The sequence below is a fragment of the Vibrio ulleungensis genome (assembly GCF_016900875.1).
Taxonomy (GTDB): Bacteria; Pseudomonadota; Gammaproteobacteria; order Enterobacterales; family Vibrionaceae; genus Vibrio; species Vibrio ulleungensis.
This window is the reverse complement of the sequence record NZ_JAFEUM010000012.1, coordinates 1-57,671: the sequence shown is the minus strand read 5'-3', so window position 1 is coordinate 57,671 and position 57,671 is coordinate 1. Positions and strand designations below refer to the sequence as shown.

Below are 57,671 nucleotides of genomic sequence, written 5' to 3'. Positions count from 1 at the left end.
CCCATCTTCAATGTTCCTCCTCAAAGCTCAAAGGCTGTAGCAATGATACTCGTTACGAATACTCCTACATCGAGGGTAAAGTACTAAACTTATTGTATGCTGTTGACCTATCGAGTTTGATGCCTACGGTCATCACTTCTGGTGCTGACTCTCTTCAATCCTTGGTTGGTCGCCTAGCTGAAATAGAAAAGAAGATTGACAGCCTCATTGACATATCAGAGATACCACAAGCTCGAGATAAGTTAATCCAACTAGGGCAGGAACAAAATCAACTCAAATCTAAAATCGACCAAGCTTCCGAAGAAGCAAAAGCTCAAAATCATGCCCGTGGGATTACGGAAAGCATAGCAGCTTGGGACGAACTATTGACCACTTGCGCGAATGGGAATACTGAGAATAGAATCAAACTCAATGGTTTTTTACGTAATAATGCTAAGTTTATTTTCTCTACTTCTGAGGCTGAAGACGGCGAAGGGTTTATCACAACATTAATCACAGCATATTTATTCAATATGAATGACCCTTGGTTTACTGTTGGTGGCGATTTAAAGAAAGGCGGTAAAACTCAAAACTATAGTGGCAATCATAGTACCTAGTATGTGTGTGTTGTACCGCTTAAAGTCGTCCCTACACGCACACACACTTGTTGAGAATTATTCTCATCTTCACATCAATAGTCGTCTCTCACCGTCTTATTACCCTACGGCAGTATGTCCCTGAGCCACTTTCAAAAACGACAAACCCTTTACCAATAAGGGCTGAGAGCGTATTTCCAGTATTATCGGTATACTCTTATCAGGACTTGTTCTCACGAATACTGATTGAGTATCACAGCGTCATGTTTATGCTCACCGTCCGACCACGAGCGCTACGCCCAAAGTTTCCCGTCCCCGAGCCTATCGCCTCGTGTCCGTGAGGCTGTGCTTACTCGTGTCCGTCCAATGCTTACTGTTTTTCCCAGCGCCCACCCAGCAACATCGGTCAGTGGCGCGACACTCTATTTTATTGGTGCTCGTAGCAGGTGTGAGCACAAGCAATAAACACCGTATCGCACCACAACTGACCATCACCGCTGAGTTTGAACAGGAACCGAAAAACAGGGAGAGTTGGTCTGTTGCTTTACTTACCTATCGGGGTTATCGATGTAACCCAATTAGCACTTAACAACCTTGATAATTATCCTTAAAGGGTGCAACTGCACCTTGAACAAAATAAGGGTGCAAATACTGCGCATGGTCTCGGCATTTAATGTCGATGACCCCATCACAAAGGAGAAAAAGTTGAACAGAGATAGTTTGACCAATATCCGCTTACGGCTTGATAGCAACCTCGTAGATGAGCTTGAACGCATAGCCAAAAGGCAGGACACAACCATAACCAGAGTAGCAAGCAAAGCCCTCAAACTTTATACACAAACGCACGCCCACGGAGGCAACCAAGATGAAAACAATAGAATACGCACCTGATACCCTTAACACTTTCCAGTCTCGCGGAGCTACCATTGATGAGCTGTTTGGCGCATCTGACTGGATAGACTACGACCTTGTCGAGCTGATAAGTAAAGAAGGTCAGCAAAACCCTATCCGAGTAGCCATTACCCAAGCGCTAGGCGACAACAAGCCCCGACTTTATTTGATAGATGGCCACCACCGCACGCTATCAGCATCCCTTGACGATATTGCTGTTATTGGCTTTGAACCAGAGGAAATGGAATGGCATGAGTTTATCAAACAGAATGCCCTCGCCAACTACCACAAACTCGCAGAAGCCAAGACCACAAATGCCCAACGCAAAGAGATGGCATACTCATACATGTCCAACCTTTTGTTATCCGATGGCTACGTAAAGAAAGCTGAGTTTGTTGAGCTATTCCGTAGTGCCACTATCAGCGCTGATACTCTCAAACGTATGTGGTCTCGCATCAATAAAGCATCACAGCTTGACGGTTTTGTTTTCCCTCGCAACTACGCGCAACTACTATCAGAGATACGTAAGTTTGAGGGCAACGAGACCCCGCAACCGGACAACATGGTCTTGAAGCAACAAGACAAACTCGATGCCATTGGCAACATACTTAACGAATGTAATGAGGCTACACTGGCTGCCCTGCCTGAATATCTCAAACAGATAGACTACATCCGAGCACGCGCTGTCCAGAAAGAAATGACCCGATACCGCAACCGCAAAGATGTTCAAGAGTCAGCGAGGAAAACGGTACGCAAGTCTATCGAGACAAAAGCGGTCGAGGTTGGCAACTTGTACAGAGACACTTGGCACGCTGCCATGCTGCTCCAAAACATCCACAAGAAACCAGAGTTAAAGCAAGAACTGTTTGACCTGCTACTCACTGATGATGCTGTCAATAAGCCAGAGCCAGAGATAGAGAAGGTTATCCAGTATGTCCAAGTTGACGAGCATGGCGAGGTTATCTTGTGAGGTTTGATAGCAAGTTTGAAAAGCTTTGTTTCAACTCGCTCACGGCATTGCCTGACGCGAAAGTGTCGGGTATTCCAGCCAACAGGCTTTACGGTACGGATAAGAAGTTGAAGCCTAGGCGCTTTGACTTTGCCCTCAGTGTCGCTGGCAAGCGTGTTGTCGTTGAATGTAAAGACGGCCACATGCGTACCATACCCGCTCACAAAGCCAAGTTGAAAGAACTCAAAGCCAAGTATCGGTATGCTACAAAGAATGCCACTGTGCGCCGCCTGTTGGCCGCTGAAAACGATAACCACAGCATAGAGCGCAACTTGATGGGTTTCTGGCAAGCCACTGCTCACGACTATCACAGCGCCCTCTTGTTGGTAAAGGATAGCGTCTGGACAGATACATGGCGTGATAAGTATGGGTTATTTATGGATGTGTTGAAGCGGGATAGATATAGCGGCATCCCTGCCTTTTGTATGGCAGAGCGACACGTCGAATACTTACCCCAGATAATGGCACTTGAACCATTGGGCGAGCCTTGTGTTTTGTTTGAACTGGACAGCGGAAAAGCAAAGGTTATTGCTGTGGGGAACATGTAGGGTGCAACTGCACCTTGTACAAATTTCTGTTGAATAGGGTGCAAATGTTGTGACTAGCCTCGGCACTTTGTGTCGTAGGGCGCTATTTGGGTGCAACTGCACCTTGAACATTTTTTGTTTTTACCATTACCATTTGGCAACAATAGATAGGCATGTAGAGCTGTATTTGGTTCTGTTTGTATGGCATTCCTTTGCCCACCAAACGCCCCCTACGCGCTCTTGTTGGCTCGTAGCGCCCTGTAAAGTGTAGCCACGCCAATACCTGCTGCCTTGGCTGCGGCCTCTTTGCTCAAACCCTTTTCCAGATACCCAAGCGCCTGCTTGATGTTGTCGGTTTTATGAGGTCGCCCACCTTTCATCTTCCCTGCTTCCTTTGCCCTTTGAACACCGAGCCTCGTTTTCTCGTTCTGAATATCCCGTTGCATCTGCCCCATAGCAGCCAACACAGTGAATAAGAACTTACCCGTGGCCGTGGTCGTATCCATCGACTGCCCACCAAGGTTATGTATCACCATGCCAATGCCACGCGCTTCCAGTTCCTGCGCCAACTCCAACAACTTACCAGTGTCCCTACCTAATCGCGACAAGTCGTACGCTATCAACTTATCACCCTCTTCCATCTGTCCCAGTAGCTTATCAAACTGCTCGCTCTCAACTCGCGTGCTTATCTTCTCGCTCACTACGACAGCGTCAGGATAGTGTTTCATCAGCTCCTCGGTTTGGGTAGCCAGTTCTTGCCCTTGCGTGCTTACACGCGCATAAATGTATTCAGTGCCTTTGGCAGTGCTACCATTTTTAATGCCTGTCATTTTTATCATCTTACCTTGTTGTGTGTAGGGTTATGATAATACTATCTTCTGACCCACCATCCAACCGTTTTGATAGGGCATTGATAACGTTTTATCATTTATCTTTTGACCAACATCAGATGATAGATAGCCATCGCAGATGGATGCCCTTGCCTCTGGCAATAGACAACATGTCGATTTGGCATACTGGCGAAAATATTTGCCCCACACAGCAGCTTTGCTGATGCTATCGTTTTCTACGACAGAAACGAATGAGGGCGACCCCACAAGCACCCCCGTACCCCTATTTGGAAACCGTAGAACCCCTAGATGACCCGTCCATACACCGGAGGGGCTAAAAAATACTTGAGTTTCACAGCGGAAAGTCGAAGGCCAAAAAATTTTGGGAAGGGTGAAAAATATTTAATGGTTAATCTACCCATCAATCTTGAACGCCGGCATCCCTCCACTAATATGCACTTCGACTCTTACCAAAGGGGCATCAACACCCACACATGCCCGGCTGAAAATAGTGGCCAAGCCCATTACTTTTCACCTTTAAAATAGCGTTTAAATCATGCTAACTCAGGCGCAGAGAAAAGATAGTTATGAAAAAAGTATGAATTTTTACTTGTCACAAAACCGAAAACTGTGATACCACTTACTACAGCAAAATAAACGAACACAAACACAACATTAATGATGACTGTCGCTACTCGTATTAACACACTGATTATCCTGCTGGTCGTGGTGATTATTAACACCGCGGGCGGGCGAGTAGGCGAAAGATAGACAGCCAGATTTTAAAAGCCCCCGCACTGAAGAGTCCGGGGGCTTTTTTATAATTTATAAAAACAGGGAAAAGGGATTATGGGAGCACAAGAGACGCAACAGCCCGAAGAGGCAGGCGCAGCAACACCAGCACCGTTAACCGGGGCACAATTGGTGGTGAAAGCTCTACTGCAAGAAGGCATTAAAACCATTTTTGGTTATCCTGGTGGCGCGATCATGCCCATCTATGATGCGTTGTACGATGGTGGGGTTGAGCACATTCTGTGTCGTCATGAACAAGGCGCCGCAATGGCAGCCATTGGCATGGCACGTTCAACACAAGATGTCGCAGTATGTATGGCAACGTCAGGCCCTGGTGCCACCAACCTTGTCACTGGCCTTGCGGACGCATTTTTGGACTCGGTACCCATTGTTGCGATAACTGGACAGGTCGCCAGCTCGCATATTGGTACGGATGCCTTCCAGGAAATGGACGTGATTGGTATGTCTTTGTCCTGTACCAAACACAGCTATTTGGTTACCGACATCAACGACCTTGCTCCAACACTTGCAGAGGCATTTGAAGTGGCGAAAAGTGGACGCCCTGGCCCTGTGATTGTCGACATTGCTAAAGATGTCCAGTTAGGTGAAGCGCCCGTTGCGAAGCTACCGCACTTTGCGCCTCCGATGATGCCAACCCCTCAACCTGAGCACTTTCGTTTAGCGCAAGCCATTCTTCGCGAAAGCAAACGCCCTGTGCTGTATGTTGGTGGCGGCGTGCAAATTGCGCGAGCAACAAAATCGGTAAGACGCTTTCTTAAAGCAAACCCAATGCCTTCTGTTAGCACATTAAAAGGCCTTGGCTCTGTTGAGCGACACGACCCTCATTACCTAGGTATGCTCGGCATGCATGGGACAAAAGCTGCCAACTTAGTGGTTCAGGAATGTGACTTATTGATTGTTGTCGGCGCTCGATTTGATGACCGAGTCACAGGTAAGCTCGACACCTTTGCCCCTCATGCAAAAGTGATTCATATCGATATCGATAAAGCTGAGTTTAATAAGCTTCGTCATGCGCACGCGACCCTTAGAGGCGATATCAATACCATATTGCCTCAAATGGGAATGGATCATGATATTTCACCCTGGGTTCATCACTGTGAAAGCTTACGCACTGCATTTAAGTGGCGTTATGACCACCCAGGTGATCTCATTTACGCACCGCTGCTGCTTAAACAGCTGTCCGATATGATGCCCGACAGCTCGATGGTGTCGACAGACGTTGGTCAGCACCAGATGTGGGCTGCGCAACATATTCAACCCCGTGATCCGCAAAACTTCATTTCTTCTGCCGGTCTCGGCACGATGGGATTTGGATTACCCGCGGCAATGGGGGCTGCTGTAGCGCGCCCAAACGATCAATCCATTTTGGTTTCTGGGGATGGCTCGTTCATGATGAACATTCAAGAGCTAGGTACGCTTAAGCGTCGCCAAATTCCAGTCAAGATGGTACTGATCAACAACCAACGATTAGGTATGGTGAGACAGTGGCAATCGCTGTTTTTCGATGGTCGACACAGCGAGACGATTCTGGACGACAACCCAGACTTTGTCATGCTGGCAAAAGCGTTTGATATTCCAGGAAAGACAATCACTCGTAAAGATGAAGTTGAACCCGCACTGAAAGAGATGCTGGCGTGTGAGACGTCGTACTTATTGCATGTATTGATCGATGAAGAAGAAAACGTGTGGCCTCTGGTTCCACCGGGCGCTTCCAACGAAGACATGTTAGAAAACACTTAATACCCAAGAGCTAGGAAACACTATGGAAAGATACTTACTTGATATCAAAGCGGACGACAAACCTGTGCTTCTGGAGCGTGTATTACGTGTAGTACGCCATCGCGGGTTTACCGTTCGACAAGTTGCAGGCACTCAAAACCACCAGAGCAGAATTGCCAGCGTGGAAATCATTGTAGATAGTGAACGTCCAATCTCATTTTTGACCAACCAAATTGAAAAGTTGTGGGATGTCATCAGTGTAGAAGTGATTAAAATCGATAATAATGAACTCCCAAACAACAATTTACAGCAAAAAGTAAACGCATAAGGAAGGCAACATGTCTAAGAGAACGGCTGATTTTATTTGGTTTAATGGCGAAATGGTTCCATGGGCAGAAGCCAATGTCCATGTGCTTACCCATGCAATGCATTACGGCACGTCTGTATTTGAAGGGGTTCGTTGCTATAACACTCCAAAAGGGCCAATTGTTTTCCGTCATAAAGAGCACGCACAGCGTCTTAAAGACTCTGCAAAAATTTACCGCTTCCCAATCCCGTACACGGTTGACGAAATTATGGAAGCAACGCGCGAGACGCTTCGTCAGAACAAATTAGAGTCAGCGTACATTCGTCCACTCGGCTTTGTCGGAAATGTTGGCTTGGGTGTCTGTCCTCCGGTTGATACAGAAATGGATCTGATCATCGCTGCATTCCCATGGGGCTCATACCTTGGCGAAGAAGCGCTAGAAAATGGTGTTGATGCGATGATTTCAAGCTGGAATCGCGCAGCGCCAAACACGATTCCTACCGCAGCTAAAGCAGGTGGTAACTACCTGTCTTCATTGCTTGTTGGTGGTGAAGCACGTCGCCACGGTTACGATGAAGGTATCGCATTAAGTGTTGATGGTTACTTATCTGAAGGCGCTGGCGAGAATATTTTTGTCATTAAAGATGGTGTCCTTACAACACCACCAGCCACCAGTGCCATATTGCCGGGCATTACTCGTGATTCGATCATGACCATCGCCAAAGACAAAGGCTATGAAGTGCGCGAAGCCAACATTGCACGTGAAGCGCTTTATCTTGCTGACGAAATCTTTATGACTGGCACCGCAGCGGAAATCGTACCGGTGCGCTCTGTCGACCAAATAACTGTGGGTGAAGGCAAACGTGGCCCAATAACGCACGAGTTGCAATCCACCTATTTCGGCCTGTTCAACGGCACCACTGAAGACAAGTGGGGCTGGTTGGACTACGTATATCCACAAGATTAGGGTCTACCCACAAGATTAAGGAAAATAGTAATGCCTAAGTATCGTTCAGCAACAACCACCCACGGTCGTAACATGGCGGGTGCACGCGCATTGTGGCGCGCGACCGGTGTCAAAGATGAAGATTTCGGTAAGCCCATTATTGCAGTAGTCAACTCATTCACCCAATTTGTTCCAGGTCACGTCCATCTTAAAGACTTGGGTCAACTGGTCGCTAGAGAGATTGAGGAAGCTGGCGGCATCGCCAAAGAATTTAATACCATTGCGGTCGATGACGGTATCGCTATGGGTCATGGCGGTATGTTGTATTCGTTACCTTCGCGCGAGCTTATCGCCGACTCTGTGGAATACATGGTTAATGCACACTGCGCCGATGCGATGGTGTGTATCTCTAACTGTGACAAAATCACTCCAGGAATGCTGATGGCGTCAATGCGCCTGAATATTCCGGTTATTTTCGTCTCCGGCGGTCCGATGGAAGCCGGTAAAACCAAGCTCTCTGATCAAATCATCAAGCTCGATCTGGTTGATGCCATGATGCAAGGTGCGGATCCTTCGGTATCGGATGAACAGAGCGAGCAGATCGAACGTTCAGCCTGTCCTACCTGTGGATCATGCTCTGGTATGTTTACCGCCAACTCAATGAACTGTCTCACTGAAGCTTTGGGTCTATCTCAGCCAGGTAATGGTTCAATGCTGGCCACACACGCAGACCGCGAACAGCTATTTGTGAACGCTGGTAAGCGTGTTGTTGAGCTCACCAAGCGTTACTACGAACAAGACGACGAAACCGCTCTACCGCGCAATATTGCCACTAAAGAAGCGTTTGAAAACGCGATGGCATTAGATATTGCTATGGGTGGCTCTACCAACACAGTATTACACCTACTAGCGGCGGCTCAGGAAGGTAACGTCGATTTTGATATGGCCGATATAGATGCCATGTCGCGTCGCGTTCCAAACCTATGTAAGGTTGCACCTTCAACCCAGAAGTACCATATGGAAGATGTGCACCGCGCAGGGGGTGTGATGGGTATTCTAGGCGAGCTCGACCGAGCCGGATTATTGAATAACCAAGCCAGAACGGTTCTTGGCCTAAGCTTTGAAGAGCAACTAAAAGAATACGATATCATGCTGACTGAGTCTCAAGAGGTGAAAGACTTCTTTAGAGCCGGTCCTGCGGGCATTCGTACCACAAAGGCCTTTTCGCAAGACTGTCGCTGGGACACGCTGGATGACGACCGTGAAAATGGCTGTATCCGCACCAAAGACAATGCCTACAGCCAAGATGGTGGTTTGGCCGTGCTTAGCGGGAACATTGCTCTGGATGGCTGCATCGTTAAGACTGCAGGCGTTGATGAAAGCATCCTTAAATTTACCGGCCCAGCGGTGGTGTTCGAAAGCCAAGAAGACGCGGTTGATGGCATCTTAGGTGGCAAAGTGAAAGCCGGAGATGTGGTCGTTATTCGCTACGAAGGTCCTAAAGGCGGCCCAGGCATGCAAGAGATGCTTTACCCAACCACTTATCTTAAGTCCATGGGTCTTGGCAAAGAGTGTGCGCTATTAACTGACGGTCGCTTCTCAGGTGGTACCTCTGGACTGTCGATTGGTCACGCATCTCCGGAAGCGGCCAATGGCGGCGTGATCGGTCTGGTGAACAGCGGTGATACCATTGCTATCGATATTCCAAATCGTACCATCTCATTGGAAGTGAGCGAATCAGAGCTCGCTGCGCGTCGTGCTAAACAAGATCTGCTGGGCTGGAAACCTGCGTCACGAGAGCGCCAAGTGTCCTTTGCTCTGAAGGCTTACGCCAGCATGGCCACCAGCGCCGATAAGGGTGCAGTTCGCGATAAGTCGATGCTTGAGGAGTAATCATGTCCCATGGGAATGAAGATTCAGAGGTCGCGACCGATGAACGCATGATGGATATTCCACACAGTGGCGCAGATTATCTGCGCCATATCCTACGTGCACCGGTATATGAAGTCGCCAGTGATACCCCGTTGCAGGATATGCCTCGCTTGTCTGAACGTACCGGCAATCAGGTACAAATAAAGCGTGAAGACCGACAGCCAGTTCACTCGTTTAAGCTGCGCGGCGCCTACAATATGGTGTCGAGCCTTAACCAACAGCAAAAACAAGCCGGTGTGATTGCCGCATCAGCGGGTAACCACGCACAAGGTATGGCGCTATCGGGGACCAAGTTAGGCATAAAGACCATCATTGTGATGCCTAAAACGACCCCAGACATTAAAGTAGAAGCTGTTCGCAGTTTTGGTGGCGAAGTGGTGCTTCATGGCAGTAACTTTGATGAAGCGAAAGCCGAAGCGGAAAGACTCTCTTCGCTTCATGGTTATACGTTTGTCCCACCTTTTGATCATCCATTGGTGATCGCAGGTCAAGGCACGATTGGCATGGAAATGCTCCGTCAAAACGGACATTTAGATGCGATTTTTGTCCCTGTTGGGGGAGGCGGCTTAGCGGCCGGTGTTGCTGTATTGGTTAAGCAGCTAATGCCAGAAGTGAAAGTCATCGCGGTAGAGCCCGAAGATTCAGCGTGCCTCAAAGCCGCACTCGACGCGGGCGAGCCAGTGGTGCTTGATCAAGTCAGTATGTTTGCTGACGGTGTAGCCGTTAAGCGCATTGGCGAAGAGACGTTTAGGCTTTGCCAAAAGTATATTGACGATCATGTGACGGTCTCTAGCGATGAAATATGCGCAGCAGTAAAAGATATTTTTGAAGATACCCGCGCCATCGCAGAGCCTTCTGGCGCTCTTGCACTGGCTGGGCTTAAAAAATACGCCGAGAGCCATCACTGGTGCGACAAAAAACTCGCCACAGTACTATCAGGTGCCAATACCAACTTTCATGGCTTACGTTACGTTTCAGAGCGCTGTGAGCTAGGTGAAAAACGTGAAGGCCTATTGGCCGTCACCATTCCTGAACGTCAAGGGGCCTTTTTTGAGTTTTGCCAACTGATTGGTGGTCGAGCGGTCACCGAGTTTAACTATCGCTATAACGATCCAGACAGTGCCAATATATTTGTCGGCATTCGATTGCAAGAAGGTCAGGCAGAGCTTGATCATATCATTGGCGATCTAAAACAGGGTGGCTATGACGTTGTCGATTTATCCGATGACGAAATGGCCAAGCTGCACGTTCGCTATATGGTGGGAGGCAAGCCTAAAAACAGCTTACACGAGAAGTTATTTAGCTTTGAGTTTCCAGAGTATCCTGGCGCGCTATTGAAGTTTTTAAGCACACTGGGCACCCACTGGAACATCAGTCTATTTAATTATCGCAACCATGGCGCTGACTATGGTCGAGTATTGTGTGGCTTTGAGTTAAGCGAAACGGATTTAATTCGCTTCAGCGAACACCTCGAGTTCTTGGGGTATCAGTTTAAAGATGAATCCGACAACCCGTCGTATAAGTTCTTCTTAAAATAATAGTAAAACGGTCACCTCATTCGGTGACCGTTTTTTTATCTATGCACACGCGTAGTGAGCGGTTACATACTCTTTAGACCCCATTTTTGAGCCGTCTCTTCAAAGAAGCCCTGCGTTTTCTTCAGCTCAACCCAATGGTTCACATAATTAATCCATACTTGATCATTTTGTGGAAGCAACATAGAAATCGGCGTTGGCTTGCGCGGCTCATCCACTGGGACAATCGCCAATTGGCTAAATTTTGTGACTAAGGTTGCGGCTTCAACATTCGAGGTTACGCTGACATCGGCGCGGCGAGCAAGCAACTCCTGAAAGTCACGAGCGGGCGCTTCAATCACAATATGCACTGCATTCGGGAAAAACTCTTTAACCATTTTTTCTTGGACTGTACCAAGAGTTGCCGCCACTTTAATGTCGGCGTTATCAAAATCAGACCATTGACTGAATTTCTCTAGATCCTTTTTTTGCACCACAGGGACAAAAGCAAGGTAGAAGTAGGGTTGACTGTAGCCTGCTACTTTCGCTCTAGACATGTTCAGAGATGCACTGCCTGTGATGTCGTATTTATTGGCGGTAATACCGTTGACCAAGGTTTTCCAATCTGTCGCAACGAACTCAACTTCAACACCTAGATCCTTGGCTAGCTCTGTGGTGACGTCAATATCGAATCCTCGATAACTGTTGGTGGCAGGATCCTTCATAGTCATAGGATTCCAATCACCTGTGGTTCCAACTCTCAGTTTTCCGCTGTTTAATATCTCTTGTAAACGGCTCGTCTCGGCCACGGCAGATGCACTCAACACCGCTAAACCCAATGCTAAAATCCACTTTTTCATCTCGATTTCCTTTTATTGACGCACTTTAGTTAAGTTATTGTTACCATAGCAGTCTATTTTTTCATTTGTTAGTCACAAGAGTCTGTTTTGACAAATAAAGCGCGTCTTAGCTTATTTGCCCCGCTACTTCTCACTGGGTGCAGTGATTACCAATGGGGCTGGTATGTACTTGATCCATCAACGCAGCAGGGTCGAACCAACCTTACGTTTTTAATGAACGGTTTCGGCGATACGATTGCGGTATCACTGTTAAGCATGGTCTTTGCCATGTTGCTAGGCTTTGCTATAGCTCTTCCTGCGCTCTCCTCCTACGCGCCATTACGCTGGGTGAACCGTGTGTATGTAGAGTCCATTCGTTCGATTCCTGTCCTAGTACTACTGCTATGGGTTTACTATGGGATGCCGACACTGCTCGATGTTTCACTCAACCATTTCTGGGCAGGAGTGATCGCGCTATCGATTGCAGAGAGTGCGTTTATGGCGGAAGTTTTTCGCGGTGGCATCCAAGCCATTTCTCGTGGCCAACACGAAGCAGCTGAATCTTTGGGGTTAAGCTACTGGAGCAAAATGCGCCTAGTTATTTTCCCACAAGCATTTCGACAGATATTGCCTCCACTCGGAAACCAATTTGTCTATATTCTAAAAATGTCATCGCTTGTCAGTGTCATAGGACTAAGTGACCTTACTAGACGAGCCAATGAACTCGTTGTAAACGAGTATTTACCGCTAGAAATTTACACATTTTTGGTGCTTGAATATTTGGTGTTAATCCTGGTCGTTTCACAAGCAGTGCGTTGGATGGAAAAGCGTATTGCGATACCAAGTCACTAATGTAAAAAAGCGCACATTTTGTGCGCTTTTTGGTTTTGCATCAAACCACGAATTAAACACTCGACAGTTGCGCTTTCTTCTTTTGCTCAAGGCTTTTGGCGTAATGTATAGCTCTGTCACGGCCCTGCTCTTTCGCGTCATATAGAGCGATATCGGCACATTTAATTAACTGCTCTGCGTCATTGGTATCGGTTGGAGCCTGAGCAACACCGATTGAAACACCTAAGCGACCTAACGAAAGCCCTTTCATCTCTAAGTGCAACTCACGAACTTTATCACAAATACTTTTAGCGTAAGTAAGCGCTTGCTCAGCGTTTGAGTTAGGCACTATTATCGCAAGCTCTTCTCCTCCAAGGCGACATACAATGTCGTTACTTGAAGCATGCTCGAGTAATAGATTACTAATCGTTTTTAGGACGTAATCACCGGCATCATGACCAAAGTTATCATTGAATCGCTTGAAGTGATCAAGATCCAACATCAGCAGTGACATTTCTTCACCGTCACGCTCGGCATTCAATAACGCCATGTCTAACTGCTCTTCAAAGTGTCTGCGGTTGTACAAACCTGTCAACGGATCGCTCACTGCTTGAAAACGCAACTTCTCTTGCATGTTTAGGTTTGCCAAAGCCAGCCCAAGATGCTCAGCAACCGTAAACGCCAATTGCCTCGTATGTTGATCGACTGAGACATTCGGCTCACCAAAATACAGGTGCAGCATACCTATCGTATTTCCGTGTGCCGTCAATGGTATGCACATAGTTTGATCGTCGCCAACGGCGCTCATGTGGGCACACGAGATGCAATGAAAATCGTCATGAGTTAGATGAAACTTACCTTTACGCAAAGACCAACACTCTTCGGGCGCGTAAGTGTGAGCAGCCGGCCATGGCTGGCCCCAATCCAACTTAACTTCTAAGATATTGCGTGAAGAACGCATAATGGCGACACTGCCATTGATATCTCCCAGAATGCGAGGGATCAAATCGGCCACCACGTCTTGGGCTTCGCTGATCGATTTACACGCCGCCAGCATGTTAGCCAGTCGATGCAGCAATTCGATTTCGTATGTTCGCTGGGCAATACGTTCTTCTTGCAAGCCTTGTTCTTTTTGTACGCGTGCCGTTATTTGGCGGTTACTGATGTAAGACGACGTTGCCAACAATGCAACACTAGCAACCGCTAATACCACCAAGATAGCCATTAAGTGCTGCGCCATTTTCCCAAGCAAGTGCAAAGGAAGAGACAGGCGGATCACATATTCATTGCCCGATACGTACAGTTTTTTGGCGACATAGAGTAAGTCAACTTGCTGAGTCTGACTGTAACGAATAGCTTTACCTGTGCCGTTTTCCCAGGCTTCATTAAACTCGGGTCTGTTACCATGATTATCTAAACCAGAAAGCGCACGCGCCGATAATGAAGAGTCGCCGACAACGATTCCGTTTGGATCGATGACGGTAATACGTTGGTCAGCAGAGGCTTGAGTGAGATGCCCAATATAGTCATCGATGGAAATAGTAAGGAAATCTGGGTTGTCCTCTTCTATTTCATAGGTAATGTCCGATAGCAATGACTGGGCGTAGCCTGTCATGCTCGCTTCAACCCACTTCTCTAACGTAATTTTAAAATAGTTGAGCCCTAAGGCCATGGTGACAATTAAAGTGACTATGGGGAATAGCTGCCACTTTCTATCAATAATACTCGTCATACATCATCCTTGACCAAGTAACAATATTTCGTTCTGTATAGCAAAAATAGTACAAAAAAGCCACCTAAACAAGTTGGTGGCTTCATGATTTAACTACAAAGGATTATTTTTTCTTAACGGGTCTTTCCCAACCAGAAATTTTGCGCTCTTTCGCTCGGGTTATCACCAGCTCTCCTTGGCCAACATCTTTGGTCAATGTTGTGCCCGCACCAATTGTAGCGCCATCGGCAATGGTAACCGGAGCGACAATTTGGCTGTCTGAGCCGACAAACACATCATTACCAATAACAGTTTTATGCTTGTTCGCACCATCATAGTTGCATGTGATAGTACCAGCACCAATATTGGTTCTTTGTCCTATTTCGGAATCACCCAAGTAGGTCAAATGGTTGGCCTTAGAACCTTCACCCAATCGAGCATTTTTCATTTCGACAAAATTCCCTACATGGGAATTATCACGCATTTCCGCGCCTGGTCGAAGTCGAGCAAAAGGACCGACAGTGCAATCTTCCGCCACAGTTGCTTGTTCAATAATGCTGTACGGTTTTATGATTGTATTGTCATCGATTTCGCAATCAATAAGCACAGAGCCTGTACCAATAAAAACGTTATCCCCAAGGGTGACATTACCTTCGATGATGACATTGGTATCTATTTCACAATCCATTCCGCACTGCAGTGTGCCGCGAATATCAAATCGAGATGGATCGCGAAGCATAACACCCTGCTCTAACAAAGTTTGAGCCTTAAATGACTGGTAGGCACGCTCTAATCGAGCCAGTTGTGCGCGATCATTCACACCTTCGACTTCGATTTTACTCATTGGATGAACAGCTTCAACCGCATGTCCCTCCGCGTGTGCCGCCGCGATAACATCAGTCAGGTAGTATTCACCTTGAGCATTGTTATTGTTTAACCCTGATAGCCAGCGCTTTAGATCTTTGCCTGTAGCAGCAAGCACACCAGTGTTAATTTCCTTAATGAGCTTCTGCTCATCGGTTGCGTCTTTTTGCTCTACAATCGCTACTACAGGGCCATTTCGACGTACTATGCGGCCATAGCCCATCGGATTATCTAACTCGACCGTTAATAGCGCGATACCGCCAGTAGGTTGTGCTTCAAGAAGGTTCTCAATGGTCTCTTCAGAAATCAATGGTACATCGCCATAGAGAACTAGGATTTTCTCATCATCTTCAAAACTAGGCGATGCTTGATCCACGGCGTGGCCAGTGCCAAGCTGATCTTGCTGCAAGACCCAATTGACTGGCTCGTTTCCGAGTTCAGACTTCATTTGCTCGCCACCGTGTCCGTAGACCAAGTGAATGTTGTTTGCACCTAAGCTTACACATGTGTCTATCACGTGCTTAGCCATAGGTTTCCCAGCCAGGGTATGTAGCACCTTAGGTTTATTTGAATACATGCGGGTGCCCTTTCCCGCAGCCAATATTACCGCACTGAATTTCATGACGTTTTTTCCTAATTATTTTAGCTGCCCGAAGTGTACACAAATTTACCCACTCAATTAAGCTCTAGGCAAAAATTCGCATGACGAATAAACAAAAAGGCAGCCAATAGGCTGCCTTTTTCTCAATCATTAATCAAAAACGATTAACGACCGCGCTTGGTCAACTCGATTACTCGAAGCTGAGCAATGGCTTTAGCCAGTTCACTGGCCGCTTGAGCAAAGTCCATATCGCCGTGCTGATTTTGGATATTCTCCACAGCTTTGCGTTTGGCTTCTTCTGCTTTCGCTGCGTCTAGCTCTTCACCACGGATAGCGGTATCAGCCAGTACAGTTGATGTACCAGGCTGAACTTCTACCATACCACCAGAGACATAAATGAACTCTTCGTGGCCGTGCTGCTTCACAATGCGCACCATACCAGGCTCAATAGCGGTCAGCAGCGGAGTATGACCATGGAAAATACCAAGTTCACCTTCGCTACCGGTCACCTGAAAGGTTTCAACGCGACCTGAGAATAGTTTCTCTTCTGCGCTAACCACATCTAGGTGAAAGGTTATTGCTGCCATATCGCCTCCTAATTAGCCTTATAGCTTCTTCGCATTCTCAAGAGCTTCGTCAATGTTACCGCAGTACATGAACGCTTGCTCTGGAATGTCATCGTATTCACCAGCTAGTAGACCTTTAAAGCCACGTAGTGTCTCTTTAAGAGGTACGTATACGCCAGGGTCACCAGTAAATACTTCCGCTACGTGGTAAGGCTGAGTAAGGAAACGCTCAATCTTACGTGCACGTGATACCACTTGCTTATCTTCTTCAGATAGCTCGTCCATACCTAGGATAGCAATGATGTCTTTAAGCTCTTTATAACGCTGAAGCGTGATTTGAACGCCTGTTGCGATATCGTAGTGCTCTTGACCAACAACCAATGGATCAAGCTGTCGTGAAGACGAATCCAATGGGTCGATTGCTGGGTATAGACCCATGGCTGCGATGTTACGGTTTAGAGTAACAGTTGCATCCAAGTGAGCAAAGGTGGTTGCTGGAGACGGGTCAGTCAAGTCATCCGCTGGTACATAAACCGCCTGAATAGACGTGATAGAACCGGCTTTTGTTGACGTGATACGCTCCTGAAGCACACCCATCTCTTCTGCAAGAGTTGGCTGATAACCTACCGCAGATGGCATACGGCCTAGAAGTGCCGATACCTCTGTACCCGCAAGGGTATAACGGTAAATGTTATCGATGAACAACAATACGTCACGACCTTCATCACGGAAGCGCTCAGCCATTGTTAGACCAGTCAGGGCAACACGTAGACGGTTTCCTGGTGGCTCGTTCATCTGACCATATACCATGGCCACTTTCGACTCTTCTGGGTTCTCGACGTTTACAACGCCAGCTTCCTGCATTTCGAAGTAGAAATCGTTACCCTCACGAGTACGCTCACCTACACCGGCAAATACTGAAAGACCAGAGTGCTGAAGGGCGATGTTGTTGATAAGTTCCATCATGTTAACGGTCTTACCAACACCTGCACCACCAAACAGACCGATTTTACCACCCTTAGCGAATGGGCAAATCAAGTCGATAACTTTTACACCTGTCTCTAGAAGTTCAGTCACATTAGACTGCTCTTCATAGCTTGGTGCTGGACGGTGAATAGAGTAAAGTTCCTCTGCACCGACTTCACCGCACTCGTCGATTGGGTCGCCGAGTACGTTCATGATACGACCTAGGGTCTTAGTACCTACTGGTACTGAGATTGGAGCGCCTGTATTTACTACTTCCACTCCACGACGTAAACCATCTGAGCTTCCCATTACGATACAACGAACTACGCCACCGCCTAGCTGTTGTTGAACTTCAAGAACAAGACGTTCTTTCCAGTCCGTTACGTTCAGAGCGTCATATACACCTGGTACATCACTCTGTGGGAACTCTACGTCGACTACCGCACCGATGATCTGTACGATCTTACCTGTAGCCATCGTTAAATCCTCTAATTTAGTTTCCTAAGCTTAAACCGCTGCTGCGCCACTCACAATCTCTGACAGTTCCTGTGTAATCGCCGCTTGACGCGCCTTGTTATACACAAGCTCTAACTCATCGATGAGGTTGGATGCATTATCTGTTGCAGCTTTCATGGCAATCATTCGAGCTGCTTGCTCACACGCTAGGTTCTCTACAACACCTTGGTAGACCTGTGACTCTACGTAACGCAACAACAGTGCGTCGAGTAGAACCTTAGGCTCAGGCTCATAGATGTAATCCCATGCATGATCGCGTTGCATTTCTTCGCTATCTGATTTAGGCAAAGGCAGTAATTGATCGATCGTTGGTTCTTGCGTCATTGTGTTAACAAAATTGTTGTACACCACATATAGACGATCCAGCTCTTCTTCATTGTATTTCTCCAGCATCACGCCGACAGAACCAATCAAGTCTTCAAGGCTTGGTTCATCACCAAGTCCCGATACCTGTGCTGCCACTTTCGCGCCACTGTTGTTGAAGAAGGCTGTTGCTTTAGAACCAATAACAGCCAGTTCGATTTCAGCACCGTTCTCTTTCCATTCTTGCATGTCGGTCATCGCCTTTTTAAAAAGGTTGATGTTCAAACCACCACACAATCCACGGTCGGTAGACACAATGATGTAACCCACTCGCTTAGCTTCACGCTCCTCTAGGTACGGATGTTTGTACTCTAGACTTGCATTCGCTATGTGACCGATCACTTTACGCATAGTTGTCGCGTATGGACGAGACGCTTCCATTGCATCGTTACTACGACGCATTTTTGAAGCGGCTACCATTTCCATCGCTTTCGTAATTTTCTGAGTGCTTTTCACACTACCGATTTTATTACGTATCTCTTTTGCGCCGGCCATTGTTACTCTCCATTAGGAGTGACAATTTCTGTCACTCACCTTTACCAAGTTTGGGTTGCTACAAACTCATCAGCTAGCTTTTTAAGCTGCGCTTCGATGTCATCGTTGTAAGCACCTGTTTGGTCGATTTCAGTCGCAAGATCTGCGTACTGTGCACGAGCAAACGATAGCAACGCCGCTTCAAAGTCTAGAAGCTTGTTCAGCTCTACACTTTCTAGGTAACCACGCTCTACTGCGAAGATAACCAAAGCTTGGTCAAAAACAGACATTGGAGCGTACTGCTTCTGCTTCATTAGCTCAGTTACTTTCTGGCCGTGGTCTAGCTGTTTCTTAGTCGCTTCATCCAGGTCAGATGAGAACTGAGCAAACGCAGCAAGTTCACGGTAAGCAGCAAGTGCTGTACGGATACCACCAGACAGTTTCTTGATGATCTTAGTTTGCGCTGCACCACCAACACGAGATACCGAGATACCCGGGTCTACTGCAGGACGGATGCCTGAGTTGAATAGTTCAGTTTGCAAGAAGATCTGGCCATCGGTGATAGAGATAACGTTGGTCGGTACGAATGCCGATACGTCACCCGCTTGGGTTTCGATAATTGGCAGTGCCGTTAGAGAACCGGTTTTACCTTTCACTTCACCATTGGTGAACGTCTCAACGTAGTGCTCACTTACACGTGCAGCACGCTCTAGAAGACGAGAGTGGAGGTAGAAAACATCACCTGGGAATGCTTCACGACCTGGTGGACGCTTAAGCAATAGTGAAATTTGACGGTAAGCAACAGCTTGTTTAGACAAGTCATCGTATACGATAAGAGCATCTTCACCGCGATCACGGAAGTACTCACCCATTGCACAACCCGCGTAAGGCGCTAGGTATTGTAGTGCAGCAGATTCAGACGCAGAAGCAACCACTACAATAGTGTTCTTCAGTGCATCGTGCTCTTCCAGTTTGCGTACGACGTTAGCAATAGTCGACGCTTTTTGGCCGATTGCTACGTAGATAGAGAAGATACCAGAGTTTTTCTGGTTAATGATCGCATCGATCGCCATTGCTGTTTTACCAGTTTGACGGTCACCGATGATCAGCTCACGCTGGCCACGGCCGATTGGGATCATTGAGTCAACAGATTTGTAGCCAGTTTGAACAGGCTGATCAACCGATTTACGATCGATAACCCCTGGTGCAATCACTTCGATTGGCGAAGATAATTTCGCATCGATAGGACCTTTACCATCAATTGGCTCACCTAGCGTGTTAACCACACGACCAAGCATCTCTGGACCCACTGGTACTTCAAGGATACGACCAGTACCAGTTACTTTTGTGCCTTCCTTCAGGTCAGCATACGGTCCCATTACAACAGCACCTACCGAGTCACGCTCGAGGTTAAGTGCTAGCGCGTAACGGCCACCCGGTAATTCAATCATTTCACCTTGCATTACATCTGCAAGGCCATGGATACGAATGATACCATCGCTTACCGAAACGATAGTACCTTCATTGCGAGCTTCACTAACAACTTCGAATGACTCGATACGTTGTTTGATTAGATCGCTTATTTCCGTGGAATTAAGTTGCATTTTCAATCCCCATTAAGACTGCAAAGCTTCACTCAGACGACCGAGTTGACCTCGGGCTGAGCTATCAATGACTAAGTCTCCGGCTCGAATAATAACCCCACCAAGTAGGGTCTCATCTATACTGCAATTCAGCTTAACTTTGCGTTCAAGACGCTGCTCAAGTTTGCTGCTGATGTTCGCTTTTTGCTCGTCTGAGAGAACAGCGGCAGAAGTCACTTCTACGTCGATCTCTTTTTCAAGCTCTTGCTTAAGCACAATAAATTGTGCACATACATCAGGAAGGGCCTCTAAACGGCCATTCTCAGCCATCACTTTAATAAAGTTTTGACCGTGCTCATCAACTTGGTCGCCACACACAGCTACAAAGATTTCACTTAGCCTATTGGCTGAAGTCGAACTTGTTAAAAGTTCATGAACCTGTTCATTGTTGGCAACTTCTGCAGCAAAAGTCAGCATTTGGCCCCATTGGTCCAACGCTCCCTTTTCTACAGCAAAGTCGAATGCTGCTTTAGCATAGGGGCGTGCGATAGTAGTCAAATCAGACATTTGCGCCCCCAGACTTAAAGTTTTGCAGTAATGTTGTCGAGAATATCTTTATGAGCGGCTTCATCAATAGAGCGCTCCAAGATTTTCTCGGCACCAGCTAACGCCAGAGTGGCAACCTGTTTACGCAGGTCATCGCGAGCTCGGTTACGTTCAGCTTCAATTTCCGCTTCCGCTTGCGCAAGAATCTTCTGGCGTTCCGCCTGAGCTTCTTCACGCGCTTCATCGACAATCTGAGCTTTACGCTTATTAGCTTGTTCGATAACTTCGGTTGCAGTGCGCTTCGCTTCTTTTAATTGCTCAGAAGCATTGGCTTGTGCTAGATCCAAGTTCTTTGCTGCACGTTCGGCAGCGGATAGACCGTCAGCAATTTTTTTCTGACGCTCTTCGATCGCTTCCATGATTGGTGGCCATACATACTTCATGCAGAACCAAACAAACATAGTAAACGATATAGCTTGACCTAGCAGAGTTGCGTTCATTTCCACAACAGCTACCCCTTCTTATTAATCAACGACAAAATCCAGTTTGTTTTGAGCTATCGATTAACCAGCAAGTTGACCAACAAATGGGTTCGCGAATGTGAATAGTAGTGCGATTACGATACCAATCATTGGAACCGCATCCAATAGACCTGCAATGATGAACATCTTAACTTGAAGCATTGGAGCCATTTCAGGTTGACGAGCCGCACCATCTAGGAATTTACCACCTAAAAGAGCAAAACCAATTGCTGTGCCTAGTGCACAAAGACCAACGATGATTGCTACTGCGATTGCTGAAAAGCTTAATACAGTTTCCATTACTATCTCCAAAAATAAAAATTGACGTATTGTCGTGTAAAAATTTTAAAACTTAATGATCACTATCTTCGTGTGCCATTGATAGATAAACAATGGTCAACATCATAAACACGAAGGCTTGAATCAGGATAATTAGTATGTGGAAGATTGCCCAAGGGAGCGAACCCATCCACTGTAAATACCATGGCAGCATTGCTGCACAAAGAATAAACACTACCTCACCCGCGAACAAGTTACCGAATAGACGCATACCCAGTGAAAGAGGTTTCGCCAGTAGCGATACAACTTCAATAAGCAAGTTAAACGGAATCATTGTCCAGTGGTTAAATGGATGCAGTGCTAATTCGCGTGCAAAACCACCTAGACCTTTTACCTTGATGCTGTAGTACACCATCAGAGCAAAAACGCCTAGAGCCATAGCCATGGTGATGTTCACATCGGTAGTTGGCACTATCTTCAAATACGGGATGCCTAGCCAGTGTTCTGCTGGGTATGGAATGAAGTCAATTGGCACAAGGTCCAATAGGTTCATCAAGAATATCCAACAAAAAACCGTTAGGGCCAGCGGTGCAATCAGTGGGTTACGTCCATGAAAGGTGTCTTTGACGTTTTGGTCGACAAATTCAACTACCATTTCAACAAAACACTGCAACTTGCCTGGCACACCCGTTGTTGCTTTCTTAGCGACAGAATGAAATACCCAAAGGAAAATCACACCCATCACAAAAGAAAAGAACAAGCTATCTATGTGTACGTTCCAGAAACTGCCCTCTTCCACCAAACCTAATTTAACTAATGATAAATTGGTTAAGTGGTGAGAGATGTAACCGGACTGTGTTAGCGCTTCACCTGGCGCAGCCATAACATGTCCTATTTGTTATTGTTAATGAAAAATACTGGCGCAAAGATATGAATCCCTAGAACCAGCAAATAGGTTAGTGTGAGTGGAACGAGTTCCACATCGGTATACACGAGGACAACAGAAAACAGAGCGACGGTGATGAGAATTTTAAGAACCTCACCGGTGTAGAAAAGTGCTGCAACTAATTTAGCCGCTCGTGCACCAACAAATAGGAAGGCACACAACGAAAACACCATATTTGCGGTCACAATAATTGCGCCACCAATAAAGGATGCAATCGCCCACTCTACACTGACCGACAATGCCATGCCTGCAGCCACAAAAATAACCGCTGCTATCTCAATCGTTATCAATCGCTTTGCAAGCGTTCGTCCCGGTTTAGCTAGAGCCGCTACCATGTATTCTTACCTCTTAAACGCAATTTAATAAAGAACGTCATACCGTTAAATTACGTTAGAAAAAATTATACGAAGTGTTACGCCGAGTCGCAATATCAACTCGACACAATCCGTCTGTTTCACAACACTAAACACTATGCGTGTGACACAGCGCAATATTTTTGATTTAAATCAATTATCGTGCGTACTTTGCAACTTTTTAATCAAGCTTTCAAGCGATTCTTTGTCGTCCACGGTGATCAGAAGTTTTGCACTGCCATCTGCACCTGAGTTGATTGTCACTTTAGCGTCAAATTGCTGGGAAAGAGTGTGACACCATGTGTCAGATTGTGGGTGTGGTGGAACGATCATCGCAGGCTCTGGCGGATTAAGATGCTTTTTGACCAGTTGCTCTGTCTGCCTAACGGTTAATTTTTTGTTAGACACCTGCTCAGCAACATTAACTTGCTGTTCACCTTCTAGCGCAAGTAATGCTCGTGCATGTCCCATGTCGAGCATTTTTCGTTCAACTAATTGCTTCACCTCTAATTCAAGTTGATTAAGACGCAGTAGGTTGCTGACCGTAGCTCTAGACTTGCCAATCACTTCTGCTACTTGATGGTGAGATAATTCGAACTCAGTTTGCAAGCGTTCTAATGCCTGCGCTTCTTCGATGGCATTGAGATCTTCTCGTTGAATATTTTCAATAAGTGCCATGGCAATAGCCGCTCTATCTTGAACGTTTTTCACCAAGCAAGGGACGTGACTCAGGCCGGCTTTGCGAGCAGCACGCCAACGGCGTTCACCAGCAATAATTTCGTAGCGCTGTTCGCCTACGCGGCGTACAACGATAGGTTGGATAATACCTTGAGATTGAATGGAGGATGCCAATTCTTCAAGAGCATCGCTTTGCATGTCTTTTCGCGGTTGATATACCCCTGGCTGTAATTGGGATATCACCAACTCCTGCAATTCGCCGTCATGTGTCTTCGTTTCTGGCTGTTGACTGGCTTTAGATTCACGCGCGAGTGCGCTGGTTGCAAGTAAGGCGTCTAACCCCTTACCTAAGCCCCTTTTCGACATGGGATTTCCTTTATTTTTAGATTTTTATGCGACCACTTCTTCTTCACGTCTAAGCATTTCTCCAGCAAGTGCTAGATAGGCCTTAGCTCCGGCTGAATATTTGTCGTAATACATCGCAGGTTTACCGTGGCTGGGCGCCTCGGCTAAGCGAACATTCCTAGGAATAACAGTTCGATATACTTTGCTGCCAAAATGCTGCTTAAGTTGCTCAGACACTTCATTTGAAAGACGATTGCGCGGGTCATACATGGTGCGCAATATACCTTCAATTTTAAGCTTATCGTTAACGACTGCTGCCAGTTTGCTGATGGTGTCCATAAGTGCCGTTAAGCCTTCCAGTGCAAAATATTCACATTGCATTGGCACCAATACAGAGTCAGACGCCGCCATTGCATTGATGGTTAACAAGTTTAATGAAGGCGGACAATCGATAAAAATATAGTCGTATTGATCTTTTACCGCTGAGAGGGCGTTTTTAAGGCGAACTTCTCGGGCAAACACTTCCATAAGTTTGATTTCTGCGGCAGTCACGTCACCATTGGCACCGATAAGATCATACCCTCCAGTAGGTGAAGGGCATACAACACTGGCAAATGGCGTTTCTTCGACCAATAGGTCGTAGGCGGTGAACTCAATTGAATACTTGTCGACACCGCTGGCCATTGTTGCGTTGCCTTGTGGGTCGAGGTCTATTACCAACACTTTGCGTTTTGTGGCGGCCATTGACGCGGCCAAATTCACACAGGTCGTGGTTTTCCCCACGCCCCCTTTCTGATTGGCAATCGAAATTATTCTGCCCACGGTTTAAACCTCGTCCTTTTTATTTGCGACTTAAGATTACAAGATGTCGCTCACCTTCCAACTTAGGAACTGCTAAAGCTTTGATTGAGATCACACTGCACCATTCAGGAAGCTCAGATTGCTCTTGATCACTTACCTGTCCCTTAAGGGCATAAAATACCCCATTTTCGGATGGTAAATGGTGACACCACTCAACCATATCACGCATTGAGGCAAATGCTCGACTTAGAACGCCGTCAAATCCTTGTTCAGAATGATACTCTTCCACTCGACTTTGTATAGCATCGACATTGGTGATCCCAATTTCGTGTAAAACTTGCTTAATAAATCGGATGCGTTTACCTAAACTATCTAACAGTACAAACGATTTGTCAGGATTCATGATCGCCAATGGAACCCCAGGGAGTCCTGGACCTGTACCTACATCGATAAATCGACTACCAGTAAGCTCAGGACTCACCACGATACTGTCCATAATGTGTTTAACCAGCATCTCTTGTGGATCACGTACCGACGTTAAGTTGTAGGCTTTATTCCACTTGTTTAGCAACTCGACATAACCGACAAGTTTGGCTTGCTGCTCGGCCGAGACCTCTAAACTGGACTCACTAATTAATTGTTCAAGCTGACTGGCTAATTGACTCATTAAGCAACCTCACCCTTTTTTAGCATGCCTTGTTTCTTTAGGTAAACCAATACGATCGATATTGCTGCTGGAGTAACTCCAGGAATACGTGATGCAATGCCTACAGTTTCAGGTTTGGCATCCGTCAGTTTTGCCATGACTTCATTCGATAGACCTTTGACTTGCGTATAATCGAAGGTCATTGGAATCGGCGTATTTTCATGACGAAGCGATTTCTCAATCTCATCTTGCTGGCGCTTTATGTAGCCTTCATATTTCACTTGAATCTCGACTTGTTCGGCAGCGTCCGTATCGGATAATGCTGGCGCGAACGCATCGAGGTTGGTCAATTTTTGATACGTCAACTCAGGGCGGCGCAATAGATCTTCACCACTTGCTTCACGAATCATTGGTGTTTTCAACAGTTCATTGAGTGCTTCAACACCTTCCGATTTAGGGTTGACCCATGTTTCTTTGAGTCGTTGACGTTCTTTGTCGACGTTATCCATTTTTTGATTAAATCGATCCCATCGTAGATCATCAATCAAACCTAATTCTCGAGCTTGTTCAGTCAGGCGAATATCGGCGTTGTCTTCACGCAATAACAATCGATACTCTGCGCGAGAGGTAAACATTCGGTAAGGCTCTTTGGTTCCCATGGTTGAAAGGTCATCTATCAACACACCAGCATAGGCTTGATCGCGTCTTGGAGCCCAACCTTCTTTGTCTTGGCTGTACAAGCTGGCGTTAAGACCTGCCATTAACCCTTGCGCTGCCGCTTCTTCGTACCCCGTTGTACCATTAATTTGACCTGCAAAGAACAATCCATGCATGTGCTTGGTTTCGTATGTTTTCTTGAGATCTCGGGGATCAAAAAAATCATACTCTATCGCGTACCCAGGTCGAACGATGTGCGCATTTTCAAACCCTTTCATCGAACGTACAATATTGACCTGAACATCGAACGGCAAGCTAGTAGAAATTCCGTTAGGGTACAGCTCATGCGTATCAAGACCTTCAGGCTCTACAAATATCTGATGACTATTTTTGTCGGCAAAACGCATCACTTTGTCTTCAATAGACGGACAGTAGCGAGGTCCAATTCCCTCAATCACTCCAGAATACATTGGAGAGCGATCCAGATTATTGCGGATCACTTCATGAGTTGATTCGTTAGTATGAGTGATGAAGCAAGGGATCTGTCTTGGGTGTTGCGTCCGATTTCCCATGAAAGAGAACACTGGCGTAGGGTCATCACCGTGTTGTACTTCTAATACTGAAAAATCAACACTGCGAGCATCAATACGAGGTGGTGTACCTGTTTTTAGACGATCCACTCTAAAGGGAAGTTCTCGTAATCGGTTCGCCAATGCGATTGACGGTGGATCTCCGGCGCGGCCACCTGATGAGCTTTCCATGCCAATATGGATCTTTCCACCTAAAAATGTACCAACGGTAAGAACCACCGCTTTGGCGTAAAACTTGATTCCCATTTGAGTAACAGCGCCAATCACTCGATCATTGTCAACGATCAGGTCATCAACCGATTGCTGAAACAACGTTAGATTCGGTGCGTTTTCTAATGCATGACGCACGAAGGCTTTATAGAGAGCTCTATCTGCTTGAGCTCGCGTAGCGCGCACTGCAGGGCCTTTTGACGCGTTTAACGTTCTAAACTGGATACCGGCATGATCGATGGCTTGTGCCATTAATCCGCCCATGGCGTCCACTTCTTTGACTAAATGGCCCTTACCGATCCCACCGATGGCAGGGTTACATGACATTTGTCCTAAAGTATCAATGTTATGCGTAAGAAGCAGTGTTTTTTGACCTGTGCGGGCTGACGCTAGTGCGGCTTCCGTTCCAGCATGGCCACCACCAACAACGATCACATCAAATTTTTCATGGTATTGCATGAATCACCTCAGGCAGTCGAGCAAGCTCATATTGAATAAATGGGGGAGCGTATTCTACCTGTTTTGGTCGAAACAGAGAATCCTTATTTTCACTTAGGATCTTAACTATATTATTTAAGATCTCTATATAGATCTTTTATTAGATCTATTATTAAGGGAGCCATTTTCTGTGGATAACTCAAAAATGATCAATAAGATCATGGATCAAAAAAAGATCTAAGCTGTGCTGATCCCTTGATCTTGATCCCGATAAGCTGGGATCAACTTCTGTAGTTATTCACAATAGGAGTAATTAAAAAAACTAGTACAGTGGATAAACTCAGGATTTTAACCGGATAACTCTAGTTTTATACACAATAGATCGAAAAAAATCGGCCTATTTGTGACCGATTTTTTTCATTAAGATGCCGTGAATAGTTAAAAAAGGTCTGCGTGAGACTCAAACCACTCACTCACTGCGTCCTCAGGTACTGGGTATTGCTGAACATCGATGCAGACGAGTTCGCTTAGAGCCGTTCCACCGATGTCTTCCAATAAATGATGGGCGTGTTTTCCTGCCGCGCAGAAAGTATCATAGCTAGAATCACCGACTGCGATTGTTATGTAGCGTACTTCACTCATTCTTGGAGGCGTATCTTGTAGCGCGCGAATAAAAGGCTGAATGTTATCAGGGTAGTCTCCCGCTCCATGAGTGGATGTAACTATCACCCAAGTACCACTTGCTGGGATCGCGTTGAGATCTGGCTCGGTATGAAGCGTGCTTGTGATCCCTTTTTCAGTCAGTAAATCGGCGAGGTGTTCAGCAACATACTCGGTGCCGCCTAGCGTACTACCAATGATTATTTCAGTCATTGCGCTTATTTTCCTATACAAAAAGATGAGAATATTCGGCCAAGCAGATCATCAGAGCTGAATTCGCCGGTGATTTCATTGAGATATTGTTGAGTAATTCTAAGCTCTTCAGCCAGAATTTCGCCTGCCATGTAGGACTCTAATTGAGTTTGACCAATGTGGAGATGCTGCGCAGCGTTATCGAGTGCGTCGAGGTGGCGACGTCTTGCCAAGAAGCCCCCTTCGTTGCTGCCACTGTAGCCCATGCACTGTTTTAAGTGCTCTTTAAGATCGGTAACACCTTGTCCTGATTTTGCCGACAACCTGATCAGTGTAGGATCGTTGACGTGGCAAATACCTATTTGCTCATCGGTTTGATCGCATTTATTGCGGATCACTGTTATGCCTAAGCTGCTTGGTAGTCTATCGGAAAATTCAGGCCAAATATCTTGCGGTGCCGTTGCCGTAGTCGTCGTACCGTCTACCATGAATAAGACGCGATCCGCTTGCTCAATTTCTTCCCATGCGCGCTCTATTCCAATACGTTCAACTTCGTCAGTGGCTTCACGTAACCCCGCAGTATCGATGATGTGTAAAGGCATGCCATCTATGTGTATGTGCTCTCTGAGAACGTCCCGGGTCGTGCCTGCAATATCTGTGACGATGGCAGTGTCTTTACCGGATAGGGCGTTGAGCAAACTGGATTTACCCGCGTTTGGTCGTCCTGCGATAACCACCTTCATGCCTTCACGAATGATGGCACCTTGCTTCGCTTCATTTCGTACCGCGTCTAACTGCGACACTATGGTGTCTATATCTGCACTGACTTTACCATCGGCTAGAAAATCGATCTCTTCTTCAGGAAAGTCGATGGCTGCTTCAACATAAATCCGTAAGTGAATAAGCGATTCTACGAGTTGATGAATTTTGTTAGAAAACTCGCCTTGGAGAGAGTTAAGTGCCGACTTTGCAGCGTGCTCAGAGCTTGCATCAATCAGATCGGCGATAGCTTCGGCTTGCGTGAGATCCATTTTATCATTGAGAAACGCACGCTCTGTAAACTCACCTGGGTTGGCAATACGGATATCGTCGATTTCTAGAATTCGTTTGATGAGCATGTCCATGACAACAGGCCCACCATGGCCTTGCAGTTCGAGCACATCCTCTCCCGTGAACGAGTTTGGATTTGGAAAATAGAGGGCAATACCTTGGTCAATCTGGCTACCATCGGATGCTAAGAACGGCAGATATTCTGCACGTCTTGGTGCGATAGATTTCCCCAGAACAAGCTTCGCCACTTGATCGGCTTTTGAACCAGATACACGAATGATCCCAACACCCCCTCGGCCTGGTGCAGTCGCTTGTGCGATGATCGTTTCGGTTGTCATAGTATCTCTCTTATTTCGTTGATGACCATGGGAGTGTGTCCCAGTTGAAATTGTAAACAGTTCCATTAAAAAAGGCGACCATTGGCCGCCTTTGTTTTTTGCACTGTCAGCTAAACCTTATTTGGCTTTGCTGTGTAAGCCTTTCTTCTCGAGCGAACGATAGATCAGTGATTGCTGAATAAGGGTTACGATGTTTGATACCAACCAGTATAGAACCAGACCCGATGGGAACCACAGGAAGAAGAACGTAAACATAACCGGCATAAAGGTCATGATCTTCTGCTGCATTGGGTCAGTCACTGTTGTTGGGCTCATCTTCTGGATCAAGAACATACTTGCACCCATTAGCAGTGGCAAGATGTAGTATGGGTCTTGCGCTGACAAGTCGTGAATCCAACCAAAGAATGGAGAGTGACGTAGCTCAACCGACTCCATAAGTGCCCAGTAGAGTGCGATGAAAATAGGCATCTGTAGAATGAGAGGTAAACAACCACCTAGTGGGTTCACTTTCTCTTTCTTATACAGTTCCATCATTTCTTGGCTCATGCGCTGACGATCATCGCCAATGCGCTCACGCATTTCTGTCAGCTTAGGCTGAAGCATGCGCATTTTCGCCATTGAGGTGTACTGTGCTTTGGTTAGTGGGTACATCGCACCACGTACGATGAAGGTCAATACAATTATGGCTAGACCCCAGTTGATTACCACACTTTGAATCATAGACAGAAGCCAATGAAGTGGTTTAGCAATGAACCATAGCCAGCCGTAGTCAACAACGAGGTCTAAATGAGACGCTGTTGCAGCCATTTGGTCTTGCAATTTAGGGCCAATCCAAAGCGTCGATTTAATGACTGCTGAGTCACCGGTTGCAATCGTTGTGTTAGGCATACGAACACCGATGTCACCAACATTACCTATAACACGAGTGTATAGAGACGTACCTGGTTGCTCGCGAGGGATCCAAGCTGTTGCGAAGTAGTGCTGGATCATCGCAGCCCAACCTTGACCGTTAGGTAGCTGAATCGACAGGTTGCGATCTTGCATATCGTCAAAGCTGTATTTTACGTATCGCTTATCTTCAGACGAGTAGGCACCGCCGCGATAAGTCGGCATCGTGATGCTGCCACCAGCGTCTTGCAAGCTTTGACGTAAATGAGCATACATACCAAAGGTGGCGTTGTTGCCTGAGTTGTTGGCAACAGTGTATTCAACGTCTACAGCGTAGTTGTCACGCTTAAACACAAATGTTTTGGTGTAGTCGATGCCATTGGCGCTGTAAGTCATTGGAACGCGAAGTTCATCGTCACCGTCTGCGAGGTTAAATTCGTCAGCTTGCACGGCATAGACTGGACGAGACGTGTTGCTAAGGTCAATACCTTGAGGACCGACTAAGCCACTTTGAGCAATGAACTGGTGACCTTGGATATTTTCAAGAAGAACAAAGCGTTCATCTGAATCAAGCTCATTAGCGTATTGATTTAATTCTGCGTAAACGACATCACCACCATTACTATCGATGTGTAGAGTCAACACATCGGTATTTACGGTAATCAATTTACTTGATACCGCATTTTCTGGTGCTGGATCCAAACTATCGTTGGAATACGTTGGGGCTGGCAAGGCCGTATCGGTCGTGGCCGGGTTTGTCGCTACTGGCGGGTTCTTATATTGCTGCCATTGTTGAAATAGCAAAAATGAAACGAACGCTAGAGCGATAAACAGGATATTACGTTGTGTACCCATCGTTATTTATCTCTATCAGTATGGTTTTTGGGAGGTACGGGATCGTAGCCGCCATCGTTTAAAGGGTGGCATTTTAATAGACGTTTGCCAGATAACCAACAACCTTTTACAAATCCATGCACTTTTAATGCTTCTATGGCGTATCGAGAGCAGGTTGGGTGGAATCGACAACGAGGTCCAATAAGGGGGCTAATCCCCAGTCGGTATAGATAAACTAAGCCAATGGCTAACCACGCGAGGGGCGAGACAGTCTTTGCCATAGTTTTTCAAATAATTTAAATAACTCGTCATTAGAAAGGCTTGCAGCGCTCTTTTTGGCGATAACTACAAAGTCTTTTTGAGGTAATTGGTGTTGATTTAAGCGAAAACTCTCTCTTGCAAGACGCTTGAAGCGATTGCGACCTGGAGCAGTTTTTATTTGTTTCTTAGGAACAGCTAAACCGAGACGAGGGTGTGAAAGGGTGTTCTTGCGAGCGATTATGGTCAGATGCGGGGAACCAGCGCGGTGCGCTTTCTCAAAAACTCTTTGGTAATGCTCGGGAGTTAAGAGTCTTAACTCCCGATTAAAGTCGTACGAATTCAAAATAAATCGCGATTATTTTGAAAGACGCGCACGGCCTTTTGCACGACGTGCATTGATTACTTTACGACCGTTCTTAGTCGCCATGCGAGCACGGAAACCGTGGCTGCGCTTACGCTTTAGAACTGAAGGTTGAAAAGTGCGTTTCATGGTTATTACCTTTACTGATCAGTAGTTTTCAGGTTTTGCCCAAACCCGACGTGGGAACTTATGTTCTTCTATAAAGAAGTACGGTATCCGACGTCTCTCAACAAAAGAGGCGGAATTGTAATCACTGACCCGTCTTGAGTCAACAACTGGATTTGGGAAATTCCGGTCGGCGGATTATACGCTTTGTGATATAAATCTCAAGGATCTTTCGCGATCGCATTTTAGACACAGCTAAAACGTGACCTATACACACCTTGTTTCGATTATTTTCATTTTGGGGACAACTTAATAATAGCGGGAATAACCTGAGTATAAACTGGGGAGTGAAAACGTTTAATGTGGGTAATTTTGTGTATATCCATGACGATCGTTGTAAAACTCAGGCGGAAACTGTTAATAACTTAGATCTTATTCACTGATCTGACGATCTATTAGTGGCGATCTTGATAGAGTGGGGGTAAAATCCTTTCTCTTATATTTTTGTTGATCTTAGCGGGTAGGGTTCCGGTGTCGTCGTCATTATGGATGCAATGTTTGCAGCAGTTACAGGAAGAACTGCCTGCAACCGAATTCAACATGTGGGTTAAGCCGCTACAAGCGGAGTTAGATGGAAATACATTAACCTTGTTTGCTCCAAACCGTTTTGTGTTGGACTGGGTTCGCGAACGCTATTTAAATCGCATCAACCGTCTACTTAACGAATTTTGTGGTAACGATATCCCTGGACTGCGTTTTGAAGTAGGCAATAAGCCTGCAAGTAGCGCAGCAAAGCCGGTTGCCCAGCGTACAGCGGCAGAAGTCGTTGCTGCTTCGTCAGCTCCTGCTCAATTACAAGCTAATCAAGCACCTAATCAGACTTGGAACAATAGCGACCTTGATGTAACGGATATTTCTCACCGTTCTAACGTCAATATGAAGCACAAGTTTAACAACTTTGTTGAGGGTAAATCCAACCAACTTGGATTGGCTGCAGCGCGTCAAGTTGCTGATAACCCTGGTGCGGCTTACAATCCGCTATTTCTATACGGCGGAACAGGCCTAGGTAAGACTCACTTGTTGCACGCCGTGGGCAATGCCATCGTCGACAACAACCCTAATGCCAAAGTCATTTATATGCATTCTGAGCGATTTGTCCAAGATATGGTCAAAGCGCTTCAAAACAATGCGATTGAAGAATTTAAACGCTACTACCGCAGTGTAGATGCACTGCTGATTGATGATATTCAATTTTTTGCCAATAAAGAACGTTCTCAAGAAGAATTTTTCCATACGTTTAATGCACTACTGGAAGGCAATCAGCAGATCATCTTGACCTCGGATCGATACCCGAAAGAGATAAATGGGGTAGAGGATCGACTTAAATCTCGATTTGGATGGGGCTTAACCGTTGCGATCGAGCCGCCAGAGCTCGAAACTCGCGTCGCGATTTTAATGAAAAAGGCCGAAGATCACCAAATTCATCTTGCTGATGAAGTCGCCTTCTTTATTGCAAAACGTCTTCGTTCTAATGTTCGTGAGTTGGAAGGGGCGCTTAACCGTGTTATTGCCAATGCCAATTTTACTGGACGACCAATTACCATTGATTTTGTTCGTGAAGCTCTGCGTGACTTGCTGGCGTTGCAAGAGAAGCTTGTTACCATCGACAATATTCAAAAGACCGTTGCTGAGTACTACAAAATTAAAGTGGCGGATCTGTTATCAAAACGTCGCTCTCGTTCTGTAGCTCGTCCTCGTCAGTTGGCGATGGCATTAGCAAAAGAGCTCACTAACCACAGTTTGCCAGAGATTGGTGATGCTTTTGGTGGCCGTGACCATACCACTGTGTTGCATGCATGCCGAAAAATCGAGCAGCTGCGTGAAGAAAGTCACGACATTAAAGAAGATTACTCGAATTTGATGCGTACCTTGTCATCATAGGCACTTATTCTCATAGTGTGCCAACGCACACCGTTTAATTTATTCGGCTCATTGTCTCGGAAGACATTTATCATGCGATTTACTATACCTCGTCAAACATTACTTAAGCCACTTCAGCAAGTGTCAGGCTCATTAGGTGGCCGACCTACTTTGCCCATTCTTGGGAATTTGCTGTTAAAAGTCGATCAAGGCACTTTATCCATGACAGCAACTGACTTGGAAGTGGAATTGATAGCCAATGTGACTTTAGAAGGCGACTTCGAACCTGGCAGTGTGACGGTTCCTGCGCGTAAGTTTCTTGATATTTGTCGAGCATTGCCAGACAGCGCTGAGATCACTTTTAGTTTAGACGCAGAACGCGCCCTAGTGCGCTCAGGACGCAGCCGATTTACATTGGCTACATTGCCCGCCATGGACTTCCCAAACATCGAAGACTGGCAAAGTGATATTGAGTTGACCCTAACTCAAGCGGACCTTAAGGGGTTAATTGATAAGACTCAGTTTTCAATGGCGAATCAAGACGTTCGCTATTTTTTGAACGGAATGCTGTTTGAGTTTGACGGTAATATTGTTCGCAGTGTCGCCACCGATGGTCACCGTATGGCAGTTGCAAAAACAGAAGTAAGTGCTAACTTAACTCAACAGCAAGTGATTGTGCCGCGTAAAGGCGTGCTTGAGTTAGCGAAGTTATTGGATCAGCCGGATCAGTCGGTCACGCTACAAATAGGCAGTGCCAATATTCGTGCTAAGGTGAATGCGTTTACCTTTACCTCAAAATTAGTGGATGGCCGCTTCCCAGACTATCGTCGAGTATTGCCAAGTAATACCGACAAAACGTTAGTAGCGGACTGTGAATTACTCCGACAATTGTTTATGCGTGTTGCCATCTTGTCGAATGAAAAGTTTCGCGGTGTGAGAGCCAATTTTGGTGGCGAAGAAATGCGTGTGACCGCAAACAATCCAGAGCAAGAAGAAGCCGAAGAAGTACTTGATGTTAACTACCAAGGTGACGCTCTGGAGATCGGTTTTAACGTCAGTTATGTGCTTGATGTGCTTAACACATTGCGCTGTGATTCGGTGCGCTTCTCAATGAGTGACGCCAACGCCAGTGCATTGGTCGAAAATGTTGATGATGACAGCGCAATGTACGTTGTTATGCCAATTCGTTTATAGGCGTTTTACATACTTTAATGCCACTCACTCGACTCAGTTTGACGCAATTTAGGAATATTGCTGGGTGCAGCTTGGAGCTGTCACCTGGCTTTAACTTTGTTGTCGGAGCAAACGGCAGCGGCAAAACATCGCTGCTTGAAGCGATATATTTGTTGAGTCATGGACGTTCATTTCGTTCAAACCTGACAGGTAGAATCATCCAAAATGAGCACCAAGAGCTGTTTGTTCATGGCCGTTTTTTGACCGCTGATCAATTTGAGCTACCAATTGGCATTAATAAGAAGCGTGATGGCTCGTCAGAGGTTAAAATAAGCGGTCAATCTGGACAAAAGTTGGCGCAGCTTGCTCAAGTAATGCCCGTGCAAATGATCCACCCAGATGGTTACGAATTGCTGACGGATGGACCTAAATTTCGTCGGTCATTTATCGATTGGGGTGTGTTTTATAGTGAGGCTGAGTTTTTTGACGCATGGGGGCGAGTGAAACGCCTAAATCGTCAAAGAAACGCATTGCTAAAAAGCGCCTCGTCATACGCTCAGTTGGTTTATTGGGATAAAGAATTAGCACCCTTGGCCGAAAAGATTAGCCAGTGGCGCAATGATTATGTTGAGCAGTTACTTCCGTATTTGAAGGAGTTGTGCGCTCAGTTTTTGCCCGAATTTGAAATTGATTTTAATTACTATCGAGGTTGGGATAGGCAAACGGCCTACCATGAAATATTAGAAAAGAACTTCGAACGAGATCAAGGCTTGGGGTATACCTTTAGCGGCCCTAATAAGGCCGATCTAAAAGTAAAAATAGCTGGGACACCCGTTGAAGATGTCCTATCTAGAGGACAGTTAAAATTGTTAGTGTGTGCATTAAGATTGGCTCAAGGGCTGCATCTTTCTGAGTCCACCAACAAAGAGTGTATTTATCTGGTTGATGACTTTGCGTCTGAGTTAGACGCAACACGTCGTCAACGTTTAGCCGAGTGTCTTATTAAGACCAAGGCACAAGTATTTGTAAGTTCTATTACAGAGGCACAGATTGCCTCCATGTTCACTGAAAATAGCAAGATGTTTCATGTGGAACATGGCAAAATAGAACAAGGATAATTAGTAGAGAGAAACTCATGGCAGAAAATTACGATTCTTCGAGTATTAAGGTACTTAAAGGTCTGGATGCGGTGCGCAAGCGTCCTGGCATGTACATTGGTGACACCGACGATGGCACTGGTCTTCACCACATGGTATTCGAGGTCGTGGATAACTCCATTGACGAAGCGTTGGCTGGACACTGTAATGACATCATTGTGACAATCCACGAAGATAACTCGGTTTCTGTGAAAGATGACGGCCGTGGTATCCCTACCGAACTGCACGAGGAAGAAAATGTTTCCGCGGCAGAAGTTATCATGACGGTGTTGCACGCCGGTGGTAAGTTTGATGATAACTCGTACAAAGTGTCGGGTGGCCTGCACGGTGTGGGTGTTTCGGTAGTGAATGCATTGTCTAAACAAGTCACATTGACCATTCAGCGCGGTGGTGAAATTCATAGCCAAACATACAGTCATGGTGAGCCTCAAGCTCCTTTAACGGTGATTGGTCAGACCGAACTAACCGGTACTGAAATCCGTTTTTGGCCAAGTGAAGAAACGTTCACTAACATCGAATTTCATTACGATATTTTGGCAAAACGTTTACGTGAACTGTCGTTTCTAAACTCGGGTGTATCGATAAAATTAGTCGATGAGCGTGAGGAAGATAAGTCTGATCACTTTATGTTTGAAGGTGGTATTCAGGCATTCGTTGACCATTTGAATACCAATAAAACGCCGATTATCCAAAAAATATTTCATTTTGATTCTGAGCGTGAAGACGGCATCAGTGTAGAAGTGGCGATGCAGTGGAATGATGGTTTCCAAGAAAACATCTTTTGTTTCACCAACAACATTCCTCAGAAAGACGGTGGTACACACTTAGCCGGTTTTCGAGCAGCGCTGACTCGTACTCTAAACAGCTTTATGGATAAAGAAGGCTTTTCTAAGAAGGCCAAGGCGGCGACATCGGGTGACGATGCTCGCGAGGGCTTGACTGCCGTTGTATCGGTTAAGGTCCCAGATCCTAAATTCTCAAGCCAAACCAAAGATAAGCTTGTTTCTTCAGAAGTGAAATCGGCAGTAGAGTCGGCGATGGGCGAGAAGCTGTCTGAGTTTCTCGTTGAAAACCCGGGCGAAGCTAAAATCGTTTGTTCTAAAATTATCGATGCAGCCCGCGCTCGTGAAGCCGCGCGTAAAGCTCGTGAAATGACTCGACGCAAAGGTGCATTAGACCTTGCAGGTCTCCCAGGTAAATTGGCCGACTGTCAGGAAAAAGATCCAGCATTATCTGAACTCTACATAGTGGAGGGTGACTCTGCTGGCGGGTCAGCAAAACAGGGTCGTAATCGTAAGAACCAAGCGATTTTGCCTCTGAAAGGTAAAATTCTAAACGTTGAAAAAGCACGTTTTGACAAAATGCTGTCATCACAAGAAGTTGCAACGCTTATTACTGCACTAGGCTGTGGTATTGGTCGAGACGAGTACAATCCAGACAAACTGCGTTACCACAACATCATTATCATGACCGATGCCGATGTCGATGGTTCTCACATCCGTACCTTGCTGCTGACGTTCTTTTACCGTCAAATGCCAGAGCTTATTGAGCGCGGTTACATCTACATTGCTCAGCCTCCACTGTACAAAGTGAAAAAAGGCAAGCAAGAGCAGTACATTAAAGATGAAGACGCGATGGAGCAATACCAAACCAGTCTGGCGTTGGATAATGCTTCACTGCACGTTAATGCTGATGCTCCAGGGATTTCGGGTGAAGGTCTTGAACAGTTGGTTACGCAATATAAGAATGCGATGAGAGCGGCAAATAAGCTTAAGCGCCGTTTCCCAGAAGCCATTATGCATGAGCTGGTTTATGTACCACGCTTAACTGCAGAAGACTGCCAAAGTGATAGCAAAGTACAAGCTTGGGGTGATCAGCTAATCAGCCAATTGAATGCGAAAGAAGTTGGTGCAAGTCAATACAGCTTAGAAGTTGAAAAGCATGAAGAGCTGAATATCAACTTGCCTAAAGTGATCGTTAGAACCCATGGTGTGACACACGAGCATGTTCTTTCTGTTGAACTGTTTGGCACTAAAGAGTACCTGAAGCTTGCAGACCTGTCTGAAACTTTGGATGGGCTTCTGGAAGAAGGTGCCTTCATCAAGCGTGGTGAACGTGTACAAGTAATCGCAGATTTTGTAAGCGCTCTTGAGTGGCTACAAAAAGAATCTCGTCGTGGCTTGAGTCTACAGCGATACAAAGGACTGGGCGAGATGAACCCAGACCAACTTTGGGAGACCACTATGGACCCAGATACTCGCCGTATGATGCAAGTGACGATTGAAGACGCGGTAGGCGCGGACCAGTTGTTTACCACGTTAATGGGTGACCAAGTAGAGCCACGCCGTAACTTCATCGAAGAGAATGCTCTAAAAGTCGCAAACTTGGACGTGTAGATCGCAGTAAGCGGCACATTGACTAAAAAGCACTGCCACAGGGTAGTGCTTTTTTTATGCGCGTAAATTTTTTATTTTTTCCCTTGAAACCCCACTTACTGGACCCTATATCTATGAGTGAAGAGGATGCCTAGCAAGGGCCTCTGAAACCGCGGACCAATCATCGCTCAATTGAGGGTGCTATGGCCGCACACAATTTAAATCCATCCCTGCATGTCGTTCATTGCGGCCAAACGGCGTAATACATAGCGAATGCTGAGGATACTTAGGCTCTCGATCATTGAGAACTAAGACTATTGCTTAATAAAGGATAGTATTATGAGAACTGTAGATTTCACTCCCCTATACCGCAACGCTATTGGCTTTGACCGTCTATTAAACTTAATGGAAGCGAATGGCAACAAAAATGCTTCTGGCGGTTACCCTCCATACAATATTGAACAACAAGATGAGCATAATTATCGCATTACCATGGCTGTTGCCGGTTTTGCTGAGGATCAATTAGACCTCACTCAAAAAGAAAATGTGTTGATTGTAAAGGGAACTCGCAAGCCAGAAGAAAACAAAAACTATGTGTACCAAGGAATAGCTGAACGCGACTTCGAGCGTAAATTTCAGTTAGCCGATTACGTTAAAGTGATTGGTGCAAGTATGGAAAATGGCCTGCTGCACATTAGTCTAGAAAGAGAAATTCCAGAAGCGATGAAGCCTCGTAAGATTGAGATTGGTCAATCTCGTCCATTATTAGAAAACGAGTAATACTTTCATCACTAGATACTTAGGAGCGCAATGCGCTCCTTTTTTTATGCAACCATCCAAGCCTATTAACATTTTTTAACATATTGTTTTTAAATAGAAATGTGACGATACACTTTGTGACCTAAATGAGCCTGTTTTCATAGTTCAGCCTTACAAAATGATGCCAATACCACATTATTGGTATGGTGTTTTGTATATGATGCTTAATTCACTGGTGACGTATTGAACAACCTAACTCAAAATGCAAGGTGTTGTAATCATGAAGCGTTGGCTCGCTGCTTTGTTACTTTCTATCGCACACTCGGTGATCGCAACCGATATAGAAGTGTGGAGTGGTCTAGACAACACCACGATAGAAGAAATCGAGACACGCTTTGAGCAGCAAACCGATCACACTATGTCGATACGAGAGTTCTATATCGACAATATTCGCTCTGAAATGCTTGTCGCAAGTCAAAGTAACGGAGAAGTTCCTGACGTTCTATACCTACCTTCAGATCTTCTAGGCTTACACCAGTTTTTAAATCTCTCACCAATCCCCGAAGATTGGCTAATGCTGGAACGTTTTGAGCCAAAAGCCAAAAACCTAATATATGTCGACGGTCATTACTTTGGAGTACCGTTAGCCATAGGTAATCATTTGGTTTTGTATGTGAATAATGGCCAAACCAAGCAACTGACACCCACATGGGAAGAGCTCTTTCAGCAAGTTGAAGGAAGGCCGTCACCGATTGCAATGCAGTACCCAAACATGTACTTCTTTATGTCATTCACATCACTGTTTAGCCGTGATGACATTCAGGTCGCGACAGGTGTAGAGGTCAGTCCGCTAGCCAGTACATTGAGATTTTACCAACGTTTAATCGATTCAGGATTAATGGTTGATGGATGTGACCAAGAATGCGCGAGAGCTCAGTTTCTTCGTGGCGAAGTCAACTATCTAATTGATGGTGATTGGGCACTTGGTGAGCTAAAGCAGTCAATGGTTGATGATCTTGTGATCAGCGCATTGCCTTCCTATCAAGGAAAGCCGATGCGTTCTTTGAGCGGCGGTAAGGTGCTCATTTTTACCAAACAAGCCATGCAAGACCCTACAAAGCGAGAAGCGCTCAAGGCTTTGGCAAACATGGTTCAGCAGTCAGAGTTTATTGACAGCGTGATCATTGGGCAGAACTTGATCTCAGCAAACACCAAACTCAATGAGTTGTCTTTTTACTCCTATTCTACCTTTTATACCCAATTGTATACGCAGCTTGAGCCTGCACTTATTATGCCTAGCAGTGTCACCATGGCCATATTCTGGGAAGCGGTGAGTCAAGGGATTAAGCGCTACCAGTTGGGGATGCCAGCGGAAGAAAGTGCCACTTTTATCCTCGAATTTGTGCGCGCAAATCTTGCGAAAATTAATGGTATACCTGAGGAATCAGGGCCATGAGTTTGCGTAAAATCATCACGTTTTTTGTTCTGCTGGGATCGCTGGTTCCAACGTATATTGTCGGTACCTTACTCATCGATAGACACGCTGAGTATCAGATGGATCAAAAGCAACTTAAGCTTGAGGCATCAAGTTTAGGGATCGAAACGACGGTCAAACATGAGTTGTCCAATATTGCGAATCTTACCAGCTGGTATTCTCGTGACCGTCAGTTAATTACCAGTACCAATAATATCTTGTATGGCGCGGTCATTACTCAGAAGCTAAGTAGCTTTAAGCAGTTAGCTGACCCTATTACCTCAACGTTTCTACTCGATAGCCAATGGCAACCAATGTACGAGAGTAATGGCAGCTTGTTTCATTTTGAGAAGAGTCAATTGCTGACATCTTTAAAGCAGCATTCCGCCATTTATCAACAGGGAAAAACATACCATACAGAATTTACCAACGAAGAATTGGTTATTGACGGCGGGCAACAAGGTATTGCTCTGATCACTCCATTGCTTTCATATACTTTGTTACCTGGCTCAGAGTACGAACCTAAAGGCTACTTAGTGGTTTTGGTTTCTTATGACGCCTTGATCGCTTTGTCCACTCCCTACCTTTTTGCTGAAGAAAGCATAGCGATACGTTACTTGCCTACGTACTCGGAGTCGGTTGATGGTGCAAAGGTGCTTGAGCTTACTTCTGATAACCTGTTTGCGCCGCTCTATTTTCAAGTCGAACAACAGCTCTCAGATCGAGCCAGAGAAACCGAGTTACGTCGTTCACAACAAAAGCTGTATCAGTCGATGGTGGTAATTTTAGTTATTACCTTAGTGCTGGGGTTGGTCATCAGCCAAGGTGTGCTGTATCCGGTGAGAGATATCGAACATACCGTTCGCAAATATCAGCAAGGCAACCAGCGGTACAAGTCCAAAAAGCGTTTTCAGTTTAGCGAGTTTAAACAGCTCCTCGATGTTATCGACAAATTGTGGTCGCGTATTCATAAGCAAATGAGAGAATTAGAGATACAGAATATTGAGCTACAAAAAGCGCACAGTGAGGTGCAACAGTCCAACTTACAACTCGAGAACTTTAATCAGACACTCGAGCGCAGTGTCGACGAGAAAACCATTGAGCTCCGAGAGCTATTAAATAGAGAAGAACATTACCAACAACAATTGGTTAGGGTTATCGATTTCTTCTCTAATCGTGCTGGTATTGCCTATAGAAGTATTCCAACAGTATGTAACCTCTTTTTATCTCAGTTGTTTAGCCATCAACAAATACTCTTTTCATTTGAAAAACCGTCAGTTGAGAGCTGTGAGCCCGTCTATTCAGTAGATGGGCAAGTATTGGGATACATTCAACTTGATCGAAACACACTTAGCGAACAGCAACAGATGCTATTGGTGATTTTTGCTAAGCAATTATCGACCTGGTTAGAGCTAGAAGTACTGGCTCGTTGGGATCCTCTGAGCTCTACGCTTAATCGAAAAGCGTTTGAAGAGGATCTGGAATATTACAAACGTCGTACCCAGCAGCGTTCCAGTCGTAACTTGTCATTGATGATGATCGACATTAACGGATTAAAGACCATTAACGATACCTATGGTCACGACACTGGCGATCGGTTGATTCAAACCATGGTGAGTGCGTTAATTCCAGTGTGCAGCAAAAAAGCCGTGATCTACCGAGTCGGCGGGGATGAGTTTGTTTTGTTGATTCGCGACCACTCTGCTGACCAGTTGTCTGAGCTAACTATGCAGATTGAACAATCTAAAGGTGCCTCGCAATTAAAGCTGCCGGATAGTCGCCTGTATAAGGTGTCATATTCTATTGGTGTTGCCAGCAGTTTAGAGGCGCCGCTAGACGCCTTGTACGCGCGAGCTGACGCCAACATGTATAGAGACAAACGAGACCATTACGTTGAGCGTGTTGACGAGGCTGAGCCCTCTTTATAGCGTCTTGGAGTATGCGATGGATACTTCTTCGGCAATAATGGCGATGCCTTTTTCCATCACCTCTTGAGGCTGAACGTAGTTCATACGCAAACATTGATGTGCATGTGGCCAGTCGGCGGTACCAAAGAAAAAGTATTCTCCAGGCACCACCAATACACCGCGAGCCTTTAATCGTTGGTAGAGCTCTTTGGTACTGATAGGCAGCTCGTCGAACCACAACCACAAAAAGATGGCGCCTTCCGACTTATGTATTCGAAAGCGCTCGTCTGGAATGGCCTGTTGCAGCATCTGTATCGCTTGCTGTGATTTTTGCTGATAAAACGGCGTGATCACGTCGCGACTTAGTGGCAGTAGATCCCCTTGTTCAATCATGTGCGAGGCGATTTTTGGGCCGACACTTGCTGGCGCTAAGCTGATGATGCCATTGAGGTTGGTGAGTGCAGAAATGACGTCCTCATCACCGATGACAATCCCACATCGAACACCCGGTAAACCCAGTTTCGACAAGCTCATGCATAAGATGGTGTTGTCATTCCAAAAGGGGGTGATGGTCTCAAACAAAATATTAGGGAAAGGCGTCCCATACGCGTTATCGATGATCAGTGGGACATCGTGCGCGCGTGCTAGTTCGTCTAAGTGAGCGACCTCGTCGTCTGTTAACACGTTACCCGTTGGGTTGGTGGGACGAGACACACAAATAGCGCCAACGCTGTCATCCACCACCAGTTGACTGAAATCGACATGGTATTTGAACTGGCGATTGTCTAAGTATTCGATGTCAGGGTGATAAGAGATAAATATATCTTCGTCTAACCCCGAATCTGCATAACCGCAGTATTCTGGTGCCAGTGGTAGCAGAATTTTTTTGTGTGAGCCGTCAGGCTGCTTACCTGCAAAAAGGTTAAATAGATAGAAGAACGCACTCTGGCTGCCATTGGTCAAAGTGATGTTTTTTTCGGTGATTGGCCAATTGAACTCTTGTTGAAGCAATTTTGCGAGGTTTTTAACAAATCGGTCAGAGCCTTGTGGACCATCGTAATTGGTCAGAGCGTCAACGAAGTCACCTTGCTCGATCAGTTGTTTAATCGCATTTTCAAAATAGTCATTCATCGCTGGGATTTGAGCAGGGTTTCCCCCACCTAGCATCAGTGCGCCAGGTGTACGTAACCCGTCATTAAGGTCGTCCATAAGTTGGGTAATACCGGAGTGGCGATTAAACTTCTCTCCAAACTGCGAAAATGACATGCTACAACCTCTGATCCTATTAATACGTACTGCTCATTGGCATTGATGCGATAACATACTCCAGCGCTTAGCGTTTGTCAGCGCAAAACGTTAAATAAACGTAAAATCGGACGGTCATTGAAAGATGAACAGGGGGGATGACCCCAAGTGCTCAATTTAAAGACAAAAAAAACCTCGAACATGGTCCGAGGTTTCTTGATTTAGGCAATCGCTTTAACCGTTTATTTCTGCAATACAGAGATGTCGGCGATCTGTAGGAACAGATTACGTAGGTTGTTCAACAGTGTGAGGCGATTCTTCTTAAGTGCTTCGTCATCGGCCATAACCATAACGTTATCAAAGAAGGCATCTACAGGCTCACGAAGGTCTGCAAGCTTGCTCAGTGCCATTTGATAGTCGCCTGTTGCAAAAGCAGGCTCTAGCGCTTCGGTCATCACTTCAACGTTTTCTGCTAACGCTTTTTCGGCATCTTCTTGAAGCAGTGATAGGTCGATATCAGTCGACAACTCGCCATCAAACTTCGCCAAAATATTGCCCACACGTTTGTTTGCCGCGGCTAAGGCCTCAGCTGCGTCTAACTCACGGAAGTGAGATACGGCTTTAACGCGTTGATCAAAATCAGCGGGTTTGGTTGGACGACGCGCCAATACCGCTTGAATGATATCGATGCTAAATCCAGCGTCTTGATACCACGCACGGAAACGACCGAGCATGAAGTCGATGACATCAGCTTCTACGTTTTCGTTGGTCAGCTTGTCACCTAACAGCTCTTTCGCTTTTGCGATGAGATCAGTAAGGTCAAGGTTGTAGCCGTTTTCAACAATGATACGTAGCACACCTAAAGATGAACGACGCAGTGCAAAGGGATCAGAGCCCTTAGGCGCTTGACCAATGCCGAAAATGCCAACAATAGTATCCAGCTTATCTGCCATCGCAACAGCAGAGGAGATACCTGTACTCGGCAGGTCATCACCGGCAAAACGAGGCATGTATTGCTCGTAAAGTGCCAAGGCAACTTGCTCGTCTTCACCATCGTGTGTGGCGTAGTGCATGCCCATAACACCTTGAGTATCGGTAAACTCAAAGACCATTGATGTCATTAGGTCACACTTAGCTAAAAGACCCGCACGCTTAGATTTTTCGACGTCAGCATCGATTTGCTCAGCAATGAAGCCTGCAAGTTCGGTGATGCGGTCAGTCTTGTCTTTGATCGTACCTAGCTGCTTTTGGAAGATAGCTTGGTCGAGCTCTGGTAGACGGTCGATAAGAGGACGCTTACGGTCAGTGTTAAAGAAGAACTCTGCATCCGCTAGACGTGGACGAACCACCTTCTCGTTACCTTCGATAACGTGGCGAGGCTCTTTTGATTCAATGTTCGATACGAAAATGAAGTTAGGAAGCAGCTTTTTGTTGTCGTCATAAACTGGGAAGTACTTCTGGTCACCTTTCATGGTGTATACCAACGCTTCAGAAGGCACTTTTAGGAACTCTTCTTCGAATTTTGCGGTAAGTACTACCGGCCATTCAACCAGAGAGGTCACTTCTTCTACCAGATCATCTTCTAGGTCAGCCGTACCACCAACTGCCGCAGCGGCTTTTTGAGAGTCGGCAAGGATGATCGCTTTACGTGCATCGTAATCCGCCATCACTTTACCGCGCTCTTCTAAGACTGCTGGGTATTGCTCTGCAGAATCGATAGTGAACTCTTGCTCACCCATGAAGCGGTGGCCACGGATAGTGCGGCTAGAAGCAACCCCTAGGATCTCACCTTCGATAAGGTCAGAGCCCATTAGCATCGTGAGTGTTTTTACTGGACGAATAAATTGAGTTGTCTTGTTGCCCCAGCGCATTGGTTTAGCGATAGGTAGGTTAGCCAGTGCTTTTGCCGCAAGATCGACCACGATTTCGGTAGTTGCTTTGCCTTTGACTTCTTGTTTGAACAGTAGCCATTCGCCTTTGTCTGTAACCAGACGCTCGGCTTGTTCAACAGTGATGCCGTTACCACGCGCCCAGCCTTGGGCTGCTTTGGTCGCGTTACCGTCTGCGTCAAATGCGACAGAAATTGCAGGACCACGCTTTTCGACCACTTTGTCCGCTTGGCCTTCTGCAAGACTGGCTACTTTAAGCGCTAGACGACGAGGTGCTGCGTACCATTTCACGCCTTCGTGCGCGAGATCTGCGCCTTTAAGTTCCGCTTCGAAATTTGATGCGAATGCTTCTGCTAGTGTGCGAAGCTGCGTTGGTGGTAGCTCTTCAGTACCCAGTTCAATTAGAAATTCTTTTGCCATGATTACTTCTCCTCGCCAGACTTTTTACACATTGGGAAGCCAAGTGCTTCACGAGATGCGTAGTATGCTTCTGCAACAGACTTAGTCAGATTGCGAATGCGAAGGATGTAACGTTGGCGCTCTGTCACCGAGATAGCTTTGCGCGCATCAAGGATGTTGAATGCGTGGCCAGCTTTAAGGATGCGCTCGTAAGCAGGAAGCGGAAGTGGCTTCTCAAGCTCAAGCAACTCTTTACACTCTTTCTCGCACTGGTCGAAGAAAGTGAAAAGGAAATCAACATCAGCGTGCTCAAAGTTGTAGGTTGACTGCTCAACTTCATTTTGGTGGAAAATATCACCGTAAGTCACGTTCGTGCCATCGGGTGCCACGTTCCATACAAGGTCGTACACAGAGTCCACTTCTTGGATATACATTGCTAGACGTTCGATACCGTAAGTGATCTCGCCAGTAACAGGCTTACACTCAAGTCCGCCAACTTGCTGGAAATAGGTAAACTGAGTCACTTCCATACCGTTTAGCCAAACTTCCCAGCCGAGACCCCATGCACCTAGTGTTGGGTTTTCCCAGTTGTCTTCAACAAAGCGAATATCGTGAACCAGTGGATCGACACCAAGAACTTCTAGTGAGCCAAGGTACAACTCCTGAATATTATCTGGAGAGGGCTTTAGAGCCACTTGGAATTGATAGTAATGCTGCAGACGGTTCGGGTTTTCACCGTAACGACCATCGGTCGGACGGCGTGAAGGTTGAACGTATGCCGTAGACATTGGCTCTGGGCCAAGTGCACGTAGACATGTCATTGGGTGAGAGGTGCCAGCACCTACTTCCATATCTAGCGGTTGTACTATGGTACAGCCGTTTTGTGCCCAGTAATCCTGCAGCGCGAGGATCATTCCCTGGAAGGTTTTGATATCGTATTTTTGCATAGTCAGGTTCGCGCGATTCTTTAGTCAAAGTGAACAAAATAACGTTCAAGTATACCCAGTTTGCGGGGATCAATGTAGCGTTAACTTAAGAGAAATCCGGTCCAGACGAAAAAAAAGACTCGAGCAGTCAAAAAATGGAGCTTGTTATGGCTCAATCGACGATCTCACTGCGTAATTTTGTTCGAAAAGTAAAATTATTCGCGATCAATAGGGGGTTAAATAGGCAGTCGTTGACATCAAACTGTCATATTTCAGGTTCACATTGGAATGAGAGTGGTAGAGAGAGGGCAAGACTATGTTCACACGTTACATGGGCATTACACCGCAAAGTCAGGCGTACTTGTTTACCTTCGCATTAGCACTGAATCTAATTGGCATGATGATCACGGATATGTGGTTGCCAATGGTTGTTGGTGCCATTGTGATGACTGGATTGTGTGCCGAATCCTGGATCCGCGTTCAACACATTATCCCAATGCGTAAAGAGCTCCTAAAAATCCGCAAACAGCTCGACGACAGTGTTGTTAAGTAATTGACTATCAATGCTTGTCCGCAGCGAGTATATCCGAGCTGTCGCATCGTTTAACTTGGGCTTACGGGGAAGGGTAGAGCTTCCCCTATTACGCTGTGAGTGGCTAACTGATGCCTTTTTTGATCACAAACTCAAAAGGGCTGGTTGCGGTTTGCTCTGCCACTAACTGATGATCCATAAATCGACAGAAGCTCGGGATGTCTCTAACGGTTGAAGGGTCATCGGCTTTTACTAGTAATGTTTCTCCGACTTCCATCTTCCTAATGGTTTTACGAACCATCATTACTGGCTCAGGGCAGCGCAATCCTTCGGCTTCCAAAATTCGATCGATGTGTTGTGCATCAAAAGACATGATAATTTCTCACTTACTGGTCACGGTCACGAGGCTGTGATTAGCCTGAAGGGTCGCTCTTTACGGATAAAGTCGAGTAAAAACTCGGACTGTGAGCGAACGCGCAGATAATACATTCGTGTAAAAAATATTCAATAGTTACTTGGCAAATCCTAAAAAAGGGGTTAAATTTAATTTTAACTTAAGGTTAACAAATAAGTAACAACTTGGTATTTACTTCTTATTTATCAAAACGATAAATATTGTATAAGAAGTTAAATCAACGAGCGTCTATCCCAATATGACTGTTCGTTGGCGTGTTACTTGTACTGTCATTCCGACACTATCTCCCAGTTTTCTTGGGCTTCCCCGCTGTATATGCGGGATTTTTTTTGCCTAAAATTCGTGCTTAGGTGCAAGACGAGCGTTATTTCCGATTACAATAGCCCTAGATTTTATCAGCAAGAGCATCCAATGGAGCTAGAAGAGATATACCGTAGAGACCTAAATTTGCTGGTGGCATTACGGGTACTGATTGAAGAGTGCAGTGTCAGTAAGGCCGCCGCGCGGCTAAATTTGAGTCAGTCTGCAATGAGTCGCGTTCTTGGGCGCATGCGAGTGTTACTCAATGACCCTTTGTTTACTCGACAAGGTCAAAAGCTGATCCCAACGCAAAAAGCGCTTCAAGTGAACGATGCGTTGGGCACACCGCTTGAATCACTGCGCAGTCTCTTGTCTCCAGAAGAGTTTGACCCCAGCCAATGCCAGCAAACGTTCACTATAGCGACCACCGATTACGCAATGCAAACCATTTTGCCCTTTGCGCTGCCAAGGTTGTATCAAGAAGCGCCAAAAGTCTCTTTTAACTTTTTGCCCTTACAACACGATCGTATTTTAGAGCAGTTGACGACCGAAGGCGCCGATTTAGCAATTTGCCGGCCTATTGGACCGGTCGAGCCTTTACGTCGTGAAGTATTGGGACGAGTGGGTGTACTGTGCATGGTATCGAAACGTCATCCAATCGCCCAGCGCGATATGACAATAGAGGACTACCTAAGCTATCCGCAAGCGATGATCGCCATTAGCGATGGAGTTAAAGCGTTGATTGATGAGGCTCTTTCTGGGAAAGATAAACCGAAATTGGTGCTGCGAGCCTATCATTTAGAGTCGGCGCTGTCGGTGATTGAACAGTTGCCCCTTATTATGACTGTACCTGCCGACCTCGCGTATTTGGTGGCGCAGCGCTATGACTTGGTGGTTAAGCCATTACCTTTTAAGTTTACGGCGTTTGACTACTCAATGATTTGGCATACACGATGTGACAATGCACCGGCTCAAGAGTGGTTACGTTCGATTGTGAAAGAAGAATGCGGCCGGCTAATTGCCAAGCGTATCGATGATATGGGCTTGGAATAATACCAACCAGAGCACTGGGTTAAGCGCTCTGGTTAGATGGGTATACAGCTAGTGAACTGGTGCTGCTCGAGTATTTAGCTACTTGTGCAGTGAGTTACCTGAGTACTCAACAGCATAGCGACTATAGCTTAGTGACTATAGCTTAATGACGACTCGACCAGTGACTTCGCCGTTAGTGATGGACTCAGCAAACTGTGGTGCGTGCTCAAGTTCAATCTCAGTACAGGCTTGTTGGTAGTAACTTTGTGGCAGCAACTTAGCAAGATTTTCCCAAGCTTGAACACGTTTCTGCTGCGGGCAATTTACTGAGTCGACGCCTTGCAGGCGTACGTTGCGCAAAATAAACGGCATAACCGTTGTCGGGAGATCAAACCCTCCTGCTAAGCCGCACGCAGCAACCGTACTGTTGTAGTCCATTTGCGCCAGAACCTTCGCCAGCATTTTGCTGCCGACAGTATCAATAGCGCCTGCCCATACTTGCTTTTCAAGTGGACGTGCTGGCTCTTCAAATTCGCTGCGTTCAATGACTCGACTTGCGCCTAGTTTTTCTAACAATGGCCCATTTTGTTCCAATCGACCCGTTACTGCCGCGACTTTGTAACCCAGTTCGGCCAGGAGGGTGACTGACACTGAACCCACACCACCACTGGCGCCCGTTACTAGTATTTCACCGTCTTCAGGTTTAACACCACCATCAATCAATGCTTGCACGCATAACATCGCGGTAAAGCCTGCAGTGCCTATCATCATCGCTTGCTTGGCATCTAACCCTTGTGGTTGTGGAACCAACCAGTCGGCTTTAAGCGAAGCACGCTCAGCCATACCGCCCCAATGAATTTCACCAACGCCCCAACCGGTTAAGACAACTTTGTCCCCTTGGGTGTAACGTGAGTCACTGCTGCTGATCACGCTGCCAGCAAGGTCAATCCCAGGTACCATAGGAAAGTTGCGAATGATTTTACCTTTACCGGTGATCGCCAGGCCGTCTTTATAATTCAATGATGAATAATCCACCTGTACCACAACCTCACCCTCGGGCAGTTGTGAGTCGTCAAGTTGCTCGATGCTGGCGATAGTGCGTTTATCTTGTTGATTTAGAACGAGTGCATTAAACATAAAAGTCTCCAGAAGAGGGTTCGTAAGCGTATGTAGATAGTGTAGACCTAAAACTTAAATGAAAATAATGAAACTTTGTCATTAAATTCATGCGTTTTTTGCATTTAAAGACAGTAGACTAAACTGAATGAAAAAAATAGCGGCATAAAGCCGCTATTGGGAAATGACTAATCAGTGATTGAAATGCTATGGGCGTTCAAACACCGTGGCTATCCCTTGCCCAAGACCAATACACATGGTAGCGAGACCGTACTTGGCATCTTGTGCTTCCATGAGGTTAATAAGCGTCGTCGAAATGCGAGAGCCAGAGCAACCTAATGGGTGACCTAGCGCTATAGCACCACCGTTGAGATTGACCTTTTCGTCCATTACATCCAGCAACCCAAGATCTTTAGCAACCGGCAACGCCTGAGCAGCAAAGGCTTCATTCAGCTCTACCACATCCATATCATCAATGGTGAGACCCGCACGTTGCAGTGCTTTTTGAGTGGCTGGTACAGGACCATATCCCATAATAGAAGGATCGCAACCTGCAACCGCCATGCCCTTAATGCGGGCGCGAATGGTTAAGCCCAGTTCATTGGCTTTATCTTCGCTCATGATAAGCATTGCTGAGGCACCATCTGACAGAGCAGAAGAGGTACCCGCAGTGACCGTGCCATTGGCTGGGTCAAACACCGGACGCAGTGAAGAAAGGCCCTCAACGGACGTTTCTGGACGTATAACTTCATCGTAATCTAAGGTAAACAGAGTACCGTCTGCAGCGTGCGCTTCTATAGGTAAAATTTCGTTACTGAATCGACCTTCAACGGTAGCCGCATGAGCACGGGCGTGAGAGCGTGCGGCGAATTCATCTTGCTGTTCACGACTAATGCCGTGCAGTTTGCCCAAAATCTCTGCAGTAAGACCCATCATGCCAGCGGCCTTTGCCACATTCTTAGACATACCAGGGTGGAAGTCGACGCCATGGTTCATAGGAACGTGACCCATGTGCTCAACACCACCAATGAGACAAATATCGGCATCACCGGTCATGATTGCGCGAGTGCCATCGTGCAGGGCTTGCATCGAGGAACCACACAATCTATTCACGGTTACCGCGCCAATTTCAATGGGTAAGCCTGCTAACAAGGCTGCGTTGCGAGCAACATTGAACCCTTGCTCTAACGTTTGCTGTACACAGCCCCAGTAGATATCTTCAATCTCACTCGGGTTCACTTGCGGATTGCGCTCTAGTATCCCCTTCATCAGGTGCGCTGAAAGGTCTTCGGCGCGAGTATGGCGAAAAGCACCATTTTTCGAGCGACCCATCGGTGTGCGCAAGCAATCAACTATTACGACGTTTTTCATTTGAGAACTCATCTGACACACACTCCTTAAATAGAACCTTGTTGTTGGGAACCGTAAAAACTTTCCCCTTTAGACGCCATATCAATCAGCAGTTGCGGTGCTTGATACATCGCGCCTAGGTGATGATACTTCTCAGCCATCGCGAGGTATTGGTTTAACCCTAGGCTGTCTAGGTAGCGGAACACACCACCTCTAAACGGAGGGAAACCTAATCCATAAACCAGTGCCATGTCGGCTTCTTGTGGCGAGGCAATAATGTTCTCTTCTAGACAACGAGCCACTTCGTTGATCATCGGAATCATCACTCGTTCAATGATGGTTTGCGCGTCAAATTCATTGTGATTTTGCACGGTTGTCGCGAGTAGATCGGTCACGGACTCATCAAAGACCTTCTTCGGGCGACCTTTTTTGTCTTTGGTGTAGCTGTAGAATCCAGACCCATTCTTCTGGCCAAACTTCTCTGCTTCATACAACACGTCAATCGCGTCGCGATCATCTTTACTCATGCGCTCAGGGAAGCCTTGTGCCATCACTTCTTGAGCATGATGTGCAGTGTCGATGCCGACAACATCAAGAAGATACGCAGGTCCCATTGGCCAGCCAAACTGGCGCTCCATCACTTTGTCTATTTGAGTAAAATCACCGCCGTCTCGCAGCAGTAGGCTAAACCCGCCAAAGTAGGGGAAAAGGACACGGTTAACAAAAAAACCAGGGCAGTCATTCACAACGATGGGTGATTTACCCATTTTCGCTGCATAGGCCACAACACGGTTGATAGTTTCATCAGAGGTGTGCTCTCCGCGGATGATCTCAACCAGCGGCATACGATGCACAGGGTTAAAGAAGTGCATCCCACAGAAGTTTTCAGGACGTTTAAGTGACTGAGCCAGTAGATTGATTGGAATGGTTGAAGTGTTCGAGGTTAGCACAGCATTCTCACCTACGTGCTGCTCAACTTCGCTTAAAACAGCGGCTTTTACTTTCGGGTTTTCGACCACCGCTTCAACAATAATGTCTGAGCTGTCGATACCAGCATAATGAAGACTAGGAGTAATTGACGAAAGGATACCCGCCATCTTAAAGCCGTCTATTCGACCTCGAGAAAGGCGCTTATTCAGTAATTTACTCGCTTCATTCATACCCAGATCAAGTGACGCTTGCGCGATGTCTTTCATGATCACAGGAACGCCTTTAAGTGCCGATTGATAGGCGATCCCGCCCCCCATGATGCCAGCACCAAGGACTGCAGCACGCTCGGTTTGCACTGTTGCAGACTTTGCCGCTTTCTTAGCAAGCCCTTTAAGGTATTGGTCGTTAAGGAACAACCCGACCAGTGACTTAGCTTCTTCAGATTTTGCCAGTGTCACAAAATGTTTGCGCTCGACCGCCAGCGCTTCGTCGCGATCGAAACGAGCACTTTCTTCAATAGTTTTAACCGCAGTCATTGGAGCAGGGTAGTGAGGTCCTGCCTTTTGAGCCACTAGGCCTTTAGCCATGGTGAAGCTCATCATTGACTCTAGCTTGCTCAGTGTAAGTGCTGAGGTTTTCTGTTTGCGGCGTGATTGCCAGTCGATTTTTCCACTTATGGCTTGTTTTAGTGTGCTTAATCCTGAAGCTTCAAGCGCATCGGTATCGACAACGGCATCGAGCAACCCAATGCTAAGCGCTTCTTGAGGACGGCACGCCTTACCTTGAGTAATAATCTCCATGGCACTGTCAGCACCGATGACTCTTGGTAGTCTTACGCAGCCACCAAACCCAGGCATTATGCCGAGTTTTGTCTCTGGCAGACCAATGCTGGTGGTTTTATCACCAATACGTAGGTCGGTCGCAAGTACACACTCACATCCACCACCTAGAGTGTGGCCTTTAAGGACAGAAAGTGTAGGAACAGGGAGGTCTTCTAATTTATTGAATACACCATTGGCAAACTGTAACCATTGGTCAAGCTCAGCGTCAGGTTTTGCAAATAGACCTAAAAATTCGGTGATGTCAGCACCGACAATAAAGGCATCTTTATTACTGGTGAGTAATACGCCTTTCAAGCCGGCATATTGGTTAATCGCATCGAGGGCTTTATCTAAAGATTCAAGTGTCGCCAGATCCAATTTGTTAATCGGACCAGGGGCACAAAATGAGAGTTCCACAATCCCATCTTGTTTGGCTTCTACCTTTATCGTTTCCGCTTGGTAAATCATTGTTGTTCTCCATAACACGCTGATTAGCGTCGATGTAGTGTTGTACAGAGGGCCTAACGTTATGCTGCATTCAGGTGAGTAAACCCAAAAACAATTTAATATCTGTTCTGGTTAGACCAGTGCCAGTTTGACCGTTTCAAAAATAAACTTCAATACATTTTTTAAACAACTGTTTAACATTGTGTGGGGAAACACACCCTAATGGTAGTCTTAGACTTAAAAGTTGGTCGTGATACACTTCGGTTTTGTTTGATATAAATAACCTAAAACTCGTTCATGCCATCCCATCAGCCATATCTGATCCCAAACGACTCCACGGTGTTTGAAGAAGAAATCAAAAAAAGTGTCTTCATTACTCAGTTGGCGCACACGCCATCTATCGATGCTGCGAAGGCGTTTATTCAGAGTGTGAAACAGCAGCATTCAAGTGCGCGCCATAATTGCTGGGGGTTTGTCGCAGGAAGGCCCACCGACTCTATGTTGTGGGGGTTCTCGGATGATGGAGAGCCATCAGGGACCGCAGGGAAACCGATATTGGCTCAGCTTTCTGGAAGTCATATTGGTGAGATCAGTGCGGTGGTTACGCGATATTCTGGTGGAATCAAGCTTGGAACAGGCGGGTTGGTGAAAGCCTATGGGGGTGGAGTGCAGCAAGCGTTAAAGCTTGTTCAAACAATTGAGAAAAAAATCACCACCTTATTGACCATAGAGGTAGACTACAGCTTATTGAGCCTTATCCAAAACCTGATGCAACAGTTCGGGGCGACAGAGTTTGCCTGTGAATATGTGACTAGTGTGAGGTTAACGGTAGAGATTGAGTGTTTGAACGAAGCCAACTTTGTACAAGCTGTGATCAATAAAACGGGAGCGAAAGCCCTGATTACTAAGGAAAGTGACGCAGAAGCGAGTTAGTCAGCCTCTGCCGTATAATTATCTAATGCAGTTTCGTTCTATTATCCGCATTGTCGGTCTTCTTTTAGCACTGTTCAGCTTTACCATGCTCGCACCTGCGCTCGTGGCGCTGATCTATCGTGATGGTGCTGGTGTACCTTTTGTGGGCACTTTCTTTACTTTACTTGTAGCCGGCTTTTTTTGCTGGTTCCCAAACCGTCGTTATAAACATGAGCTTAAAGCCCGTGATGGCTTTTTGATTGTCGTCCTATTTTGGACGGTACTGGGTAGTGCGGGTGCTTTGCCGTTTTTGTTGCTAGATAGTGCTAATGTTTCTGTCGCCAATGCGTTTTTTGAATCGTTCTCAGCGTTAACGACAACTGGGGCAACAGTCATTGTTGGCTTAGATGACCTACCCAAGGCTATTTTGTTTTATCGTCAGTTGCTGCAGTGGTTTGGCGGTATGGGGATCATTGTTTTGGCTGTTGCTATATTACCCGTATTGGGGATCGGTGGCATGCAGCTGTACCGCGCCGAAATTCCTGGCCCGGTTAAAGACTCTAAGATGACACCTCGAATAGCGGAAACCGCTAAGGCTCTTTGGTACATCTACCTTACCTTAACCATTGCCTGTGCTGCGGCCTTTTGGGCGGCTGGGATGTCGGCCTTTGATGCGATTTGTCATAGCTTTTCGACCATAGCCATTGGAGGATTTTCTACCCACGATGCCAGCATGGCTTATTTTGACAGTTACGCCATTAACATGATTACCGTGGTGTTCTTGCTCATTTCTGCTGTGAACTATTCACTGCACTTCGCGGTGTTTGCTTCAGGTGGTGTTCATCCAAAATATTACGTAAAAGACCCAGAGTTTAGAGCCTTTATAGCGATTCAACTGGCGCTGTTTAGTGTGTGCTTCTTAATTTTGCTCAATCACCATACCTACGATTCATACTACGAAGCCTTTGATCAAGCACTCTTTCAAAGCGTTTCAATATCAACCACTGCAGGCTTTACCACGACAGGATTTGCAGACTGGCCGTTGTTTCTACCGGTGTTATTGCTGTTCTCAGCCTTTATTGGCGGATGTGCGGGGTCGACTGGCGGCGGTATGAAGGTCATTCGTATATTGCTGCTCACCTTACAAGGTGCGCGTGAAGTAAAGCGATTGATTCACCCTAGAGCGGTATACACCATCAAAGTAGGAGGCAAAGCGCTATCCTCTAAAGTTATAGATGCGGTATGGGGCTTTTTCTCTGCGTACGCGTTGGTGTTTGTATTGTGTATGCTCGCACTTATTGCGACAGGTATGGATGAGCTAACGGCGTTCTCGGCGGTCGCATCGACGCTGAACAATTTAGGGCCAGGTCTTGGTGACGTGGCTTTGCATTATGGAGACATCGATGATGCGGCTAAATGGATACTGGTGATCAGTATGCTTTTCGGTCGATTAGAGATCTTCACTTTGCTGATTCTTTTTACCCCAACATTTTGGCGAAACTAGCCTCGCTCTAGTTTTGTGTGTAGCTGCTTAAAGTGGTGCACCGACACCTAATAAGGACATCCCGTGAGTAAAACCCTTTTATTGCATTCTACCCGAGAAGGGCAAACCAAGAAGATTCTCTCTTATATAGAGAGTAAGTTGGATGGGCACGAATGTGAGACCATGGATATTCACCAGGCTGGTACTGTTGATCTCACTGCGTATGACAAAGTCGTCATAGGCGCCTCTATTCGATATGGGCACCTCAATAAAAAGCTCTATCAATTTATAGAGCAACATCAGTCACAGCTAGAAAAAGCGAATGCCGCGTTCTTCTGTGTCAATCTCACCGCACGCAAAGAAGACCAAGGAAAGGATACGCCAGAAGGTAGTGCCTATATAAAGACCTTTCTCAAGAAGTCACCATGGACACCTACTTTGATTGGCGTATTTGCTGGCGCGCTCTATTATCCTCGTTATAACCTGTTTGACCGATTTATGATTCGTTTCATCATGTCAATGACAGGCGGTGAAACGGATACTACAAAAGAGGTGGAATACACCAACTGGGAAAAAGTGGGCCTATTTGCCCAAAATGTTAAACAATTAGGTGAGTAAAGCGTCACTTTTGATGAGTTTTGGCCAACTTTTATTCAAACGGTAGAAAGTTGCGTTTTTCTTTCAAAAAACACTTGCCAATGTGATTCGGATCTCTATAATGCCGCCTCACTGACACGGTAGAGCGCACAACGCTTCAGCCGCATCAGTAGGCCAAGTGGCTGAGTCATTTGCACAATTTCGATTCAAAAATACGCTTCGAAATAAAAAGCAAAAAAGTGTTTGACACTGAGACTCAAGTCGCTAGAATGGCCGTCCACTTCGAGGGAGACCTCAGTGGGGTTCGAAAGAACAACGCTCTTTAACAATATAAACCTATCAATCTGTGTGGGCACTCGTTGATGATAATCGCTACTTGTTTTTACTTTTTTTATAAAAAGTAAAACAAAAAACGATTTCAATGAACTGAGTGACC

The 57,671-nt window shown here is 46.1% G+C and carries 51 protein-coding genes (1 of these 51 running past the window's edge); 21 read left to right on the top strand and 30 right to left on the bottom strand.

Annotated elements, in window-relative coordinates:
* The 3 genes from JQC93_RS19370 to JQC93_RS19360 form a co-directional block, all read left to right on the top strand.
* Nucleotides 1-596, top strand: partial view of a recombinase family protein gene (locus JQC93_RS19370; RefSeq protein WP_205159982.1) — the end only. Its footprint begins 982 nt before the window's first position; only the last 596 of its 1,578 coding nucleotides appear in the window; its start codon lies beyond the left edge, outside the window; the stop codon is at nucleotides 594-596.
* Between the two features lie 844 nt (nucleotides 597-1,440).
* Complete coding sequence (locus JQC93_RS19365; protein ID WP_205159981.1) at nucleotides 1,441-2,436, top strand: hypothetical protein; 996 nt, start codon at nucleotides 1,441-1,443, stop codon at nucleotides 2,434-2,436.
* The gene (locus tag JQC93_RS19360; RefSeq protein WP_205159980.1) at nucleotides 2,433-3,023 is read left to right on the top strand and encodes a hypothetical protein; all 591 of its coding nucleotides are present in this window, start codon (nucleotides 2,433-2,435) and stop codon (nucleotides 3,021-3,023) included. The genes JQC93_RS19365 and JQC93_RS19360 overlap by 4 nt, the downstream gene beginning before the upstream one ends.
* A gap of 209 nt (nucleotides 3,024-3,232) precedes the next feature.
* Here the strand turns inward: JQC93_RS19360 and JQC93_RS19355 are convergent, their stop codons facing one another.
* Nucleotides 3,233-3,832, bottom strand: coding sequence for a recombinase family protein (locus JQC93_RS19355; protein ID WP_205159979.1), 600 nt, complete (start codon nucleotides 3,830-3,832; stop codon nucleotides 3,233-3,235).
* An 849-nt stretch (nucleotides 3,833-4,681) separates the two neighbouring features.
* Here JQC93_RS19355 and ilvG point away from each other — a divergent pair.
* Genes ilvG through ilvA form a run of 5 tightly spaced genes read left to right on the top strand, consistent with a single transcriptional unit; the run spans nucleotide 4,682 to nucleotide 11,087 of the window.
* On the top strand, nucleotides 4,682-6,385 hold the full coding sequence (gene ilvG, locus JQC93_RS19350) for an acetolactate synthase 2 catalytic subunit (RefSeq protein WP_205159978.1): 1,704 nt from the start codon (nucleotides 4,682-4,684) through the stop codon (nucleotides 6,383-6,385).
* 22 nt (nucleotides 6,386-6,407) lie between these two features.
* Nucleotides 6,408-6,692 carry an acetolactate synthase 2 small subunit gene (gene ilvM / locus JQC93_RS19345; protein WP_205159977.1) on the top strand — a complete coding sequence of 95 codons (285 nt, stop codon included), beginning with the start codon at nucleotides 6,408-6,410 and terminating at the stop codon, nucleotides 6,690-6,692.
* Nucleotides 6,693-6,702: 10 nt separating this feature from the next.
* Nucleotides 6,703-7,638: a branched-chain-amino-acid transaminase gene (gene ilvE, locus JQC93_RS19340; RefSeq protein WP_205159976.1), complete on the top strand. Its 936-nt coding sequence runs from the start codon at nucleotides 6,703-6,705 to the stop codon at nucleotides 7,636-7,638.
* A gap of 30 nt (nucleotides 7,639-7,668) precedes the next feature.
* Nucleotides 7,669-9,510, top strand: coding sequence for a dihydroxy-acid dehydratase (gene ilvD / locus JQC93_RS19335; RefSeq protein ID WP_205159975.1), 1,842 nt, complete (start codon nucleotides 7,669-7,671; stop codon nucleotides 9,508-9,510).
* 47 nt (nucleotides 9,511-9,557) lie between these two features.
* Nucleotides 9,558-11,087 carry a threonine ammonia-lyase, biosynthetic gene (gene ilvA, locus JQC93_RS19330; RefSeq protein WP_205160002.1) on the top strand — a complete coding sequence of 510 codons (1,530 nt, stop codon included), beginning with the start codon at nucleotides 9,558-9,560 and terminating at the stop codon, nucleotides 11,085-11,087.
* A 62-nt stretch (nucleotides 11,088-11,149) separates the two neighbouring features.
* Here the strand turns inward: ilvA and JQC93_RS19325 are convergent, their stop codons facing one another.
* Nucleotides 11,150-11,923 carry a transporter substrate-binding domain-containing protein gene (locus tag JQC93_RS19325; protein ID WP_205159974.1) on the bottom strand — a complete coding sequence of 258 codons (774 nt, stop codon included), beginning with the start codon at nucleotides 11,921-11,923 and terminating at the stop codon, nucleotides 11,150-11,152.
* Nucleotides 11,924-12,010: 87 nt separating this feature from the next.
* On the opposite strand from JQC93_RS19325, the gene JQC93_RS19320 reads away from it, so the two are divergent.
* Nucleotides 12,011-12,754 (top strand): amino acid ABC transporter permease, encoded by a 744-nt coding sequence (locus JQC93_RS19320; protein ID WP_205159973.1) that lies wholly within the window; start codon nucleotides 12,011-12,013, stop codon nucleotides 12,752-12,754.
* 52 nt (nucleotides 12,755-12,806) lie between these two features.
* Here JQC93_RS19320 and JQC93_RS19315 read toward each other — a convergent pair whose 3' ends face one another.
* From JQC93_RS19315 to rpmH, 21 genes are all read right to left on the bottom strand, one after another.
* Nucleotides 12,807-14,465: a sensor domain-containing diguanylate cyclase gene (locus tag JQC93_RS19315; RefSeq protein ID WP_205159972.1), complete on the bottom strand. Its 1,659-nt coding sequence runs from the start codon at nucleotides 14,463-14,465 to the stop codon at nucleotides 12,807-12,809.
* Nucleotides 14,466-14,568: 103 nt separating this feature from the next.
* A complete protein-coding gene (gene glmU / locus JQC93_RS19310) occupies nucleotides 14,569-15,930 on the bottom strand; it encodes a bifunctional UDP-N-acetylglucosamine diphosphorylase/glucosamine-1-phosphate N-acetyltransferase GlmU (RefSeq protein WP_205159971.1) in 1,362 nt (453 codons plus the stop codon).
* Between the two features lie 143 nt (nucleotides 15,931-16,073).
* Entirely contained in the window at nucleotides 16,074-16,496 is a 423-nt protein-coding gene (locus JQC93_RS19305; RefSeq protein ID WP_084884495.1) for a F0F1 ATP synthase subunit epsilon, read from the bottom strand.
* 18 nt (nucleotides 16,497-16,514) lie between these two features.
* Nucleotides 16,515-17,918 carry a F0F1 ATP synthase subunit beta gene (gene atpD, locus JQC93_RS19300; RefSeq protein WP_205159970.1) on the bottom strand — a complete coding sequence of 468 codons (1,404 nt, stop codon included), beginning with the start codon at nucleotides 17,916-17,918 and terminating at the stop codon, nucleotides 16,515-16,517.
* A 30-nt stretch (nucleotides 17,919-17,948) separates the two neighbouring features.
* Nucleotides 17,949-18,815 carry a F0F1 ATP synthase subunit gamma gene (gene atpG / locus JQC93_RS19295; RefSeq protein WP_205159969.1) on the bottom strand — a complete coding sequence of 289 codons (867 nt, stop codon included), beginning with the start codon at nucleotides 18,813-18,815 and terminating at the stop codon, nucleotides 17,949-17,951.
* 41 nt (nucleotides 18,816-18,856) lie between these two features.
* Entirely contained in the window at nucleotides 18,857-20,398 is a 1,542-nt protein-coding gene (atpA, locus tag JQC93_RS19290; protein WP_205159968.1) for a F0F1 ATP synthase subunit alpha, read from the bottom strand.
* 12 nt (nucleotides 20,399-20,410) lie between these two features.
* On the bottom strand, nucleotides 20,411-20,944 hold the full coding sequence (gene atpH / locus JQC93_RS19285) for a F0F1 ATP synthase subunit delta (protein ID WP_205159967.1): 534 nt from the start codon (nucleotides 20,942-20,944) through the stop codon (nucleotides 20,411-20,413).
* Between the two features lie 14 nt (nucleotides 20,945-20,958).
* Entirely contained in the window at nucleotides 20,959-21,429 is a 471-nt protein-coding gene (gene atpF, locus JQC93_RS19280) for a F0F1 ATP synthase subunit B (protein WP_205159966.1), read from the bottom strand.
* A 57-nt stretch (nucleotides 21,430-21,486) separates the two neighbouring features.
* On the bottom strand, nucleotides 21,487-21,744 hold the full coding sequence (gene atpE / locus JQC93_RS19275) for a F0F1 ATP synthase subunit C (protein WP_168837430.1): 258 nt from the start codon (nucleotides 21,742-21,744) through the stop codon (nucleotides 21,487-21,489).
* Between the two features lie 52 nt (nucleotides 21,745-21,796).
* Nucleotides 21,797-22,606 (bottom strand): F0F1 ATP synthase subunit A, encoded by an 810-nt coding sequence (gene atpB / locus JQC93_RS19270; protein ID WP_205159965.1) that lies wholly within the window; start codon nucleotides 22,604-22,606, stop codon nucleotides 21,797-21,799.
* An 8-nt stretch (nucleotides 22,607-22,614) separates the two neighbouring features.
* Complete coding sequence (locus JQC93_RS19265; protein ID WP_084884482.1) at nucleotides 22,615-23,004, bottom strand: F0F1 ATP synthase subunit I; 390 nt, start codon at nucleotides 23,002-23,004, stop codon at nucleotides 22,615-22,617.
* A 171-nt stretch (nucleotides 23,005-23,175) separates the two neighbouring features.
* The gene (locus JQC93_RS19260) at nucleotides 23,176-24,066 is read right to left on the bottom strand and encodes a ParB/RepB/Spo0J family partition protein (RefSeq protein WP_205159964.1); all 891 of its coding nucleotides are present in this window, start codon (nucleotides 24,064-24,066) and stop codon (nucleotides 23,176-23,178) included.
* A gap of 24 nt (nucleotides 24,067-24,090) precedes the next feature.
* A complete protein-coding gene (locus JQC93_RS19255; RefSeq protein WP_205159963.1) occupies nucleotides 24,091-24,867 on the bottom strand; it encodes a ParA family protein in 777 nt (258 codons plus the stop codon).
* 19 nt (nucleotides 24,868-24,886) lie between these two features.
* The gene (gene rsmG / locus JQC93_RS19250; protein WP_205159962.1) at nucleotides 24,887-25,513 is read right to left on the bottom strand and encodes a 16S rRNA (guanine(527)-N(7))-methyltransferase RsmG; all 627 of its coding nucleotides are present in this window, start codon (nucleotides 25,511-25,513) and stop codon (nucleotides 24,887-24,889) included.
* Nucleotides 25,513-27,408 carry a tRNA uridine-5-carboxymethylaminomethyl(34) synthesis enzyme MnmG gene (gene mnmG, locus JQC93_RS19245; RefSeq protein WP_205159961.1) on the bottom strand — a complete coding sequence of 632 codons (1,896 nt, stop codon included), beginning with the start codon at nucleotides 27,406-27,408 and terminating at the stop codon, nucleotides 25,513-25,515. The genes rsmG and mnmG overlap by 1 nt, the downstream gene beginning before the upstream one ends.
* Before the next feature lie 417 nt (nucleotides 27,409-27,825).
* A complete protein-coding gene (gene mioC, locus JQC93_RS19240) occupies nucleotides 27,826-28,260 on the bottom strand; it encodes an FMN-binding protein MioC (protein WP_205159960.1) in 435 nt (144 codons plus the stop codon).
* Between the two features lie 5 nt (nucleotides 28,261-28,265).
* Nucleotides 28,266-29,627 carry a tRNA uridine-5-carboxymethylaminomethyl(34) synthesis GTPase MnmE gene (gene mnmE / locus JQC93_RS19235; RefSeq protein ID WP_205159959.1) on the bottom strand — a complete coding sequence of 454 codons (1,362 nt, stop codon included), beginning with the start codon at nucleotides 29,625-29,627 and terminating at the stop codon, nucleotides 28,266-28,268.
* Between the two features lie 117 nt (nucleotides 29,628-29,744).
* On the bottom strand, nucleotides 29,745-31,370 hold the full coding sequence (gene yidC / locus JQC93_RS19230; RefSeq protein ID WP_205159958.1) for a membrane protein insertase YidC: 1,626 nt from the start codon (nucleotides 31,368-31,370) through the stop codon (nucleotides 29,745-29,747).
* Nucleotides 31,371-31,372: 2 nt separating this feature from the next.
* Nucleotides 31,373-31,630 (bottom strand): membrane protein insertion efficiency factor YidD, encoded by a 258-nt coding sequence (gene yidD / locus JQC93_RS19225; RefSeq protein WP_084884468.1) that lies wholly within the window; start codon nucleotides 31,628-31,630, stop codon nucleotides 31,373-31,375.
* Nucleotides 31,597-31,953 (bottom strand): ribonuclease P protein component, encoded by a 357-nt coding sequence (rnpA, locus tag JQC93_RS19220; protein WP_205159957.1) that lies wholly within the window; start codon nucleotides 31,951-31,953, stop codon nucleotides 31,597-31,599. Before rnpA ends, yidD begins: the two co-directional genes overlap by 34 nt.
* Nucleotides 31,954-31,965: 12 nt before the next feature.
* The gene (rpmH, locus tag JQC93_RS19215; protein ID WP_009600312.1) at nucleotides 31,966-32,100 is read right to left on the bottom strand and encodes a 50S ribosomal protein L34; all 135 of its coding nucleotides are present in this window, start codon (nucleotides 32,098-32,100) and stop codon (nucleotides 31,966-31,968) included.
* A 507-nt stretch (nucleotides 32,101-32,607) separates the two neighbouring features.
* Between rpmH and dnaA the strand changes: the two genes are divergently transcribed.
* From dnaA to JQC93_RS19180, 7 genes are all read left to right on the top strand, one after another.
* Nucleotides 32,608-34,017: a chromosomal replication initiator protein DnaA gene (gene dnaA, locus JQC93_RS19210; RefSeq protein ID WP_084884465.1), complete on the top strand. Its 1,410-nt coding sequence runs from the start codon at nucleotides 32,608-32,610 to the stop codon at nucleotides 34,015-34,017.
* A 72-nt stretch (nucleotides 34,018-34,089) separates the two neighbouring features.
* A complete protein-coding gene (gene dnaN, locus JQC93_RS19205) occupies nucleotides 34,090-35,190 on the top strand; it encodes a DNA polymerase III subunit beta (RefSeq protein ID WP_205159956.1) in 1,101 nt (366 codons plus the stop codon).
* Between the two features lie 17 nt (nucleotides 35,191-35,207).
* Nucleotides 35,208-36,287, top strand: coding sequence for a DNA replication/repair protein RecF (recF, locus tag JQC93_RS19200; RefSeq protein ID WP_205159955.1), 1,080 nt, complete (start codon nucleotides 35,208-35,210; stop codon nucleotides 36,285-36,287).
* Between the two features lie 17 nt (nucleotides 36,288-36,304).
* Nucleotides 36,305-38,722: a DNA topoisomerase (ATP-hydrolyzing) subunit B gene (gene gyrB / locus JQC93_RS19195; RefSeq protein WP_205159954.1), complete on the top strand. Its 2,418-nt coding sequence runs from the start codon at nucleotides 36,305-36,307 to the stop codon at nucleotides 38,720-38,722.
* 318 nt (nucleotides 38,723-39,040) lie between these two features.
* On the top strand, nucleotides 39,041-39,481 hold the full coding sequence (locus JQC93_RS19190; RefSeq protein WP_205159953.1) for an Hsp20 family protein: 441 nt from the start codon (nucleotides 39,041-39,043) through the stop codon (nucleotides 39,479-39,481).
* A 259-nt stretch (nucleotides 39,482-39,740) separates the two neighbouring features.
* Nucleotides 39,741-40,916: a sugar ABC transporter substrate-binding protein gene (locus JQC93_RS19185; protein WP_236009681.1), complete on the top strand. Its 1,176-nt coding sequence runs from the start codon at nucleotides 39,741-39,743 to the stop codon at nucleotides 40,914-40,916.
* Nucleotides 40,913-42,862: a GGDEF domain-containing protein gene (locus JQC93_RS19180; RefSeq protein ID WP_205159952.1), complete on the top strand. Its 1,950-nt coding sequence runs from the start codon at nucleotides 40,913-40,915 to the stop codon at nucleotides 42,860-42,862. Before JQC93_RS19185 ends, JQC93_RS19180 begins: the two co-directional genes overlap by 4 nt.
* Here JQC93_RS19180 and JQC93_RS19175 read toward each other — a convergent pair.
* The 3 genes from JQC93_RS19175 to glyQ form a co-directional block, all read right to left on the bottom strand.
* Entirely contained in the window at nucleotides 42,857-44,107 is a 1,251-nt protein-coding gene (locus JQC93_RS19175; protein ID WP_205159951.1) for a valine--pyruvate transaminase, read from the bottom strand. The two genes, JQC93_RS19180 and JQC93_RS19175, sit on opposite strands and share 6 nt — an antisense overlap.
* A gap of 221 nt (nucleotides 44,108-44,328) precedes the next feature.
* Nucleotides 44,329-46,395 carry a glycine--tRNA ligase subunit beta gene (gene glyS, locus JQC93_RS19170; protein ID WP_205159950.1) on the bottom strand — a complete coding sequence of 689 codons (2,067 nt, stop codon included), beginning with the start codon at nucleotides 46,393-46,395 and terminating at the stop codon, nucleotides 44,329-44,331.
* Between the two features lie 2 nt (nucleotides 46,396-46,397).
* Entirely contained in the window at nucleotides 46,398-47,321 is a 924-nt protein-coding gene (gene glyQ / locus JQC93_RS19165) for a glycine--tRNA ligase subunit alpha (protein WP_205159949.1), read from the bottom strand.
* A 295-nt stretch (nucleotides 47,322-47,616) separates the two neighbouring features.
* Between glyQ and JQC93_RS19160 the strand changes: the two genes are divergently transcribed.
* Complete coding sequence (locus JQC93_RS19160) at nucleotides 47,617-47,853, top strand: hypothetical protein (protein ID WP_205159948.1); 237 nt, start codon at nucleotides 47,617-47,619, stop codon at nucleotides 47,851-47,853.
* A gap of 103 nt (nucleotides 47,854-47,956) precedes the next feature.
* Here JQC93_RS19160 and tusA read toward each other — a convergent pair whose 3' ends face one another.
* Complete coding sequence (gene tusA, locus JQC93_RS19155) at nucleotides 47,957-48,205, bottom strand: sulfurtransferase TusA (protein WP_205159947.1); 249 nt, start codon at nucleotides 48,203-48,205, stop codon at nucleotides 47,957-47,959.
* 453 nt (nucleotides 48,206-48,658) lie between these two features.
* On the opposite strand from tusA, the gene JQC93_RS19150 reads away from it, so the two are divergent.
* Complete coding sequence (locus JQC93_RS19150; protein ID WP_205159946.1) at nucleotides 48,659-49,600, top strand: LysR family transcriptional regulator; 942 nt, start codon at nucleotides 48,659-48,661, stop codon at nucleotides 49,598-49,600.
* Nucleotides 49,601-49,735: 135 nt separating this feature from the next.
* Here the strand turns inward: JQC93_RS19150 and acuI are convergent, their stop codons facing one another.
* From acuI to fadB, 3 genes are all read right to left on the bottom strand, one after another.
* Complete coding sequence (acuI, locus tag JQC93_RS19145) at nucleotides 49,736-50,716, bottom strand: acrylyl-CoA reductase (NADPH) (RefSeq protein WP_205159945.1); 981 nt, start codon at nucleotides 50,714-50,716, stop codon at nucleotides 49,736-49,738.
* Nucleotides 50,717-50,902: 186 nt separating this feature from the next.
* Nucleotides 50,903-52,066, bottom strand: coding sequence for an acetyl-CoA C-acyltransferase FadA (gene fadA / locus JQC93_RS19140; protein ID WP_205160000.1), 1,164 nt, complete (start codon nucleotides 52,064-52,066; stop codon nucleotides 50,903-50,905).
* A gap of 26 nt (nucleotides 52,067-52,092) precedes the next feature.
* Nucleotides 52,093-54,264 carry a fatty acid oxidation complex subunit alpha FadB gene (gene fadB, locus JQC93_RS19135; protein WP_205159944.1) on the bottom strand — a complete coding sequence of 724 codons (2,172 nt, stop codon included), beginning with the start codon at nucleotides 54,262-54,264 and terminating at the stop codon, nucleotides 52,093-52,095.
* A 276-nt stretch (nucleotides 54,265-54,540) separates the two neighbouring features.
* Here fadB and JQC93_RS19130 point away from each other — a divergent pair, with 276 nt between their 5' ends.
* The 3 genes from JQC93_RS19130 to hemG all read left to right on the top strand — a co-directional run bounded on the left by JQC93_RS19130 (nucleotide 54,541) and on the right by hemG (nucleotide 57,256).
* The gene (locus tag JQC93_RS19130) at nucleotides 54,541-55,176 is read left to right on the top strand and encodes a YigZ family protein (RefSeq protein ID WP_205159943.1); all 636 of its coding nucleotides are present in this window, start codon (nucleotides 54,541-54,543) and stop codon (nucleotides 55,174-55,176) included.
* A gap of 25 nt (nucleotides 55,177-55,201) precedes the next feature.
* Nucleotides 55,202-56,659 carry a TrkH family potassium uptake protein gene (locus tag JQC93_RS19125; RefSeq protein ID WP_205159942.1) on the top strand — a complete coding sequence of 486 codons (1,458 nt, stop codon included), beginning with the start codon at nucleotides 55,202-55,204 and terminating at the stop codon, nucleotides 56,657-56,659.
* A gap of 63 nt (nucleotides 56,660-56,722) precedes the next feature.
* Nucleotides 56,723-57,256 carry a menaquinone-dependent protoporphyrinogen IX dehydrogenase gene (gene hemG, locus JQC93_RS19120; protein ID WP_205159941.1) on the top strand — a complete coding sequence of 178 codons (534 nt, stop codon included), beginning with the start codon at nucleotides 56,723-56,725 and terminating at the stop codon, nucleotides 57,254-57,256.
* The last annotated feature ends 415 nt before the right edge of the window (nucleotides 57,257-57,671 follow it).

Bases quoted from the DNA above. Each gene is read 5' to 3' on its own strand.
- JQC93_RS19365 (WP_205159981.1), top strand. From the start codon at position 1,441: ATGAAAACAATAGAATACGCACCTGATACCCTTAACACTTTCCAGTCT.
- JQC93_RS19355 (WP_205159979.1), bottom strand. From the start codon at position 3,832: ATGACAGGCATTAAAAATGGTAGCACTGCCAAAGGCACTGAATACATT.
- ilvG (WP_205159978.1), top strand. From the start codon at position 4,682: ATGGGAGCACAAGAGACGCAACAGCCCGAAGAGGCAGGCGCAGCAACA.
- ilvM (WP_205159977.1), top strand. From the start codon at position 6,408: ATGGAAAGATACTTACTTGATATCAAAGCGGACGACAAACCTGTGCTT.
- ilvE (WP_205159976.1), top strand. From the start codon at position 6,703: ATGTCTAAGAGAACGGCTGATTTTATTTGGTTTAATGGCGAAATGGTT.
- ilvD (WP_205159975.1), top strand. From the start codon at position 7,669: ATGCCTAAGTATCGTTCAGCAACAACCACCCACGGTCGTAACATGGCG.
- ilvA (WP_205160002.1), top strand. From the start codon at position 9,558: ATGATGGATATTCCACACAGTGGCGCAGATTATCTGCGCCATATCCTA.
- JQC93_RS19325 (WP_205159974.1), bottom strand. From the start codon at position 11,923: ATGAAAAAGTGGATTTTAGCATTGGGTTTAGCGGTGTTGAGTGCATCT.
- JQC93_RS19315 (WP_205159972.1), bottom strand. From the start codon at position 14,465: ATGACGAGTATTATTGATAGAAAGTGGCAGCTATTCCCCATAGTCACT.
- glmU (WP_205159971.1), bottom strand. From the start codon at position 15,930: ATGAAATTCAGTGCGGTAATATTGGCTGCGGGAAAGGGCACCCGCATG.
- JQC93_RS19305 (WP_084884495.1), bottom strand. From the start codon at position 16,496: ATGGCAGCAATAACCTTTCACCTAGATGTGGTTAGCGCAGAAGAGAAA.
- atpD (WP_205159970.1), bottom strand. From the start codon at position 17,918: ATGGCTACAGGTAAGATCGTACAGATCATCGGTGCGGTAGTCGACGTA.
- atpG (WP_205159969.1), bottom strand. From the start codon at position 18,815: ATGGCCGGCGCAAAAGAGATACGTAATAAAATCGGTAGTGTGAAAAGC.
- atpA (WP_205159968.1), bottom strand. From the start codon at position 20,398: ATGCAACTTAATTCCACGGAAATAAGCGATCTAATCAAACAACGTATC.
- atpH (WP_205159967.1), bottom strand. From the start codon at position 20,944: ATGTCTGATTTGACTACTATCGCACGCCCCTATGCTAAAGCAGCATTC.
- atpE (WP_168837430.1), bottom strand. From the start codon at position 21,744: ATGGAAACTGTATTAAGCTTTTCAGCAATCGCAGTAGCAATCATCGTT.
- atpB (WP_205159965.1), bottom strand. From the start codon at position 22,606: ATGGCTGCGCCAGGTGAAGCGCTAACACAGTCCGGTTACATCTCTCAC.
- JQC93_RS19265 (WP_084884482.1), bottom strand. From the start codon at position 23,004: ATGGTAGCGGCTCTAGCTAAACCGGGACGAACGCTTGCAAAGCGATTG.
- JQC93_RS19260 (WP_205159964.1), bottom strand. From the start codon at position 24,066: ATGTCGAAAAGGGGCTTAGGTAAGGGGTTAGACGCCTTACTTGCAACC.
- rsmG (WP_205159962.1), bottom strand. From the start codon at position 25,513: ATGAGTCAATTAGCCAGTCAGCTTGAACAATTAATTAGTGAGTCCAGT.
- mnmG (WP_205159961.1), bottom strand. From the start codon at position 27,408: ATGCAATACCATGAAAAATTTGATGTGATCGTTGTTGGTGGTGGCCAT.
- mioC (WP_205159960.1), bottom strand. From the start codon at position 28,260: ATGACTGAAATAATCATTGGTAGTACGCTAGGCGGCACCGAGTATGTT.
- mnmE (WP_205159959.1), bottom strand. From the start codon at position 29,627: ATGACAACCGAAACGATCATCGCACAAGCGACTGCACCAGGCCGAGGG.
- yidC (WP_205159958.1), bottom strand. From the start codon at position 31,370: ATGGGTACACAACGTAATATCCTGTTTATCGCTCTAGCGTTCGTTTCA.
- yidD (WP_084884468.1), bottom strand. From the start codon at position 31,630: ATGGCAAAGACTGTCTCGCCCCTCGCGTGGTTAGCCATTGGCTTAGTT.
- rpmH (WP_009600312.1), bottom strand. From the start codon at position 32,100: ATGAAACGCACTTTTCAACCTTCAGTTCTAAAGCGTAAGCGCAGCCAC.
- dnaN (WP_205159956.1), top strand. From the start codon at position 34,090: ATGCGATTTACTATACCTCGTCAAACATTACTTAAGCCACTTCAGCAA.
- recF (WP_205159955.1), top strand. From the start codon at position 35,208: ATGCCACTCACTCGACTCAGTTTGACGCAATTTAGGAATATTGCTGGG.
- gyrB (WP_205159954.1), top strand. From the start codon at position 36,305: ATGGCAGAAAATTACGATTCTTCGAGTATTAAGGTACTTAAAGGTCTG.
- JQC93_RS19190 (WP_205159953.1), top strand. From the start codon at position 39,041: ATGAGAACTGTAGATTTCACTCCCCTATACCGCAACGCTATTGGCTTT.
- JQC93_RS19185 (WP_236009681.1), top strand. From the start codon at position 39,741: ATGAAGCGTTGGCTCGCTGCTTTGTTACTTTCTATCGCACACTCGGTG.
- JQC93_RS19180 (WP_205159952.1), top strand. From the start codon at position 40,913: ATGAGTTTGCGTAAAATCATCACGTTTTTTGTTCTGCTGGGATCGCTG.
- JQC93_RS19175 (WP_205159951.1), bottom strand. From the start codon at position 44,107: ATGTCATTTTCGCAGTTTGGAGAGAAGTTTAATCGCCACTCCGGTATT.
- glyS (WP_205159950.1), bottom strand. From the start codon at position 46,395: ATGGCAAAAGAATTTCTAATTGAACTGGGTACTGAAGAGCTACCACCA.
- glyQ (WP_205159949.1), bottom strand. From the start codon at position 47,321: ATGCAAAAATACGATATCAAAACCTTCCAGGGAATGATCCTCGCGCTG.
- JQC93_RS19160 (WP_205159948.1), top strand. From the start codon at position 47,617: ATGTTCACACGTTACATGGGCATTACACCGCAAAGTCAGGCGTACTTG.
- tusA (WP_205159947.1), bottom strand. From the start codon at position 48,205: ATGTCTTTTGATGCACAACACATCGATCGAATTTTGGAAGCCGAAGGA.
- JQC93_RS19150 (WP_205159946.1), top strand. From the start codon at position 48,659: ATGGAGCTAGAAGAGATATACCGTAGAGACCTAAATTTGCTGGTGGCA.
- acuI (WP_205159945.1), bottom strand. From the start codon at position 50,716: ATGTTTAATGCACTCGTTCTAAATCAACAAGATAAACGCACTATCGCC.
- fadA (WP_205160000.1), bottom strand. From the start codon at position 52,066: ATGAAAAACGTCGTAATAGTTGATTGCTTGCGCACACCGATGGGTCGC.
- fadB (WP_205159944.1), bottom strand. From the start codon at position 54,264: ATGATTTACCAAGCGGAAACGATAAAGGTAGAAGCCAAACAAGATGGG.
- JQC93_RS19130 (WP_205159943.1), top strand. From the start codon at position 54,541: ATGCCATCCCATCAGCCATATCTGATCCCAAACGACTCCACGGTGTTT.
- JQC93_RS19125 (WP_205159942.1), top strand. From the start codon at position 55,202: ATGCAGTTTCGTTCTATTATCCGCATTGTCGGTCTTCTTTTAGCACTG.